Below are 54832 nucleotides of genomic sequence, written 5' to 3'. Positions count from 1 at the left end.
GCAGAAGGTCAGGGGGCAGAAGGTCAGAGGGCGTCCGCGCCGTCGGGGGCAAGGCGCTTGGGCTGGATCATGGCGGTGTGGATGCGGGCCATGGCCTGCGCCTCGGTCGGCGTGCGGACCAGGCGGTACAGCATCCTCTTCAGGCCCGGCGGAGTCAGCCGGAAGCCGATCTGAAGCGAGGCCGTCGCCAGGAACTCCGAATTGGTCAGGAAACCCGACCGCCAGCACCAGACGCGGAAAGCCCATTCGTTGACGGCGTAGCGCAACCCGCCGCGGCGGACGCGCTGGGCCATGCTGGTGCGGAAGAGGAGAAGCGCCTCCTGCACCGTCTCCATGCGCGCCCCGGCCTGGAGCAGGCGGACATACAGGTCGTAGTCCTCCAGATTCCCGAAGCAGGAGCGGTAGCCGCCGATGGCGGTCAGCGCCCGCCGCCGCACCATCATGGTGGGGTGCGACAGGACGCAGTGCCATTTCATGCCCTGGCTGATCTCTTCGTGCGTCTCCGGGCTGCGCTTCACGCAAGTGATGGCGCCGGGGTCCTGTTCGAACTCCGCGTGCCAGGAGAACGATGCGTCCAGCGACCCCTGCTCGGCGAAGGCACGCGCCTGCGTCTCGAAGCGGTGGGGCAGGCAGATGTCGTCGCTGTCCATGCGGGCCACCAGATAGCCCGTGCAATATTGCAGGCCGTCGTTCAGCGCGCGGGCCAAGCCCCCCTGGTTGCGCCGCCGCACCACCACCAGCCGGCAGGCGTTGGACGCCTGATAGTGGGCGATGACCTTCTCCTGCTCCTCCCCGATCCGTCCGTCGACCACCAGCACGCATTCGCGCGGGAGAAGCGTCTGCGTATAGACGCTCTCCAGCGCGGCCTGAAGGTTGTCCGCCTTCTCGCCGGCGTAGGTGGCCATAAGCACGCTGATCGATTGAGTGTCCCGACCGTCCCTCGGTCCGCTCACGTGATTCATACCTGGTCTCCACCCCTCTTGTCGTGGCGACGCGGACGGCGTCCGGGCCCCGGCCATTGGGCACCGCCCCGCGAGGAGCGAAGCCCAGTGGCCGGGCAACAGACACCGCGGCCCTGGGATTGGAGGCGTGTGCGTGCCGCCCAGTGCCCCGGTCCCGCGGCACGCGCGCGGAAGCGGTTTCGGCGTTCCTTCCCCGGTGGCCGTCGGTCCGGCACCTGTGCGGCGCCAGCCGTCCCGTCCTTGTCGTCGTTTTCAGTGCCGTTCTTGCCCTGTCTCGTCCCTTTCCTGGTCGGTTCTGCGGGGGGCCCTCCGGTCCGCATCCCGGATTAGGACTCCCCTGGCCGTCGTCTCAGACGGTGCCGATGCACGCATAGGCACGGAATAGGTCTGTGGACGCTATCAAAGGGCGGATGGCGGGTAAACCTACATAAAGTGCAAGATAAATATCCCCTTCGCAGCGTCCCAAAGGGAAAGCCGACTGCCACTTTGGTTGATTTGGGAGAAAGCGGGGGATGCCACGCGCACAGCGGAGAAATAACGGCTGACCGCCATGAAAAGGCGGCGAACAGGGATGGCGTCTGGACGTCATCACTCCAATGAGGCGGGCCTTATTGTGCGACGCACAAGAAATGGAGGGAAAGGCAGCGTCGCCGGCTGGGCTGTGCTTCCGATTATTGCCGTTTTGTGTCGCGAGCGGAAGCCGGAAACGCCGTCCAGACACGCCAACGCCCGGCCAGAGACTGGCCGGGCGCGGACGTTGCCGAAGAGGCGGAACTGCCGATCGTCAGATGATCGGGTTGGCCTTGGAGACCGAGGAGATGGTGTTGTTGGTCACCGTCTGCTTGATGCTGTCGGCGATGTTGATCGCCGCGCGGCCGTTGTTGTTGTAGAAGGTGTTGTCGTACAGGCTCAGCGTGATCGACCCGCTGCCCTTCAGGTGCTCCAGAATGCCGCCGTTGTTGTTGAAGATCTCGTTGCCGTAGATCTTGTAGGTGACGTTGGTGGTCTGGTTCTGGCCGAGGGAGATGCCGACGTTCGAGTTGCCGTAGATCGTGTTGTTGTAGATCTCGGTGCTCGACTTGGCGAGGATGCCGGCGCCGCGCGGGTTCGAGTAGATCACGTTGTCGTGGATCTTCAGCGTGCTGTTGGCCTGGCTGTGGTCGTGGTACAGGCCATGCGACCGGCCGTCGCCGCCGCCGCTGCCGTTGTTGAAGATCGTGTTGCCGGCGATCTCGCCGCTCAGGATGCGGCCGTTCCAGCCCGAATACACCGCGTCGGTGCGCCAGCCGTTGTCGCTGATGATGTTGTTGGTGAAGTACTGGTTGGCGTTGTCGGCGGAGTAATGGACAAGGCCGTAGCCGCCGTTGCCGTCGATCGTGGAGTGATCGATGCGCAGGTTGTTGGAGGTCCCGCTGATCACCACGCCCGAGCCGCGGTTGTCGATGATCTGGGAGTTGGTGACCTTCACGTTCATGGCGCCGCCGTTGAGCAGCAGGCCGGTGTCGTTCGAACCCGTCATCGTCAGGTTGTCGAACGTGATGTTGTCCTTGTTGTTCAGGCTGACGGCGTAGCTGGCGCCGCTCTTGGCCTTAATGATCGGATCGGCGCCGGTGCCGTAGGCGCCGTAGATGATCGGCTTGTCGGACGTGCCGGAGGTCGAGACCAGCAGGCTGTCGGTCCAGGTCTCGCCGCGCTCGAACAGGACCAGCGAGCCGGCGGCGAAGCTGGTGGCGTTCACCTTGGCCAGCGACTTCCAGGCCTGGTTCGGGTTGTTGCCGGAGTTGCTGTCGTTGCCGTGCGTCGCGTCGACGTAGAAGACCTGCGAGGCCGGGGTCGCCGGGTAATCCGACGTGCCGCCGCCCGGGTTCGACGGGGCGGGCGGGGCCGTCGGCGTCGTGGGGGTGGTCGGTGTGGTCGGAGTCGTGGGCGTGGTGGGTGTCGTGGTCGAGGAGGGGAAGAACTCCTTGGGCGCGGCGACGACCAACGTGCCGTCCCACCACATGCCGGACTGGCCCTTGACCACGTCCTTGCCGTCCAGCGCGCCCTTGTCGTAGGTGACGGAGGCGTCGGTCGGATTGACGGCGTTGCCGTTGATGGTGATCTTGTTGACGATCAGGTTGCGGTCCTGACCGTTCACGAAGCCGTCGTTGTCGTACTGGATCTGGACCTTGTGGGCCTGACCGGCGGCGATGTTCGCGTTGAAGGTGAAGTCCTTGGCGGCGGTGCCGGCGGACCCCTCGCCGATGACCTTGCCGTCCACCATCACCTTGAAGTGCGGGGCGACGCCGCCCGCCAGGTTGCCGGCGGCGTTGACGACGATCTTCGTGGCGCCCGTCACCGCCTCGGCGGTCGCGGCGGGGAAGAAGTCCTTGGGTGCGGCGACGACCAGCGTGCCGTTCCACCACATGCCGGACTGGCCCTTGACCACGTCCTTGCCGTCCAGAGCGCCCTTGTCGTAGGTCACCGACGGGTCGGCCGCGTCAAGCGCGTGGCCGTTGATGGTGATCTTGTTGACGATCAGGTTGCGGTCCTGGCCGTTCGCCATGCCGTCGTTGTCGTACTGGATCTGGATCTTGTGGGCCTGATCCGCCGTGACGTTGGCGTTGAAGGTGAAATCCTTGGCATCGGTGCCGGCGGAGCCTTCGCCGATGACCTTGCCGTCCACCATCACCTTGAAGTGCGGGGCCACACCGCCCGCCACGTTGCCGGCGGCGTTGATGACGATCTTCGTGGCGTTGTCGGCGGTCGCGGCAGCATCGGCAAGCGCCAGCGGCTGCGCGGTCTGGAGGGCCTGGGCCTGGAGGAGGGAGGTCGGCGTCGCGAAGGGATCGGCGGTGGACGTTGCGGTCTCGCTGATCGTCAGGTGCGCCGTGTCGGCGCCGAGGTCGCCGGCGTAGTTCGTGTGGTCGGTCAGATCCTGGTGGTGGAGGTCGATACCCAGATCGTCCATGGTCTGCACTCTCTTCCTTGTGGGGATGCCACCGCGGTTGGTGGCCGGCGGGGCAGGCACGCGGTCGGTGCGTCCCCATCCTTTCGGTTGGCGCTCTAGCCTTTTGGCTTACCCCTTAAGACTATCCACTTCGCTGTGGCCTTAAATGGGACGATTTTAGGATAATAAATCTCAAATGCGTGATATTGTGGCCACAGTGAGGCCGATCCGCCCCGGTGGCGCGATGCTCTGACGCTGCAACCGTTGGGAAAGGCGTGAGCGCCTCCCATTGCGGCAGCGGTACCGGAAGCTGCGGTTCGCAGCCAAGGATGGCGAGACGGCGGACAAAAAAGAGGGCGCTTCCGGAATCAGGCCATCCATTGACCCGGGTCAATCCGCCGGAACCGGTCGGGGCGTAGCCTCCCTCCATGCTTTGCAAGGAGGTTTGACATGGAGACGATGGTCTTTCTGGTGCTGGCGCTTTTGCTGACCGGCTTCCTGACGGCGCTGTCGGTGCTGGGCATGGCCACGCTGCACGCCACGGTGCGGGTCATTCTTCCGGCCCGCCGCCCGGAGGCTCCCGTCCGGGTGTCCTGATCGGACCACTTATATGAAGTGGGTCAGAGGGGGAGGGGGCCGTCGTTCTTGACCTCCTCCATCACCGCGTAGGTGCGGGTTTCCCGGACGCCGGGCAGCGACAGCAGCACATCCCCCAGGAACCGCCGGTAGGCCGCCATGTCGGCCACCCGCGTCTTCACCAGATAGTCGAATCCGCCGGCCACCATGTGGCATTCCAGAACCTCCGGCGCGTGTCGGATGGCCTGGGCGAAGCGGTCGAACACGTCGGGCGTCGTCTTGTCGAGCAGCACCTCGACGAACACCATCAGCCCGAAGCCCAGCCGGTGCGGGTCGAGCCGCGCTGTGAACCCCGTGACATAGCCGTCCTTCAGCAAGCGCCGCATCCGCTCGCCGGCGGTCGTGGCCGACAGGCCGACCCGCTCCGCCAGATCCACGGCGGAAATTCGCCCGTCCATCTGCAAAATCGCCAGGATGCGCCGGTCGGTTCGGTCAAGCTCCGTCATTTTCACGCTCCAAGCCGCCTCCAGCCGTTGATATCGCGGTCTTGAAGCAAAAACAACCATGGAGGCACGGCCATCTCCGCGATAGTCTGCGGATGCCGCAGTGGAACCAGCAAAACAAAGCGGACGCTGCGGCTCTGAAAAGACGAATTGGATCGGGTAAGAGACACCGTGACCTTCGACATTGACCACAAAGCCGCGGATGGCGCCGGCACGATCCTTCTGCTGGGTGCTGGGCGCATGGGCGGCGCCATGCTGCGCGGCTGGCTGGCGCAGGGCGTGCCGGCCTCCGCCATCTCGGTCGCCGATCCCAGCCCCGCGCCGGATCTGGTCGAACTGGCTGCGCGGACCGGCGTCCGGCTGAATCCGGCGGACGGCGCCCCAGTCGATACCGCCCCAGTCGATACCCTGGTGGTCGCGGTCAAGCCGCAGATGGTCGAGAGCGCCGCGGCGGGCGTGCAGGCGGTGCTGGCGCCGCACACGCTGGTGCTGTCGATCATGGCGGGCAAGACGCTGGCCGACCTGCGCCGCCTGTTCCCGGCGGCGGGCAGCGTGGTGCGGGCGATGCCGAACCTCCCGGCGGCGGTCGGGCGCGGCGCCACCGTCGCGGTCGCCGAGGCGGGCTGCCCGGCCGAGCGGAGGGAGCGCGCCGCGTCCCTGCTGACCGCGGTCGGGAGCCTGGAGTGGCTGGCCGACGAGGCGCTGGTCGACGCCGCCACGGCGCTGTCCGGCTCCGGCCCCGCCTATGTCTTCTACCTCGTGGAGTGCCTGACCCGCGCCGGGGTGGAGGTGGGGCTGCCCGCCGACGTGTCGGAACGGCTGGCCCGCGCCACGGTCGAGGGGGCAGGGGCGCTGATGGGCGCCACCGGACAGCCGGCGGCCGAGCTTCGCGCCGGCGTGACCTCCCCCGGCGGGACCACGGCGGCCGGCCTTTCCAAGCTGATGGCCGATGACCACCTCCAGAGTCTGTTGAACGCGACCCTGCGCGCGGCGGCCCAGCGCGCCGCCGAACTGGGCGGAACCGGCCCGAAAGCCTGAGAAGCACACCCCTTTTCACCATCAGGGACCGGCTCGCCCCCGGCCTGCGGATTCGAGCGGACGACACCGATGAACAGCATGACCAACCCGACCGCCACCCGGGCCGACACCCGGACCGCCCCCCCGTCCGCCGCTTCCGGCGGCGCGGCGCCCTTCGCGGACTTCGCCCCGCCGATCCGTCCGGCGACCGAGCTGCGCGCCGCGATCACCGCCGCCTACCGCCGGCCAGAGCCGGAGTGCCTGCCCTTCCTGTTCGGGCAGGCCGCGCTGCCGCCCGGCATCGTCACCGCGGCGGCGGGCACCGCCCGCAAGCTGATCACCGCCCTGCGCGCCAAGCCGCGGGGCCGCGGCGTCGAGGGGCTGATCCACGAATACAGCCTGTCCAGCCAGGAGGGCATGGCGCTGATGTGTCTGGCGGAGGCGCTGCTGCGCATCCCCGACCACGCCACGCGCGACGCGCTGATCCGCGACAAGATCGCCGGCGGCGACTGGCAGGCGCATCTCGGCAAGGGCGGCTCGATGTTCGTCAACGCCGCCACCTGGGGCCTGCTGATCACCGGCAAGCTGACCTCGGCGGGCGGCGAGCAGGCGCTGTCCTCCGCCCTGACGCGCCTGATCGCGCGCGGCGGCGAACCGCTGATCCGCCGCGGCGTCGATTTCGCCATGCGCATGATGGGCGAGCAGTTCGTCACCGGCCAGACCATCCAGGAGGCGCTGACCAACGCCCGCCCCATGGAGGCCGAGGGCTTCCGCTACTCCTACGACATGCTGGGCGAGGCGGCGCTGACGGCGGAGGACGCCGCGCGCTACTACGCCGACTACGAAAACGCCATCCATGCCATCGGCAAGGCGTCGGCGGGGCGCGGCGTCTATGAGGGGCCGGGCATCTCCATCAAGCTGTCGGCGATCCACCCGCGCTATTCCCGCGCCCAAGCCGACCGGGTGATGGACGAGCTGCTGCCGCGCGTGAAGGCGCTGGCGCTGCTCGCCAAGGGCTACGACATCGGCCTGAACATCGACGCCGAGGAGGCCGACCGGCTGGAGCTGTCGCTCGACCTGATGGAATCGCTGTGCTTCGATCCGGATCTGGCGGGCTGGAACGGCATCGGCTTCGTCGTGCAGGCCTACGGCAAGCGCTGCCCCTACGTCATCGACTTCCTGGTCGATCTGGCGCGGCGCAGCGGCCACCGGCTGATGATCCGGCTGGTCAAGGGCGCCTATTGGGACAGCGAGATCAAGCGCGCCCAGCTCGACGGCCTGCCCGACTTCCCGGTCTACACGCGCAAGGTCTACACCGACGTCTCCTACGTCGCCTGCGCGCGCAAGCTGCTCGCTGCCCCGGAGGCGGTGTTCCCGCAGTTCGCCACCCACAACGCCCAGACGCTCGCCACCATCTACGAGATGGCCGGCAGCGACTTCCAGGTCGGCAAGTACGAGTTCCAGTGCCTGCACGGCATGGGCGAGCCGCTCTACAAGGAGGTCGTCGGCCCGCTGAAGCGGCCCTGCCGCATCTATGCGCCGGTCGGCACGCACGAGACGCTGCTGGCCTATCTGGTCCGCCGCCTGCTGGAGAACGGGGCCAACAGCTCCTTCGTCAACCGCATCGCCGACCCGGCGGTCCCGGTCGACGAGCTGGTCGCCGACCCGGTGGCGGTCGCCAGGGCCATCGCCCCGCTGGGCGCGCCGCACGCACTGATCGCCCTGCCGCGGAACCTCTATGCGCCGGAGCGGGCGAATTCCGCCGGCATCGACCTGTCCGACGAGACGGAGCTGGCCCGCCTGTCCGCCGCCCTGTCGGCCAGCGCCGAAATGACTTGGACCGCGGCGCCGCTGCTGGCCGACGGCGAGCGGGCGGGGCAGGCCCAGCCGGTGCGCAACCCGGCCGATCGCCGCGACGTGGTCGGCACGGTGACTGAGGCGAGCGAGGCCCTGGTGGCGGAGGCCTTCGGCCACGCCGTCGCGGCGGCGCCCGCCTGGGCCGCCACCCCGCCGGAGGAACGCGCCGCCAGCCTGTTCCGCGCCGCCGACGCCATGCAGGAGCGGATGCCGACCCTGCTCGGCCTGATCGTCCGCGAGGCCGGCAAGTCGCTGCCCAACGCCATCGCCGAGGTGCGGGAGGCCATCGACTTCCTGCGCTATTACGGGGCGCAGGCGCGCGACCGCTTCGACAACGCCACCCATCGCCCGCTGGGGCCGGTGGTCTGCATCAGCCCGTGGAATTTCCCGCTGGCCATCTTCTCCGGCCAGATCGCCGCGGCGCTGGCCGCCGGCAACCCGGTGCTGGCGAAGCCGGCCGAGGAAACCCCGCTGATCGCCGCCGAGGCCGTGCGCATCCTGCACGCGGCCGGCATCCCCGCCGGGGCGCTCCAGCTTCTCCCCGGCGCGGGCGAGGTCGGCGCCGCCCTGGTCGGGAACGAGGCGGTGCGCGGCGTGATGTTCACCGGCTCCACCGAGGTGGCGCGGCTGATCCAGCGCCAGCTCGCCGGGCGCCTGCTGCCGGACGGTGGGACGATCCCGCTGATCGCCGAGACCGGCGGCCAGAACGCCATGATCGTGGACAGCTCCGCCCTGGCCGAGCAGGTGGTGGGCGACGTGATCGCGTCCGCCTTCGACAGCGCCGGCCAGCGCTGCTCCGCCCTGCGCATCCTCTGCCTGCAGGAGGACGTGGCCGACCGCACGCTCGCCATGCTGAAGGGCGCCATGCGGGAGCTGCGCATCGGCAACCCGGACCGGCTGGCCGTCGATGTCGGCCCGGTCATCAGCGAGGAGGCCCGCGCCACCATCGCCGGCCACATCGAGGCGATGCGCGCCAAGGGCCGCAATGTGGAGTTTCTGCCGCTGCCCGCCGAGACGGCCGAGGGCACCTTCATCGCCCCCACGGTGATCGAGATCGGCGGCATCCATGAGCTTGAGCGGGAGGTCTTCGGCCCGGTCCTCCACGTCGTCCGCTTCCACCGCGACGCTCTCGACGCCCTGGTCGACGCCATCAACGCCACCGGCTACGGCCTGACCTTCGGCCTGCACACCCGCATCGACGCCACCATCGAGCGGGTGACCGGGCGGATCGGCGCGGGCAACGTCTACGTCAACCGCAACACCATCGGCGCGGTGGTCGGCGTGCAGCCCTTCGGCGGCCACGGCCTGTCGGGCACCGGCCCCAAGGCGGGCGGCCCGCTCTACCTCTCCCGCCTGCTCAGCCGCCGTCCCAAGGGCTGGCTGGAGTTCCGCGGGCCGGACGCCGCACGCGCGGCCGGGCTGGCCTACGGCGAGTGGCTGCGCGCCAAGGGCTTCACGGCGGAGGCGTCGCGCTGCGCCGGCTACGTGGCGCGCAGCGCCATCGGCGGCGGGGCGGAGCTGAACGGCCCGGTGGGCGAGCGCAACCTCTATGAGCTGCACGGGCGGGGCCGTGTCCTGCTGCTGCCGCAGACGCGGACGGGCCTGCTGCTCCAGCTCGGCGCGGTCCTGGCGACGGGCAACAGCGCCGCGGTGGACGCCCCGCCGGAGTTGGCCGAGCTGCTGCGCGGCCTGCCCCCGGCGCTGGCCGCGCGGGTGCGGACCACGGCGGATTGGCGGGACGCCGGACCGCTCGCCGCGGTTCTGGTGGAAGGCGACCGCGAATGCGTGACCGCCATCAACCGGCGCATCGCGGAGCTTCCCGGCCCGATCCTGCTGGTGCAGGCGGCGACCCCCGAGGCTTTGGCGGCGGGGCGGGGCGAGGGCTACGACCTCGACCTGCTGCTGAACGAGCGCTCGGTCAGCGTCAACACCGCGGCGGCCGGCGGCAACGCCAGCCTCGTCGCGATGAGCTGACGGGGCGAAATGGACGGGTTGCGGGTCGGGCGGCGCGCCGCCTACCCCGCAACCTCCCGTTCGATCACCAGCTCCTCGTCGTCGATGCGCAGGAAGGACCCGACCTCCAGATCGCCGCGCGCGATGGCGTCGTTGATGATGATCTGCGCCTCCGCGAGTGTGATCGTCCGGTCGTCAAAGAAAACCGGCCCGTCGGCGTGGCGGATGATCCTGAACGTTGCGGTGGTCATCCGGGTATTCTCCTTTGGCAATGCCCTTTGGTTAACCAGTGCGCGGCCCATTCGTCGCGAATCCCCCGATGCTCCCGCGGCGGAGCGGGCGTCAAACGAAACACGAGGTGCGTCAATGGTCGGAATGTTCTATTTGCGGATAGTTGACCGGACGCGAACCAACGGGTAGCCAAGAGGTCGGGGGCACTGCAGCGCAAGGAGGACCATCAGGGTGAAAGACGACGCCGAACTCATCCGCCATCCGTTTTCCGAAGCACCGGACAATGGAACGGTCCGGGAGGTGGCGCCGGGTGTGCTGTGGCTGCGCCTGCCGCTGCCCTACGCACTGGACCACGTCAACCTCTACCTCTTCGAGGAAGGGGACGGCTGGGCGCTGTTCGACACCGGGCTTGGCGACGACGTCAGCCGCGAGTGCTGGGACCGGCTTCTGCGCGGCCCGCTGGGCGGCAAGCCGATCGTCCGGCTGGTGGTCAGCCACTTCCATCCCGACCATGTCGGTCTGGCCGGCTGGCTGCACGAGCGTTTCGCCCCGCCGCTGCACATGACCCAGAGCGAGTATTACTACGCCAAGCTTCTGCAACAAGGGCGCGACCCCCAGGCGCTGGAGGCGCAGGACGCCTTCTACCAAGCCGGGGGCCTGTCGCCCGACGAGATCCAGCAGATGCTCGGCCGCGGCCTCAGCTACCTGAACCGCACGACCGGGCTGGCGCCCAGCTTCGAGCGGATGATCCCCGGCCAGACCCTGCGGCTGGGCGGGCGCGACTGGCGCATCCTGACCGGCGGCGGTCATTCGCCGGAGCAGGCGATGCTCTATTGCGCCGCCGACCGGCTGTTCCTTGCCGCCGATCAGGTCATCGCGCGCATTTCCCCCAACGTCAGCGTCTCCGCGATGCAGCCCAAGGCCGACCCGCTGGGGCTCTACCTGTCGTCCCTGGCCGCGATCCGGGAGGAGGTGGCGGCGGACTCGCTGGTCCTGTCCGGTCACAGGCTGCCCTTCTACGGGCTGGACCACCGCACCCGCGCGCTGGAAGCCCACCACGCCGACCGTTGTGCGCAGATCGCCGAGGCCTGCCGCGGCAAACCTCTGAGCTGCAAGGAACTGGTGCCGGTGCTGTTCCGCCGCGCGCTGGACTCGCACCAGCTGAGCTTCGCCTTCGGGGAGGCGCTGGCTCATCTCAACCACATGGTCGGGCGCGGCGAGCTGCGCATCGAGACGCGCGCCGACGGCGTGCTGGCCTACCAAAGCGCTTAACAGGGCGGGCGCCACCTCACCGGCAGACGCGGTACGGCCCCATGTCGAGGTGGAAGTGGTCGCGGTGGGCCTCGTTGTAGTCGGGGCCCAGCACCGCGCGGAAGACCTCGCAGGCGCCGTCGCGCACCTCGCGCAGGAAGGCGCGCTTCCGTCCATCCGCCGACGTCCAGTCGCCGGGCAGGGCGATGGTGGTGCCGTCGGCCAGCGTGAAGCCGGCGATGTCGAGGGCGTTGGCGGTGGCGTGCTCGCTGCGGCGCCCCTCCGCCCGGCCGTAGACGTTGCGGCAGGCGTAGCTTCCCAAATGCCGGACCCGCGCCACCCGCTGGCCGAAATGCCGCTGCGCCGCGGGCTGGAGCGTGTGCGTCTCGAACAGCATCCAGGCGGCGGCGAGCGGGCAGGTGACGGTGAAGCCGCCGTTGAAGGCCACCGCCGAGCGGCTGACCTGCACCGCGTCGGTCAGGCCGCAGCCCGGACCGGTCTGCCGGTCGGTCACCGGACTGAAGCGCAGGCCCGCGTCGCCCAGTACGGCGTGGCACTGCCGGGGCGCGCCGTCCAGCCGGGACAGCTTGAGACGGGTCAGCAGGTTCGGCACCTCCCCGATGTCCAGCGGCGCCCAGGGATCGTAGCGGGGCGGAACCGTGACCACACCCGTTCCCACCATCGCCGCCCCGCCCATGACGGCCAGAAACAGCAGGGCAGTCACCCATCGCAAAAACCGTGCCATGCGTCAGCCGTTTCTCCCCGTTGAGCTGCCGCAGTCTGAACAGCCGGGACGGTCGCGCGGCTCCTCCCGGAATGTATTCCCCCTAATTGCTTATGAACCGGCGGTGGGGGCGGACTGTTGTCCAAGCGGCGGTTCATCCGTTCGTGCAATTGGACGGAGCGTGACTTCCATGCCACAGTTTCAGCGTTGCCCTTCGTCACGCGGTGAGGGAGAGTCCGATGTCCGATGCACATGATGAAGTCCTGGCCATGCAGGGCCGGACCGAACGCGCGAATTCCACGATCCCGCTCACCGCTTCCTCCGCGCTGGCCTCCGCCGCCGCGCTGTTCCGGAAGATCGAAACGCCCCCGCCGCTCCCGCCCGCCGAGGAGTGGATCGTCGGCGACGCCGGTGCCTTTGGCATCGGTGCCTATGGGCATCTGCCCGCCGCGGCCCCTGCGGCGTCAGTGGCGCCGGAGCTGCTGGCGCGGCGGGAGTTGGCGGCACGGCTCGACGGCGGGATGGCCGAGGACACCGCCAGCTGAGGCGAGATCGCCGTTCAGCCGTCCTTGCGATAGAGGGCGACCAGCGCCGTGAGAACGGCGGGGTCGTCGTAGCGGCCCAGGAACAGGTCGCCAATGGCCCGGCGCAGCAGGATGCTGATCCGGGCGCGGGCGCGGCCATGAACGGCGCCCTCCAGCCGGCGGCAGCGGTTGCACAGCAGGCGGACCCGCTCCACAGCCGAGCGGGTGATGCGCAGCGCCTCGACGCTGACCAGGATGTCGGTGGTCGCACCGTATTCGGCGGCCTCCGGCCAGGGCACGCGGCGCCCGCGTCCGTCGCGCCACGTCTCGTCCGCCCCGTCGTACCAGCGTCCGTCGGGCAGGCAACGCACGACCACCCCGTCGGGCCGCCCGCAGCAGCGGCAACGCAGGTTTCCCGAGGTCTCCCCCACACGCACCGGGTCGAGATAGGGAGCGCGGATCTGCATCCGGCTCCCGGAGCGTGTCTGCCTGCCCCGCATCGGCTGTCCTATTTCCCTGGCTTGACGTCCCCATCCGGGGGAGGTCCCCGGCGGGACGGGGACCATGACACGGAACAGCCGGTTCCGCGCGTGACTTCTGCGCGGGTCAGGCCGCGAAGGGCATCAGGAACAGGGTGAGCGAGGCCAGCGTGAAGGCGGCCATGGAGCGGCGCCCCACGGCGACGGCGGCCTCGTCCTGTCCGCTCTCCTCCAGGCGCAGCGCCAGGAAGCCCTGGGCCATGCCCGACGCGAAGGTGATGATGTGGATGATCGCGAGGCCGGGCAGCGCGTCCAGCCCCAGCAGCAGGGTGACCGCGCCCAGCACCATGCCGTTGAAGGCGGCCTGCCGCAGGATCGGTTCCCAATGCTCGCGGGCGACGAAGGTTTCGACCATGTCCAGCGGATGGCCGTTCCGCTCGTCCGGATCGGTGTACAGGCTCATGGCTGGGCTCCACAGGCTTGGTGGGGCTCCGCCCGACAGGGTCTCAGGGCGGTGCGGTGTCAGGATCGGCGGATGCTGTCCGCCATTTTCTTGGCGACGGTCAACAGATCGCCGTCGGCCTTGTTGCCGGTGACGGTGTAGGCGACCACCCCGGCCCGCCAATAGACGAGCCGCAGGCTGTCATGCACGACGGTGTGCAGGGCGCCGTCCTGAGCCGGCTCGCCGGACGCCACGAACAGGGTCAGCAGTTCGCCGTCCGGCTCCCTGTAGAGAAACTGAAGAGCGGTGCCATGGTTCCATGGCACGATGCTGGCCCGGATCAGGGTGAGTTCGGGACCGATGGCGGGAAGCGCCACCGTCATGCCGCGGCCCTCCGGCAGCGGCACCTGGGCGGTCTGAACCGGGACCGGTGTGACGTTCGTCTGGGGCGGGGTCGGCTGCAGCGTGTTGAGCGCGACGGCCTTGGAATGCGCCTCCGCCGCCTCGTCCGCGAAGGCCGGGACGTCGTCGATCTCGCCGGCCAGTTGCGGTCCGGCGGCCCCGCCCGACTGCACCCACAGGGTCAGGCTCCATCCCCCCATGACCAGCAGCATCGCGGCGGCCAGCGGGGCGACCCGCCGGCTGAAGCGGTCCATGTCCAGACGCCAGCGCAGGCGCCCGGCCAGCGTTTCGGTCTCCTGCACCGAAACGGCGGCCATCATGTCCAGCCCCAGCTTCAGCATTTCCTGCTGGTGCCGGTACTCGTCCAGCTTGGCGGCCAGGGCCGGGTTGGCGACCAACTGCGCCTCGAAGGCGGCGCGGCGGGCCGGCTCCATCTCGCCGTCCATGTAGAGATGCAGGTCGGCGTCCTGGTTGAGGCTGATGGGATCACCGCCCATGGCTCACCTCGCCACCCGCAGGGCGGTCTGGGCGCGGCCGCGGTGGCCCATCTCCACGCGCAGCGCCTCCCGCCCGCGGGCCAGGCGCGACATCAGCGTGCCGAGCGGAATGTCGAGCTGGCGGGCGGCCTCCTGGTAGCTCATCCCCTCCACGGCGACGAGGGTCAGGACGCGCCGCTGCTCGTCGGGAAGGGTGGAGAAGGCCTCGATGGTCCGCATCAGCTCCACATGGTCCGGCTGGTTGGGCGGCATCTGCCCGTAGGTCATCGCCTCGATGGCCGAGGCGCCGCGCGCCCGCACCTGCTCCCGCCGCACCCCGTTGACGTGGACGTTGTGCAGGATGCCGAACAGCCAGGACCGCAGGTCGCCGTTCGGCCGGAAGGTCCGGGAGCCGGAAATGGCGCGCACCAGCGTCTCCTGCACGAGATCCTCCGCGTCGTCGCGGTTGCGCGCCAGCGCGAGGGCGTAGCGGCGCAGGGAGCGCAGTTGATTCGACAGTTGATCGCGCAGGCTGAACGTCACGTCTCCACCCCGTGGACTGGATTTTCCCGAATTCCTGCTCCGTTTTCGTTTCGGGAGGGCCTTTTAATCCCGGGGCGGGACGCTTTCCGCGGTCAATCGTCGTCGTGGTCGCGGGACGGCCGGTGCAGCGTGCCATCGGCGAGGATGATCTCGCTGGCCATCAGCCCGCCGTTGCGGACGCGCCCGGTGACGGTGATGGGGGCGCCCGGCTTGATGCCTTCCGGCAGGAGGCCGCGCACCATGACGTCCGTCCGCGCGCTGTCGTCCTGGACGGTCATCCAGGTCGCGCCCGCTGCGGCAACCGTTCCGGAGACGGTGCCGCTCCCGGTCCGCAGCACCTCGGCGACCGGCTGCGGCGAGGCGGCCTGGACCGTATGTTGCCGCTCGCCGGCGTCGGCGGGACCGGACAGCAGAAGGGCAGCGACGGCCGCGGCCAGGAGTGGGAGGGTGGTCGAACGATTCATGATCCTATCTCCATCGCAAGGGGCGGGAGGTCCGCCCGAACAGGAGTGATCATGGCAAGGGGCGGCTGAGCCCCGCCTGAACGGGGCGTTCAAGTACGGTTCAGGAAGGCCGGTCACAATCCGCTTGATCGGCGGGGAGCAGCCTATAAATTAGAAACATCTCATTTAAAGGGTGGACGTGGCCCATGCCATCCATCGAGCCGCCGCTCGACCCCGCCGAGCTGGAAGAGCGGGCCGCCGAGGCGGAAACCTTCCTGCGCTCCATCGCCAGCCGCCACCGGCTGATGATCCTGTGCAGCCTGCTGGACGGGGAAATGCCGGTGGGCGACCTCGCGCGGCGGCTCGGCCTGTCGCAGTCGAACCTGTCCCAGCACCTCGCCAAGCTGCGGGACGAGGGGCTGGTCGCCACCCGGCGCGACGGCACCTCGATCCACTACCGCATCGGGTCGGACCGGGTGCGCCCGCTCCTGCTGGAGCTGTACCGTCAGTTCTGCGTCGGCGCGCGCTGCGTGGCCGAGGCGGACCCCAGCTCCTGAAACACTCCCTTCAGCGCTCGACCGGCCCGGACGCGGCCATCCAGGCGGCCATGCCGCCGCTCAGCCGGTGGATGTCCCCGGAAAATCCGGCGGCCGCCATCCGGGCCGACGCCGGACCGCAGCGGCGTCCGCTCTGGCAATGGAAGACGAGATGCTTGCCCGTCGCGTCCGGCACGCGGGCCGGATCGAACTGCGACAGCGGCACCAGCGTGGCGCCGGGGATGTGGCCGGCGCGGTGCTCTTGCGGCTCGCGGACATCGACGATCACCGCCGAGCCGTCCTTCAGCCAGCCCATGACGGTGCCGGCGTCGACGGTCTTGATCTGGTCGCTCATGGGGTTTGCGCTCCGGTTGAGGCCGAGACGGGAAAGAAGGGTCTTGAGCATGGTCATCCCTGGATGTCGAGGAGTTCACGGCGGCGGTGGACGGCGGGCGGTAGCGGGGGAGCGGCGGACGCCTCCTCCCCGCGCAGGACGATGTAGATCGCCGGGATCACCAGCACCGTCAGGAGGGTCGAGCTGAACAGCCCGAACAGCAGCGAGATCGCCAGCCCCTGGAAGATCGGATCGGTCAGGATGAAGGCGGCGCCGATCATCGCGGCGACGGCGGTCAGCAGGATCGGCTTGAAGCGGATGGCCCCGGCCTCCAGCACCGCCTCGCGCAGCGGCGTCCCGCGCTCCCGCAGATGGCGGATGAAGTCCACCAGCAGGATGGAGTTGCGCACGATGATCCCGGCCAGCGCGATGAAGCCGATCATCGAGGTGGCGGTGAAGGCCGCTCCGAACAGCCAGTGGCCCAGCACGATGCCGATCAGCGTCAGCGGCACCGGCACCAGGATGACCAGCGGCAGCTTGAAGCTGCCGAACTGCGCGACGACCAGCAGATAGATGCCGAGGATCGCCACCCCGAAGGCCGCCCCCATGTCGCGGAAGGTGACGTAGGTGATCTCCCACTCGCCGTCCCACAGCAGCACGGGCCGGCTCTGGTCGTCGGGCTGGCCGTGCATCCGGATCTCCGGCGCCGCGGCCAGCCCGGCGGCGGCCCAATCGACGGTTTTCAGCCGTTCCTGCACCGCCAGCATGCCGTAGATCGGCGCCTCGAACCGTCCGGCCAGATCGGCCATGACCATCTCCGCGAAGCGCCCGTTGTGGCGGAACAGCGTGTGGGAGGCCGGTTCGCGGGTCATCGTCACCAGATCGCCCAGCTCCACCGTGCCGCGCGCCCCCGGAACCGGGGTGGCGAGCAGGCGCTCGGACAGGAACAGGCCGGAGCGCGGCATCTGCACGGCGATCTCGATGGGTGTGCGCCCCGCCCCGCGGTGCGAGTAGCCGACCGGCACCCCGCCGGTCAGCGCCCGCAGCGTGTCGTAGACGGCCTGCTCCTCGACGCCGTGGAACTCCAGGCTCTCGCGGTCCAGGGCGAAGCGCAGCCGGTCGCCGGTCGGGCGGATGCTGTTCTCCACATCGACGATGAAGTCCACGCCGCGGAAGGCGTCCTCCACCGCCAGCGCCGCCTTGCGCCGGGTCTCGGCGTCGGGGCCGTAGACCTCCATGAGCAGGGTGGACAGCACGGGCGGGCCGGGCGGCACCTCGACCACCTTCAGGACGGTCCCGGCGGGCAGGGGGAGAGTGGCCAGCCGCGCCCGGATGTCGAGCGCGACCGCATGGCTGCTGCGGCTCCGCTCGCCTTTGGGGGCGAGGTTGACCTGGAGGTCGCCCTGCTCGGGCTGGTCGCGCAGGTAGTAGTGCCGGACCAGACCGTTGAAATTGAAGGGGGCCGCGGTCCCGGCATAGGCCTGGACGCTGGCCAACTCCGGCAGATCGGCGATTTTTCCGGCGGCGGCGAACAGGAGGCGCTCCGTGTCCTCCGGCGCGGCGCCGCGCGGCAGGTCGAGCACCACCTGAAGCTCGGACTTGTTGTCGAAGGGCAGCAGCTTCACCGCCACGTCCTTGGTGTAGAACAGCCCTGTGGAGGCGAGCGTCGCCACCCCGACCGCCAGCAGGAAGACCCAGGCCCGGCGCTTGCTGCGCACGATCGGGCGCGCGGCGGCGCGGTAGAGGCGCCCCAGCCGCCCGCCGTCCTGCTCGCCGTGCCCACCCGCCGGAGACTCCCCCGGACGCAGCGTCACCATCAGCCAGGGCGTCAGCACCATGGCGACGAAGAAGCTGAAGACCATGGCGGCGGAAGCGTTGGCCGGGATCGGGCTCATGTAGGGCCCCATCAGGCCGGACACGAACATCATCGGCAAGAGCGCGGCGATGACCGTCAGGGTGGCGACGATGGTCGGGTTGCCGACCTCCGCCACCGCCTCGACGGCGGCCTGGACCTTGCTCCGCCCGTCGCGCATCGACCAGTGGCGGTCGATGTTCTCCACCACGACGATGGCGTCGTCCACCAGGATGCCGATGGAGAAGATCAGGGCGAACAGGCTGACCCGGTTGACGGTGTAGCCCATCAGCCAGGACGCGAACAGGGTCAGCAGGATCGTCGTCGGGATGACCACCAGGGTCACCAGCCCCTCGCGCCAGCCGATGGCGAGCACGATCAGCCCGACGATGGTGATGGTGGCGAGCGCCAGATGGAAGAGCAGCTCGTTCACCTTCTCGTCGGCCGTCTCGCCGTAGTTGCGGGTGACGGTCAGCGTCAGGTCCCTGGGCAGCCCCTCCGCCTGGATGGCCTGGACGCGCTCCAGCACGCGGTCGGCGATGGTGACGGCGTTGGCCCCGGCGCGCTTGGCGATGGCGATGGTGACGGCGGGGGTGCGGACCAGCCCGCCCTTGCCGTCCGGCACCAGATGCCAGGCGCCGCTCTCGCCGGGGCGCGCCCCCGCCACCACGTCGGCCACATCCTTCACGTAGACGGGCCGCCCGTCGCGGGTGGTGACCAGAAGCAGCCCGATGTCCGCCGTCCCCTGGAGCGTCTGGCCGGCGACCACCGGCAGGCTGCCCCCCGCGCTGCGCAGCGACCCGGCGATGAAGGAGCGGTTGGCGTTCTTCACCTTGTCGACGAGCTGGTTCAGCGTGACGCCGTAGAGCGCCAGCCGTTCCGGGTCGGGCTCCAACCGGATCTGGTCGGGCTGGCCGCCGACGATGACGCTGCGCCCCACATCCTCGATCTGGGTGAGCTGGCCCAGCAGGTCGTCAGCCACCCCGTGCAGGGCGTTGACGGTCCATCGCCCGGCGGCCTCCGCCCGGGGCGACAGGGTCAGCGTCAGGATGGCGACGTCGTTGATGCCGCGCCCGACGATCAGCGGCTCCGGGATGCCCAGCGGGATGCGGTCCATGCTGGCCCGCACCCGCTCGTGCACGCGCAGGATGGCGTCGTCGGACGGGGTGCCGACGAGGAAGCGCGCGGTGACCACCACGCGGTCGTCCATGGTCTGGCTGTAGGTGTGCTCGACCCCGTCGATGCCCTTGACGATCTCCTCCAGCGGCCGGGTGACCAACTCCACCGCGTCGCCGGCCTTCAGCCCGTCGGCCTGGACGAGGATGTCGACCATGGGGACGCTGATCTGCGGCTCCTCCTCGCGCGGGAGGGACATCAGGGCGATGGCGCCGACCGCCAGCGAGGCGAGCAGCAGCAGCGGGGTCAGGGGGGAGCGGATAAAGGTCCGCGTCAGCACCCCGGAAAGGCCGAGCCTCATGGCGCCCCCCTCACGAGCCCGCCGGGCGGACGATGACGTCGCCGGGCTTCAGGCCGGACAGGATCTCCAGCCCGCCGGGCCGGTCGCCGACCGTGGGAATCTCGCCACCCGCCTGGACCGGGACCTCCGTCCCGTCGGCCAGCCGGACGAAATCGGTGCCGAAGCGGCGCAGCAGCCAGTCCGGCGGGATCACCACCGCGTCGCGCGTGCCGGTGGCGACGTAGACCCGCACCCGCTCGCCGACGAAGAAGTCGCCAAGGCCGCTGACCGAGGCGTCGGCGATCACCTGCCCCCCGGCCATCTCCGGATAGACCTGCCGGACGGCGCCGCGCGCCAGCGCCGTGGCGCCGGGGTCGGCGAGGGCCACCGGCGCCAACCCGCGCTGGCCGACCAGCACCGGGTCGCCCTCCTTCAGGAAGCGGGCGTGCCGCTCCGGCAGGCGCAGCCGCAGGATGTAGGTGTCGGTGGCGATGCTGGCGACCGGCTCGCCCGGCATGACCACGGCGCCGGCGATCACCTTGACCTGAAGGATGCGCCCGGCGGCGGGGGCCAGCACCTCACCCTCCCGCAACTGCTGGGCGACGACGGAGCGTTCGGCCTCCATGGCGGCGATCTGGGCGCGGGCGACGTCCAGCGCGGCCTGCGCGTCGTCCAGCCGTTGCTGCGTGCCGGTGCCGCTGGAGCGGAGCTGGCGGGCGCGGCCCAGCTCCAGCTCCGCCTGGTGCTGCTGCGCCGTCAGCGCCTGGATGCGTGCGTCGAGTGCTGCGAGCTGGAGCGGCAGTTTGGGGTCGCGCACGGTGGCGATGACCTGCCCGACGGTCACCTTGTCGCCCTCCGTCACCGTCAGGTCGGCCACCGTGCCGCCGATGCGGGTGCGGGCCAGCGTCTCGCGCACGCTTTCCACCGTGGCGAAGACCGCCTTCAGATCCTCCACCGGGCGCGGCTGCACGGTCAGGGTGCCGGGCTCGGCCGCCGCCGCCGCGGACAGGGGAAGCAGGGCCGCCAGCAGGGCGGCGGCGAGCAGCGCCTTGCGGGCCGGCGAGCGTGGGAGGAGGGAACGGGGCATGGCGGGCCACTTCGAACGGGAGGAACGGGTCTCAGGGTGTCTTGACTCCTTATTTTAGACATTGCTAAATTAGTGTCAACGAATGAAATCACGCGACCGCCATCCCGAACCGGCACAGAGGAGACCGCATCATGAGCATCGACCGCATCGTCATGGCCTTCGCCGGGACCATGATCCTGCTGAGCCTCGCCCTGTCCCAGCTTCACGGGCCGGGGTGGCTGTGGCTGACCGCCATCGTCGGGGCCAACCTGCTCCAGGCGGCCTTCACCGGCTTCTGTCCGCTGGCGATCGTGCTGAAGCGGATCGGCCTGCGCCCCGGCATGGCCTTCGAATAGGCGCGGGCCGGGCAGGGGGAAAGCGTTCCACCGAAACACACAACCGGGCAGCCCAACAGACCCGGATCTTCCGGAGAGGAAACGGATATGGCCCACATCGTCGTACTCGGGGCGGGCATCGGCGGCATTCCGATGGCCTATGAGCTGAAGGATCGGGCGCGGCCCGGCGACCGGATCACCGTCGTGTCGAACAGCGACCGGTTCCAGTTCGTGCCGTCCAACCCCTGGGTGGCGGTCGGCTGGCGCAAGCGCGGCGACATCACGGTCCCGCTGGCCGAGCCCTTCGCCCGCAAGGGCATCGCCTTCAACCACTCCGGCTGCCGGGCGCTGCGGCCCCACGACAACGCGCTGGATCTCGGCGACGGGACCAGCCTCGGCTACGACCAGCTCGTCATCGCTACCGGTCCCGACCTGGCTTTCGACGAGATCGAGGGCTTCGGGCCGCAGGCCAACACCATCTCCATCTGCCACGTCGACCACGCGGAGGCGGCGGCCCAGCGGTGGGAGCAGTTCTGCCGCGACCCCGGCCCGCTGGTCGTCGGGGCGGTGCAGGGGGCGTCCTGCTTCGGTCCGGCCTACGAGTTCGCGATGATCGCCGACGCCGACCTGCGCCGCCGCAGGATCCGCCACAAGGTGCCGATGACCTTCGTCACGTCGGAACCCTACATCGGGCATCTCGGGCTGGGCGGGGTGGGCGACACCAAGGGGCTTCTGGAATCGGCGCTGCGTGAACGGCACATCCAATGGATCGCCAACGCTCGCGTTGACCGCTTCGAGCCCGACACGGTCCACGTGACGGAGGTCGACGCCGACGGCAAGGACAAGGCGCGGCACATGGTGGGCAGCCGCCTGACCATGATGCTCCCCGCCTTCCGCGGCATCGCTCCCCTGCGCGGGGTGGAGGGGCTGGTGAACCCCCGCGGCTTCGTGCTGACCGACCGGCACCAGCGCAACCCCACCTTCCGCAACGTCTTCGGGGTCGGTGTCTGCATCGCCATCCCGCCGGTGGAGAAGACTCCGGTCCCGGTCGGCGTTCCGAAGACCGGCTACATGATCGAGACCATGGTGACCGCCGCCGCCCACAACATCCGCGCCATCCTGGACGGGAAGGAGCCGACGGAGGAGGCGACCTGGAACGCGCTCTGCCTCGCCGATTTCGGGGACAGCGGCGTCGCTTTCGTCGCCATGCCGCAGATCCCGCCGCGCAACGTCAACTGGTCGTCGCACGGGCGCTGGGTCCATCTCGCCAAGGTCGGCTTCGAGCGCTACTTCCTGCGCAAGGTGCGCAAGGGCATCGGCGAACCGGTCTATGAGCGCTACGCGCTGAAGTTGCTGGGTCTGACGCGCGTGCAGCCGGACGCGCCGGCCACGCTGGACGGGTAGGGAGCAAGGTGATCGTATTTGGCCTTCATAGCCCTCTCCCCTCCGGGGAGAGGGTGGCCCGAAGGGCCGGTGAGGGGGATGTGCGAGGTGATGCGTCCGGCAAAAGCGCAACCCCCTCACCCTAACCCTCTCCCCAGAGGGGAGAGGGGATCTCAAATGCGATCGCCCTTGGGTAAGGAGCCATACGGATTGAAAGTGGCCGGGCACGGGTGTATGCGGCGCACGGGGGAGCCATCGACCCCATGTCGTTCCCGTTCACCGGCCCCGTCCGAAGGATCCCATGCGCTTCACGCCCCGATCGGTCCGCCTGACGCTCGCGCTAGCCGGGAGCCTCGCCGCGACGATACTGGCGGCGGCCCCGGCCGGGGCGGCGGAGCCGCCGATCCGCGTCGGCGTGCTGGCCTACCGCGGCGGCGACCACGCCAACGCCGTCTGGGAACCGACCGTCCGCTATCTGGCGGACCGCTTTCCGCAGCGCGGGGCGGAGATGGTGCCGCTCGACCTGCCGGGCATGGACGCGGCGGTGGCCGCCGGCAGCGTCGATTTCGTGCTGACCAACACCGGCAATTATGTGGAGCTGGAGGCCCGCCACGGCGTCACCCGCATCGCCACGCTCCATTCCTCCCGCTCCGGCGCGTCGGGGGCGGCGGTGGGCTCGGCCCTGATCGTCCGGGCCGGGCGCGACGACATCCGGACGCTCGCCGATCTCAAGGGCAAGTCCGTGATGGCGGTGGACCCCGACGCCTTCGGCGGCTTCCAGATCGCCTGGGGCGCGATGCTGACGGCCGGGGTCGATCCCTACGCCGATGTGAAGGAGCTGCGCTTCTCCGGCTTCCCGGTGGACCGCGTCGCCTTCGCCGTCCGCGACGGGGAGGTGGACGCCGGCGTCCTGCGCGCCTGCGTGCTGGAGGAGCTGGCCGAGGAAGGCCGCCTCGACCGCGCGGGGTTCCAGGTCGTCGGCGCCCGGACGGAGCCGGGATTCGGCTGCGCCCTGTCCACCGGCCTCTACCCCGACTGGCCGCTCGCCCGGCTGGCCAACACGCCGGAGGATCTGGCCAAGGCGGTGGTGGTCGCGCTGTTCCAGATGCCCGACGGCCATCCGGCGGCGCTGGCCGGCGGCTACGAGGGCTGGACGGTGCCGATGGACTACCAGCCGGTCCACGGCCTGTTCCGCAGCCTGCGCGTCGGCCCCTACGAGCATCTGCGCGACGTCACCCTGCTCGACCTCGCGCGGGAGCATTGGCACTGGCTGGCGCTGGCGGCGCTGGCCCTGCTGTGGTGGGCGGTCCATTCGCTGCGGGTCGAGCATCTCATCAAGGTGCGCACGGCGGAACTGCGCGCCGCCAACCGCGAGCTGCGCCGCGAGATGGCCGAGCGCCGCCGCGCCGAGGACACCGCGCGGGAGCGGCAGAAGGAGATGGACCACGTCGCCCGCCTCTCCATCCTCGGCGAGATGGCCAGCAACATCGCGCATGAGCTGAACCAGCCGCTGGGCGCCATCGCCAACTACGCCCGCGGCTGCACGCGGCGGCTGGAGGCGGGGGTGGGCAGCCCTGCCGAGTTCGCCGAGGCCTCCCGCGCCATCGCCGCCCAGGCCGACCGCGCCGGGCAGATCATCGCCCGCATCCGCGACTTCGTGCGCAAGCGCGCCGCCCAGCTGGAGCCGGCCGACGTCAACGGCGCGGTGGAGGCGGCGCTGCAGCTCTGCGAGGGGCGGGCGCGCAGCGGCAACATCCCGGTCACCCGCGACCTGTCCCCCGGCCTGCCGCCGGTCCTGGCCGACCGGGTGCAGATCGAGCAGGTCGTCCTGAACCTCGTCAAGAACGCGCTGGACGCCATGGACGGCGAGACGGAGGGGGGACGCGGTGTCACCGTGCATACCGGGCTGGACTTGGAAGGGCGGGTGGAGATCGCCGTGGCCGACCGCGGGCACGGCCTGTCGGAGGACGCGAGGGCGCGGCTGTTCGACCCCTTCTTCACCACCAAGCCCGGCGGCATGGGGCTGGGGCTGTCGATCTGCCGGACCATCGTGGAAAGCCATGGCGGCCATCTCTGGGCCACCGATCATCCGGGCGGGGGCACCGTGGTGCGCTTCGTCCTGCCCGCAGCGGAGGAGAAGGTCGATGCAGGCTGACGCGGCCCGCACCGTTTACGTGGTGGACGACGATCCGGCGATGCGCCACTCGCTGGGCTGGCTGATCGGCTCGCTGGGCGTGGCGGTGGAGTCCTTCTGCTCCGGCGAGGAGTTCCTGCGCGCCATGCGCGCCGACCGGCCCGGCTGCGTCGTCACCGACGTGCGCATGCCGGGAATGAGCGGGCTGGAGTTGCAGGACACGCTGGCCCGCGCCGGCTCCGTCCTGGCCGTCGTGATCATCACCGGCCACGGCGACGTGCCGATGGCCGCCCGCGCCTTCCGCGCCGGGGCGGTGGATGTCATCGAGAAGCCCTTCAACGACCAGCTTCTCCTCGACCGGGTGCACGAGGCGTTGGAGAAATCCCGCCGGGCGTGGGAGGCGCAGGCGCGCAAGGCCCATGTCCGCGCCCTGCTGGCCCGCCTGACCCCGCGGGAGCGGCAGGTCGCCGATCTGGTGGTGCAGGGCAAGCCGAACAAGGTCATCGCGGCGGAGATCAACCTCAGCCTGAAGACGGTGGAAGTGCACCGCCACAACGTCATGGACAAGCTGGAGGTCGCCTCCGTCTCCGACCTGACTCGGCTGCTTCTGGAAGCGGAATAAAGGTCAGACGGCTGCCATCGCCTGCCGCACCCAGCCGAGCAGGGCTGGCAGCGGCATCGCCCCGGCGGTGCGCGCCACCTCGCGCCCATGGTGGACCAGGACGAGGGTCGGGATGCTGCGCACGCCGAAGCGGGCGGCGAGATCGGGGGCGTCCTCGGTGTCGACCTTGGCGAGGCGGACATGAGGCTCCAGCCGGCCGGCGGCCTGCTCGAAGACCGGCGCCATCATCCGGCACGGCCCGCACCACTCCGCCCAGAAGTCGATGAGCAGCGGCAGGTCGCTGCGCTCCGCCTGGGCGGTGAAGCGGGCGCTGGTCAGCGCGATGGGCTTGCCCTGGAACAGCGGCTGCCCGCAGTGGCCGCATTTCCCGGCGCCCGGCTGGTCGAGGCGGGTGCGCGGCATGCGGTTCAGGGTGTCGCAGCTCGGGCAGGCGACGTGCAGAAGGTCGGACATGGCGCGGCTCCCTCCAGGACGGGCGTTTTCATCAGCGTGATCTAATGCAGCGTCTGCGAAGCGCAAGAGGCCGGCGGCGCGGGGCAGGGCCGCGGCCGATGCCCCTTTTCATTGCAGGGTCAAGCGGACGGCACGACCCTGCGATGTGCGCCTTCGGCATTGCGGTCGGCGGGGCGCTGTTCCTAGAATGCCGCCCGTGGCCGCCGCCCCGCCGGGAACGGCCAAGTCCTTCCGCCCACATCCTTCCGCAGAACCGCGATTCCGAATGAAGCCTTCCTTTTCGTCCGCCTCCGCCGCCGGCTGTTCCTCCATGGATGATCCCGGCCTCGCCCTGGCGCGCGCGCGGGCGCTGACGGCGGGATGGGGGGCCGGGGCGCGGGCGCTGTCCGCGCTGCCCGCCGCCGTGGTCCCGGCGCCCTATCGGACGCTGCTCGACCATGACCGCGGCATGACCGCCGTCCTGTCGGAGCGGTGGGGCGAGCCGGTGGGCGTGCGGGTGCTGCGCCAGTGGACGGAGCCGGACGGCACGGCGCTGTGGCGCGACATCGTGCTGACGGTCGGGCCGGACGCGCGGCCGGTGGAGCTGGCGAGCATCCGCATCGCGCTCGGCGGCTTTCCCGCGGCCTTCGCCGAGCAGCTTCGCGAGGGGGCCGAGCCCTTCGGGCGCCTGCTGGCGCGCAACGGCGTCGCCTTCTCGGTGGAGGTGCTGGGCCTGCTGACCGCTCCCGCCGACCACGTCTGGGCTGCGGAGGGGCGCGTGTCCTCCGGCGCCACGCTGTACGGGCGCATCGGACGGCTGGTGCGGGCGGACGGCTGGACCATCGCGGAAACGGTGGAACTGCTCCCCCGCGCCTGACGCCGAACGGGGTGCCATCCGGCGGAGCATCTGCTAAACCTGCAAAACCGTTCACGTCCTCCGCATCGGTGACCATGACCGCTCCGCATCTTCCCTATCTGTCGCAGTTCTCGCTCGAAGGCCGGGTGGTGCTGGTCACCGGGTCCGGGCGCGGGCTGGGTCTGGAAATCGCCCGCGCCATGGCCGGGTCGGGCGCCCATGTGCTGCTGAACGGGCGTGACGCCGCGCGGCTGGAGCCGGTGGCCGAGGCCATCGCCGCGGCGGGCGGGCGGGCCTCGGTGCTGGCCTTCGACGTGGCCGACCGCGACGCGGTGCGGGACGCCTACGCGCGGATCGCGCGGGATCACGGGCGGCTGGACGTGCTGGTGCAGAATGTCGGGCAGCGCAACCGCAAGCCGCTGACCGACTTCGCCGACGAGGAAATCAGCGAGCTGCTCAACGTCGATCTGGCCGCCGGCCTGATCCTGGCGCGGGAGGCGGCGCGGCTGATGCTGCCCCAGGGCTTCGGGCGGCTGATCACGGTGACCTCCATCTCCGGGCAAATCGCCCGCGCCAACGATGCGGTCTACGCCGCCGCCAAGGCCGGGCTGGCCGGCATGGTGCGGGCGCTCGCCGCCGAGTATGGCGGAAAGGGCCTGACCAGCAACGCCATCGCGCCGGGCTTCTTCGCGACGGAGACCAACGCCGGCATCACCGGCAACCCGGCCCTGTCCGCCTATTTCGAGGGACGCACCCCGATCGGTCGCTGGGGCCGCCCGGAGGAGATCGCCGGGGCCGCGGTCTTCCTGGCCTCGCCCGCCGCCTCCTACGTCAATGGGCATGTGTTGGTGGTGGACGGCGGCGCCACCATTCTCATGTGAAGGCCGGTCTTACAGGAAGCTGTGCCGCCATGCTGGCGATCCCCTTGTCATGCGCCGATCCGGCGGAGGCCTTCCGCGCCCTGTCCGGACAGCCCTGGTCGATGCTGCTCGACAGCGCCGCCGCGCACCCGGCCCATGGCCGCTACAGCTACATCGCGGCGGAGCCCGTCCGCACCCTGGAGTCGCTGGACGGGCGGGCCTATCTCGACGGCCGGCCGGTGGACGGCGACCCCTTCGCCGTTCTGGCGGAGGAGCTGGCGCGCCACGCCCGGCCCGAAGGCCCGCCTGGACCGGCGCCCTTTTGCGGCGGGGCGGTCGGCTTCATCGGCTACGAGGCGGGGCTGCGGCTGGAGCGCATCCGCTCGCGCCACGCCAACCCCGGCGGCCAGCCGGAGATGGCCTTCGGCTTCTACGACGCGGTGGCCGCCTTCGACCATGCGGAGCGCCGCGCCTGGGTGATCGCCGCCCGCCCGGAGGCCGAGGCCCGCGCCCGCGCCCTGGCCGCCCGGCTGGAGGGCGGCGGAGCGTCCCCCCTCGGCCCCATCCCGGCCGCCCCCTGGCGGAGCGAGCTGGAGCGCGACGACTATCTGGCGCGGGTGGAGCGGGTGCTGGAGTACATCCGGGCCGGCGACATCTATCAGGCCAACTTCACGCAGCGCTTCCTGGCCGACCGGCCCGCCGGGCTGGACACCTACGCGCTGTACCGCCGGCTGCGCGCGATCAGTCCGGCGCCCTTCGCCGCCTATCTCGACTGCGGCCCGCGCCTGTGCATCGCCAGCGCCTCGCCGGAGCGCTTCATCCGCCTCAGCGCCACCGGGGAGGTGGAGACGCGCCCGATCAAGGGCACCCGCCCGCGCTACGCCGACCCCGCCGCGGACGCCGCCGCCGCCGCGGAGCTGGTGGCCAGCGTCAAGGACCGGGCGGAAAACCTGATGATCACCGACCTGCTGCGCAACGACCTCGGCCGGGTGTCGCGGGTTGGCAGCGTCCGGGTGCCGACGCTTTACGGGCTGGAGAGCTTCGCCAGCGTCCATCACCTCGTCTCGGTGGTCACGGCGCGGCTGCGGCCCGGCCTGGGGGCGGTCGACCTGCTGCGGGCGGCGCTGCCCGGCGGCTCGATCACCGGGGCGCCCAAGATCCGCGCCATGCAGATCATCGACGAGCTGGAGGTGGCGCGGCGCGGCGCCTACTGCGGCTCCGTCGCCTGGCTCGGCTTCGACGGCGCGATGGACAGCAGCATCGTCATCCGCACCCTGTCGATCACGCCGGATGCGGTGATCGCCCAGGCCGGCGGCGGCATCGTCGCCGATTCCGATCCGGCGGACGAGCATGAGGAGATGATGGTCAAGATCCGCGCCCAGCTCCGCGCGCTGGAGGAGGCCCTGGGATGAGCCCGGCCATGACCGTCGTCTGGCTGAACGGGCGCCTGCTGCCGGCGGCGGAGGCCCGCATCGATCCGGCGGACCGCGGTTTCACGCTGGGAGACGGGCTGTTCGAGACGATCAGGGTGTCCGGCGGCACCGCCCGCCATCTCGACCGGCACCTCGCCCGGCTGGCGGACAGCGCGGCGCTGCTCGGCCTGCCGCTTCCCTATGGCATTGCGGCGCTGGCCGCCGCCGCCGGGGGGCTGATCGCGGCGCAGGGCCGGGCGGAGGGCGTGCTGCGGATCACGCTGACGCGGGGGACCGGCGCGCGCGGCGTGCTGCCGCCGGCGGACGCCGCGCCGACTCTGTTGATGACCTTGGTCTCCGCGCCGCCGCCCGCCGGCCCGGTCGAGGCGGTCATCGCGCAATCCACCCGGCGCAACGAGCATTCGCCGCTGTCGCGGGTGAAGTCGCTGAACTACCTGGATTCCATCCTCGCCCGCCAGGAGGCGGCGGCGCGCGGCGCGGGGGAGGCCCTCCTGCTCAACGGCGCGGGCCGTCTGGCCGAGTCCAGCGTGGCGAATCTGTTCATCGTCCGGGAGGGGCGCCTGCTGACTCCGCCGGTCGCCGAGGGCGCTCTGCCGGGCATCCGCCGCGCGCTGATCCTGGAACGGGACGACGCCGGGGAGGCGCCGGTTTCCGTTGCCGATCTGCTGGGGGCCGAGGAAGCCTTCCTGACCAACAGTCTGGGCCTGCGCCCGCTGCTGCGCGTCGACGGGCAGGCCATCGGCGCCGGGACCGTGGGGATGGCGACGGCGGCCCTGTTGGAGGACGTCGCGGCGGAGTAGGGCGCCCAGTCACGGGCGGAGGTAGGACCAGCCCTCTTCCTGAAGCTGCATCAGCCGGACGACGCCGGAGGGAACCAGCTTGGCTTCCGGCACCATGGGAACCTCGCCCTGCTCCACGCGGATCATGCCGTTGCGGGTGTTCTCGCAGGCGGAATAGGTCAGGGTCGGCAGGCTGCCCTTCAGCGAGGTCAGCCGGTCCTTCACCGGCGAGCGGTCGGCGCGCAGCATGTGCAGGCCGGGGCCGAAGGTGACCAGCTCGACCTCCACCGTCTCGCCGATGTTCTTGTAATATTCGATGATGTTCTTGACGTTGTTCAGCGCCATGTTCATCAGCGCCGGGTCGTTGCTGCTGACCTGGATGGCGACGCGGTGGACGCCGGGCTGGTCCGCCCCGGCCTTCCGCCCGGCCATGGCCGCGGTCATCCCGGCGAATCCGGCCAGGGCCAACGCCGCCCGGCGCGTGGAGCGCATCGCCATGTCATCCTCCCTTCCCGTGTGGGGGCATCCGCTGTCCTAGCACAATGACCCCGGACGTCGCTTGTTCCCGAAGGGAGAGGCGCCGCAACGGAAGGGGGAGGCGGTCAGCGGCGAAGCGCGTGCCGGGCGGCCTGGACCATCATCATCTCTCCCACATTCTCCGGGGTTACCAGACCGACCAGCCGGCCGCTCCCGTCATCGACGCCGACCGCGGGCAGGCTCTTCTCCTGCATCAGGCGCAGCGCCTCCTCCAGCTTGCCGTGCCGGTGGATCACGGGGATGTCGGGGCGCATCACCTCCAGCACCGGCGTGTCCGGCCCGCGGTCGCGCAGGGCGCGGATCAGGTCGTCGCGGGTCAGAACGCCGCGCAGCTTCCCCGCGCCGTCCACCACGGGAAACTCGTGCTGGGTCGTGCGGATCAGGCACTGCACCGCGTCCTCCAGCACGCCGGACGGGGGCAACGTCTCGAAGCGGGTGACCATGGCGTCCGACACGACCACGCCATGGGTGATCTCGCGCATCTGCACTGCGTGCGCCTCCGACGAGGCGCCCAGATAGACGAACAGCGCGATGAACAGCAGCATCGGGTTGCCGAACAGCCCGAGCAGCCCCAGCCCGATGGCCACCGCCTGCCCGACGGAGGCCGCCACCTGGGTGCCGCGAACATAGCCCATACGGCTGGCCAGCACCGCGCGCAGCACACGCCCGCCGTCCATCGGGAAGGCCGGGATCAGGTTGAACAGCGCCAGAAAGAGGTTGACCACGGCCAGCCGGGACAGCACGTCGATGCCGGCGTTCCGCACCTCCGCCGCCGCCGCCGGCACGAAGCCACCGAGCGCGGCGTAGAGCAGGGCTGCGATCACCAGATTGACCGCCGGCCCGGCCAGAGCCACCACCAGCTCCTGCGACGGCTTTTCCGGCAATCGCTCCAGACGGGCCACCCCGCCGATGGGCAGCAGGGTGATGTCCGGGGTGCGGACGCCGTAGCGCCGGGCTGCGAAGACGTGGCCGAACTCGTGCAGCAGCACGCAGAGGAACAGCAGCGCGAGGAAGACCACCCCCTCCAGCGCCGCCGGCCAGCCGCCCTGCGCGTGGTAGGCGGCGCCGATCCACAGAAGGAACAGGAAGAAGGTGATGTGTATGCGGATCACCGTGCCCTTCACGGTGCCGATGGGGATCGACCAGCTCATCCCGACCTCGCCTCGCGCTGTGACCGATGTGGGTGTGATCCTTATGTGGTGTCGCGCAGCGCACAGCGGCATAGGCGAGTCGGGAATGCCTGGGGCACCTCAAGCGTCTTCGCTCAGCATCCTCTTCAGCACACGTTCCTTCATCGCTTTGGCCATCGCCGCCAGGAAGACGCTGAAGATCAGCCCGCTTGTCAGGGTGGCGACCGTGATCGTGAAGAAGGCCGACACGATCAGGTCGGCCGCATGATGGCCGCTCGACACCAACACCGGCTGGTAAATCAGGATGCCGGCAATGACGGCCCAATGGCTGGTGCAGTAGAAGCAGTGCAGGAGATGTCCCACCATTGGGTGGATTTTGGTCGCCCAAGCCCGCAGCGGGGCGAACAGTTCGGTCTGGGTGATCGTGATGGAGATGCTGGACGAGGCCAGGGCGATCACAAGGCAGGTCCAGAAGGCGGCCCAAGCCTGCGGGCTGACAGTGTCCGTCATGGAAACTCCGTCGGAAGGAAGGGGGATTGGCCCTGAGGAGGAGCGTGGCGCGGCGGCGCGGCACGTTGGGACCAAGTGGCTCGGCCGCCAATCACGTAACTTATAATGATACATGAAAAGGCGAGTCAAGCCGCCCCACCGCTTTTGCCTGCCGGTGGAATCGCAAGGTTAGGAGTTCGTTCCGCGCTCCGTCGGTTCGTGCGCCGACGCGGCGGCGGGAAGCCGCTGGCGGAATTCGCGGGACAATGCGGCGAGCGTGACCGATTGGAGACGTTCGATGAGTATGGCCTCGGCCTGCCGCAACGCCTCGCTCATCGAGCCGTTCACGGCCCGCTCCACGAGGCAGTCCGGATTGTCGTTGTCGAAGCCGATCGCGAACAGCCGCTCTGTCCCCACGGCGCGATGGATGTCAAGCAACGTGATTTGGCTTAGATCGCGCGCGAGCGTCCACCCGCCGCCGTGGCCCTTCACCGAATGGACGTAGCCGGCGCTTCTCAATCCGGCCATCGTTCGGCGGACAACCGCCGCGTTGGTTCCCAGCATGGCCGCCACGCGCTCCGACGTGATGGGCTGGCTTTCTTCCGCCATGTGCAGCAGGACATGGAGCATGCGGGATAACCGGCTGTCGATCCTCACGGTGGCGAAACTCGCTGCAGGGAGAGGGGGTGTCGGCCCTGCCGGGACGGGACCGACCATGTCCGACTGTACCCTTCGCTCCGGAACGGCGCCATAGCCCCTCAATGCCGCCGGTTCACCCGGTCTACACCGCCTTCAAGTATCTGACCGGGCGGCCGGGCGACAGAGCCTCCGCCGCGCGGACGATGGCCTGGGCGTCGATGCCGTGATGGCGGTAGAGATCAGCGATGGTGCCGGTCTGGCCGAAATGCTCCACCCCCAGCGCCCTTGTGCGGTGGCCGTGGACCGAGCCCAGCCAGCCCAGCCCCGCCGGATGCCCGTCCTGCACCGTCACCAGCGCGCAATGGGACGGCACCCCCTCCAGCATCCGTTCGACATGGGAGCGCGCGTGGGGCTTGCCGCGCTCGCGCGCCCGCTGGGCGGCGCTCCAGCCGGCGTGCAACCGGTCGGCGGAGGTGACGGCCAGCAGCCCGACGTCGCGGCGGTCCTCGCCGAGCATGCCCACCGCCTCGATGGCCTCGGGCGCCACCACGCCGCTGTAGGCGACCACCACCTGGGCGTTCGGTCCGGGACGGCGCAGCCAGTAGGCGCCCTGGACGATGCCGTTCTCCAACTCCGCGTCCATGGTGCGGACCGGCTGCTCCAGCACGCGCGAGGACAGGCGCAGATAGACCGAGCCGCCCGTCTCGTCGCGCAGCCAGTTGCGCTCGTCGGGCTCGCCCTCGCCCTCACGCTGCATGTAATCGAAGGCCCAGCGCATGGTGACGGCCAGTTCGTCGGCGAAGGCCGGCTCGAAGCAGGCCAGCCCATCCTGGGCCATGCCGACCAGCGGCGTGGCGATGGACTGGTGCGCCCCGCCCTCCGGGGCCAGCGTCACGCCGGACGGGGTCGCCACCAGCAGGAACCGGGCGTCCTGGTAGCAGGCGTAATTCATCTGGTCCGCCGCCCGCATGACGAAGGGGTCGTAGACGGTGCCGATGGGCAGCAGCCGCTCTCCGAACAGCGAGTGCGACAGGCCCAGCGCCGACAGCAGGATGAACAGGTTGGACTCGGCGATGCCCAGCTCGAAATGCTGACCGTCGGGGGAGAAGTCCCACGTGTAGGTGGAGGGGATGCGCTCCTTTTTGAACAGGTCGGCCAGCGCGCTCTTGGCGAACAGGCCGCGGCGGTTCACCCAGGCGCCGAGGTTGGTGGAGACCGTCACGTCCGGCGCGGTCGTCACGATGCGCTCCGCCAACTCCGTCTTCTCACGCCCCAGCTCGTTCAGGATCAGGCCGAAGGCGGCCTGGGTGGACAGCGCCTTCTGCGACGGGGCCGCCAGGGCCGCCGGCACCGGGACCGCCGCCGCGCCATGGCGGCGCCGTCCTTTGCCCGCGAAGGGCACCCGCTTCAGGAAAGCGTCGAGTTCCGCCTCCGGCCGGCCCAGCCCCTCGAAGCGGTCCCACTCGTGGCCCGGACGGATGGCGTTGGCGGCGCGGAACGCCTCCATCTGCGCCGGGGTCATCAGACCGGAATGGTTGTCCTTGTGCCCGGCCAGCGGCAGCCCGGCGCCCTTGATGGTGTAGGCGATGAAGCAGACCGGCCGGTCGTGCGTGCGTGCCCGGGCGAAGGCGTCGAGCAGCGAGGGCAGGTCGTGGCCGCCGAGATTGCCCATCAGAAGGGCCAACTCCTCGTCGTTGCGGCGCTCGATCAGACGGGTTACCGGCCCCTGGTCGCCCAGGTCGTCGAGCAGCCGCTTCCGCCACGCCGCCCCGCCCTGGTAGGTCAGCGCGGAATAGAGCTGGTTCGGGCAGCGGTCGATCCAGTCGCGCAGCCGCTGGCCGCCCTCCTCCTGGAAGGCCTCCTGCATCAGCGCGCCGTATTTCAGGATCACCACGTCCCAGCCGAAGGCGCGGAAGATGTTCTCCAGCCGCTCCCACAGCCCTTCGCGGATCACCGCGTCCAGGCTCTGGCGGTTGTAGTCGACGATCCACCAGGTGTTGCGCAGCCCGTGCTTCCAGCCTTCCTGAAGGGCTTCGAAGATGTTGCCTTCGTCCATCTCGGCGTCGCCGACCAGCGACACCATGCGCCCTTCGGGCAGGTCCTTCGCCCAGCCCTTGGCCTTCACATAGTCCTGGACCAGCGAGGCGAAGAGCGTCTGCGCCACCCCCAGCCCGACCGAGCCGGTGGAGAAGTCCACGTCGTCCACGTCCTTGGTCCGCGACGGGTAGGATTGGGCGCCCTTGAAGCCGCGGAAATTCTCCAGATTCGCGCGCGTCTGGTTGCCCAGCAGATACTGGATGGCGTGGAAGATCGGGCTGGCGTGCGGCTTCACCGCCACCCGGTCCTCCGGGCGCAGGGCCTGGAAATAGAGCGCCGTCATGATCGTCGCCAGCGAGGCCGAGGACGCCTGATGCCCGCCGATCTTCAGCCCGTCCTGGTTGGGGCGTACGTGGTTGGCGTTGTGGATCGTCCAGGACGCGAGCCAGAGAACCTTGCGCTCCAGCTCGCGCAGGCAGGCGAGGTCGGCGTGGTTCGGAGCGGTCGCGTCCATGTCTGTTTCCCTCTTGACGGAACGGCGGTCGATGATCGGTGAAGCCTATCATTTGTGCCGCGGCAGGCGTTTGCAAAGTGGCGCCGGAAAGCCGGCCGGTTTAGCATCGGATTGCGTGAATCCTATCTGGACGGCAGAAAATGCCAAAAATCAAACTCGACCGCATCGACCGGAAGATCCTGGCCCTGCTCCAGCAGGACGGGCGGATGCCCAACAACGAGGTGGCCGAGCGCGTCGGCCTGTCGCCGTCCCCCTGCCTGCGCCGGGTCAAGGCGCTGGAGGAGGCGGGCGTCATCACCCGCCATGTCGCGCTGGTCGATCCCGCCGCGGTCGATCTGCCGGTGAACGTCTTCGTCAGCGTCAGCCTGGAGCGACAGGTGGAGGAGCGGATCGACGCCTTCGAGGCCGCCGTGATGGCGCTGCCCGAGGTGATGGAATGCTATCTTATGACAGGCGACGCTGATTACCTGCTGCGCGTGGTGGTGCCTGACCTCGCCAGCTACGAGCGTTTCCTGAAGGAGCATCTGACGCGGATTTCCGGGGTCGCCAACATCCGGTCCAGCTTCGCGCTGAAGCAGGTGCGGTACCGTACGGCCCTGCCGCTGGGCCACCTGGCGGGATGAGCGGAGCGACCGCATATCGGTAGAGATCGAAGCATTCGCGCCGAAATTATTGGTTAGATTTCTAAGTATCTTCTCTTTTATTGATGAAATTTGAAAATGAATGTATTGTTTCCCTCGAATTCAGGGGCATGGCTCGATGGGGGAAGGATGTCGAACGTTTCCTTGACCAGTGCGATCTCTTCAGTCTCGACGCATCCGACGATGCCGTCCGCCAAGCCGCCGGTGGGCCGGGCCAGTGAGGACGAAGCCGGCACCGGCAGCGGGAAGGCCGACCAGGTGGTTTTGAGTCCGTTGGCGTCGGCCTTGAAAGGTGACGCCCTGTCATTGTTCAGCAAATTATCCAGCAATGACCGAAGCGCATTGGGGCTCTTCGTTTCATCCGGACAAATGTCGTCCGATGAAATGAACGATGCGCTTTCGGGAAAACTGAAGGAATCCCGCAGCCAGACCTTCTGGAAGAGCGCCGTCGAAGCGGGTGTCGGAAAGGAAACTGAAAGGGATAAAAAGATCAGAACGCTTACGGAAAGCATCGAAGCACGGCTGTCCGCCATCGATAAAATGGCAAGTTCGGGGTTGAGCCGGGACCAGGCGGTCGCGATCTCGAAAGAGATGCGAAGCGCGGCGTGGGAAAGCAGCTCGCTGATGAGGCAAGCGGACGAAGGCGCGACCACCGTGAAGCTGACGGCGGAATTCGCCTTGAACAAGATGGCGCGGACCGACTCGGAACGCGCGGCGGGGAACAAACTCACCGCTCTGGGCTTCAAGTCCGAGAGCTTCGATCAACTCTTGACGGACACGGCGAAAAAGGACATTGCGTCCATGTGACCGTTGCCCCGCTGTGACAACCGGCGCCCGCCGGTCGTAATCCCGCTGCCGATGCGTTCAGCATCCCGTCTCCGGACCGCGGATGATGTTCGCAATGGAAGACCTGCGCCGCGTTTTGCCATAAAGAGTATTGGAACAGGGGCGCGCGGCGATGTCTTCCGCTGACAGGCCCCCGACCGACAGGCAAAGGCATCGGGAAGCAGGACGGGATGATGGACTGGGACAAGTTGCGGGTGTTCCACGCTGTGGCCGAGGCCGGCAGCTTCACCCACGCCGGCGAGGCCCTCAACCTCAGCCAATCGGCGGTCAGCCGGCAGATCAGCGCGCTGGAGGACAGCCTCGGCGTTCCGCTGTTTCACCGGCACGCCCGCGGGCTGATCCTGACCGAGCAGGGCGAGTTGTTGAACCACGCGGCGCGCGACATCTTCGCGAAGCTGTCGATGACCCAGGCGATGCTGAGCGAGAGCAAGGACGCCGCCAAGGGACCGCTGAAGGTGACGGCCACGGCGGCCTTCGGCTCGACATGGCTGACTCCGCGCATCGGGGAGTTCCTGGCGCTCTACCCGGACATCCAGCTCACTCTGCTGATCACCGACACGGAACTGGACTTGGGCATGCGCGAGGCCGACGTGGCGATCCGCGTCAGCCCGCCGCGCCAGCCGGACCTGATCCAGCGGCATCTGATGACCTTCCGCTCTCACCTCTACGCGCACCGCCGGTACCTGGACCGGAAGGGAGAGCCGCAGTCCGTGGCCGATCTCGCCTCGCACGACTTGGTGACCTATCCGCAGGAATTGCGCCCACCCTTCGCCAACACCCACTGGCTGCGCGATCTGGTAACCGATCCGGTGGCCCGTGACCGGACCGTCCTTCAGGTCAACAACCTGTACGCGATTTTCCGTGCCGTGGAGAGCGGGCTGGGCATCGGTTCGCTGCCCGACTATCTGGTGACCGGTTTGAGCGACATTGTGCGGGTGTTGCCGGATCAGTCAGGGTCGAAGGTGGACGCCTTCTTCGTCTATCCGGAGGAACTGCGCCATTCCAAGCGCATCGCGGTCTTCCGCGACTTTCTGGTCAAAAAAGTTGCGGAGAGTCATTTCTAGTTCCCGCTCAACGGGTTGGCCAACAAGGGGCGCGGCGCCGGACAGGGCCGTGCCCCTTTGTTTTTTCTGCCATCTGGCTTCGGCGGGCGGCGGGGCGAACCCCGTTTTCGTGTTGAGCCCCCGTTTTCGTGTAGAGCCAATACACGCATGCGCGCTTCGAAGACGAACCGCGCAATCCGCATCCAACGTTCAGGCGGATTCGGCGATCGGTTCGGCGGGGGCGGACTCGCTGTCGAACAGGTCGGGGAAGCGCCGGGCCAGTTCGGGCAGAGAGTTCAGGATCTCGCGCAGATGCAGACGCATCGCGGCCTCGGCGGCGTCGGGGCAGCGCGCCCGGATTCCCTCGACGATCTGCTCGTGCTGGGCGATCAGCCGGTCCAGCGGGGTCGCCTGCGGCAGGCTGAGGTAGCGCACGCGGTCCATCTGGGCCTTGGTTTCCTCCACCACCCGCCACGCGTATTCGCAATCGACGCCCAGCGCGATGGTGCGGTGGAAGGCTTCGTCGAGTTCCAGGAAGGACGCCGGATTGGTGCTCGTGGCGGCCTCGCGCTGCGCTTTCAGGTTGGCCTCCAGCTCCGCGACGGTGCGGGCGGGCAAACCCTCGCCGGCCTTGCGGGCCACGGCCAGCTCCACCGCCTCGCGGACGAAGCGGGCGTCCATCACCTGCTTGGCCGAGATTTTGACGACGAAGGTGCCGCGCTGCGGGCGGATGACCACCAGCCCGGATTCGCTCAGCTTGATGAAGGCCTCGCGCACCGGCTGGCGGCTGACGCCCAGCTGCCCCGCGACCTCCTGCTCGGACAGCGGCTGGCCGGGCTGGAACTGCATCGTCACGATGGCGTGGCGCAATTCCCGAAAGACGCGGCGCGCCACGGGCTCGGTCGAATCCGGCTCGATCCTCCTCAACATGCTCCCCCCAATCCCTTCTTATTTCCGTCCACCCCGCCGGTGCCCGCCCGGACGATCCTGTGCGGCGGATTCATCCTGCACCGTTCGCAAGCCCATGGACAACACCATTCTTGTATACTACCATACCAGTCGCGTATCGAACAATCGCCTCCGTGCAAGAGGCGTTGTCCTCAAAGGGAGGAAACATGAGCATCATCACCCGCACTTGGCGCGTGGCCGCCCTCGGCTTTGCGCTGGCCACCGTCGCCGGGGGCGCGCTGGCCGCCGATTACACGCTCAGCGTCAACACGGCGCTGGCCCAGCAGGACCCGCTCTACAAGGGGCTGGAGGAGTTCAAGAAGAACGTCGAGGCGCGGTCCGCCGGCAAGATGGCCGTCCGCCTGTTCCCCGGCTCGCAGCTCGGCAAGGACGAGGACGTGCTGGAGCAGGCCCGCGCCGGTGCCGGCGTCGCGGTCGTCGTGGACGGCGGTCGTCTGGCCGTCTTCGTGAAGGAGTTCGGCGTTCTGGGCGGCCCGTATCTCGCCCAGGGCTACGACGGCATCCGCAAGGTCGTCACCTCGCCGATGTTCGATCAGTGGTCGGACAAGCTGCGCAAGGCGTCGGGCCATCAGGTGCTGTCCTTCAACTGGTGGCAGGGCGAGCGGCACCTGCTGACCAACAAGCCGGTGAAGGGGCCGGAAGACCTCGCCGGCATCCGCATGCGCACGCCGGGCGCGCCGGTGTGGATGGAGACGATCCGCGCCATGGGCGCCACCCCGACCCCGATGGGCTGGTCGGAGGTCTACACCGGCCTGCAGCAGAAGGTGATCGACGGCGTCGAGGCGCAGCATCCGGCCAGCTTCGGCGCCCGCCTCTACGAGGTGACCAACCGCGTCACCAAGACCGGCCACATCAACCTGATCACCGGCATCGTCACCAGCGCCGCCTGGTTCGACAAGCTGCCGCCGGAGCAGCAGACGATCCTCAAGGAAGAGGCTCTGAAGGCCGGCGACAGCGCGTCGCGCGCCACCCAGGCGTCGCTTGCCGACTTCGAGAAGCAGATGAAGGAGAAGGGCGTGACGATCGAGGAGATCGACGTGACCCCGTTCCGCAAGGCCACCGCGCCGGTCTACGAGAAGCTGGGCTACGCGGAACTTCACAAGGAAGTGGAGAAGCTGCTGCAGAACTGAGGCGGGGTTCGGTTCGTGTTGATCGTGCCCCCTCCCTGACCCTTTCCCGCTTCGCAGGGGAGTGGACAATTCTCCCTCCCCCGCCCAGCGGGGAAGGGCCGGGGTGGGGGCTAGTACCTCCCAAATTCAACGCCGTCCGCCGCCACCTTCTGCCGCCATCAAGGGACCGTCATCATGTCGTCCTTGTTTCACAAGGGGGAAGCCGCCCTGGCGATGCTTCTCCTCGCCGCCATCGTGCTGCTCGTCTTCGCCGCCGGCGTCATGCGCTGGTTCGGCCATCCCCTGGTCTGGTCGGTGGACGTGGCGCAGCTCCTGTTCGTCTGGGTCGCCTTCCTCGGCGCCGACATGGCGCTGCGCAAGCGCGCCCACATCGGCATCGACTATCTGGTCAAGCGTCTGCCGAACTCCAGCCGGGCCGTGCTGGATGTCGTGCTGGGCGTGCTGGTCCTTGCCTTCCTCCTCACCATGACGGTGATGGGCTACCGGCTGACCATGCTGAACCTGGAACGCCAGTTCGGTGACAGCGGCATCAGCTACGCCTTCGTGACCTCCGCGGTGCCGGTGGGTTGCCTGCTGCTCGCCGTCACGCTGACCGGCCAGATCCTGGACACCCTGCGCGGGCTGCGCAGCCACCCCAAACCGGTCTTCGCCCCGGCCCCCAAGGCCGGCGACATCGAGGAGGTCGTGCCATGACCCTTCTTGCCGTCACCTTCTTCGCGCTGATGGCGTTCGGGCTTCCGATCGCCTTCGCCATCGGCATCGCCGGCTTCTCCTTCTTCGCCACCAACGACATCATCCCGATGTCCATCGGGGTGCAGCAGGTCGCCTCGGCCTCGCAGAGCTTCCCGCTGCTGGCCGTGCCCTTCTTCGTGCTGGCCGGTCACATGATGAACCGGACGGGCATCACCAGCCGCCTGATCAACTGCTCCAACGTGCTGGTCTCCTGGATGTCCGGCGGGCTGGCGCAGGTCTGCATCGTGCTGTCCACCCTGATGGGCGGCGTCTCGGGCTCGGCAGTGGCCGACGCCGCGATGGAGGCCCGCATCCTCGGCCCCAGCCTGATCGCCCGCGGCTATTCGAAGGGCTTCACCTCGGCCACCATCGCGGTCGGCTCGCTGATCACCGCGACGATCCCGCCCAGCCTTGGGCTGATCCTCTACGGCTTCGTCGGCAACGTGTCGATCGGGCGGCTGTTCCTGGCCGGCGTCATTCCGGGTCTGCTGATGATGGTCGGCCTGATGCTGACCGTGTGGCTGATTTCCAAGCGGCGTGGTTACCGTCCGGAGATGGCCGAGCGGCCGACCCTGCGCGCCGTGGGCCGGGCGATGGCCGACGCGAAATGGGCGCTGCTGTTCCCGGTGGCCCTGCTGTTCGCCATCCGCGGCGGCCTGTTCACCCCGTCGGAGGTCGGCGCCTTCGCCGTCGTCTACGCCGCCGTCGTCGGCTTCCTCCTGCACAAGGAACTGACCTGGGCCGCGGTGGCCGAGGCGCTTCAGGAAGCGGTGGTGGACACCGGCCTGATCATGCTCATCATCCTGTTCTCGGGCATGGTCGGCTACGCCATCATCTTCGAACAGGCGCCCCAGACCATCGCGGAGGCGATGACCCAGCTCACCACCAACCCGCTGCTGGTGGTCGCGCTGATCCTGATCTTCCTGTTCATCGCCGGGCTGTTCGTCGAAAGCACGGTGCTGGTCCTGCTGCTGACGCCGATCTTCCTGCCGATCGTGACGCCACTGGGCGTCGATCCGGTGCATTTCGGCATCCTGATGATGACCATCGTCACGCTGGGCTCGATGACGCCGCCGGTGGGCGTGGCCATGTACACGGTGTGCAGCCTGCTCGACTGCCCGGTCGAGGAGTACATCGTCGAATCGCTGCCCTTCGTCGGCACGGTCATCGCCCTGGTCGCCGTGCTGGCTCTGTGGCCGGGGCTGGTGCTGTTCCTTCCCAACATGCTGATGTGAGGGGAAGGAGGCTTGCCAAGGGTCGGGACGCTGATATACTAATATATGGCGCTCCGATCTCTCGGCGGACCCACGGCCGGTCCGGGCAGACCAAGCCCCGTCCATGGAGCGTCCTTGTCATTGTGGAAACGGGGCAGGGCCGCGTGTGAAGGGCAAACGCCAAGGGGCGGTCCGGGCAGGGCCGCCCCTTCGCGCTTCCAGACGCTCTATTTGCCCGTCACCATGCGCCAGAGCGGCTCGATCACCGTGTGCACCAGGGGGATCAGCAGGGCGCCCAGCAACAGGCCGAACACCCCGGCCCCAGCCGCTCCCACCAGCCATTCCACCGCCGCCTTCGCCGCCGGCACGGCCTCGCCCGCCGCCACGGCGGCGCCGTGGATCGCGTGCCCGACCGCGGTCAGGCCGAAGCCCTCCAGCCCATGGATGACGATGCCGCCGCCGACCCACAGCATGGCGGCGGTGCCGACCAGGGCGAGCAGCTTCAGGAACACCGGCATCCCCTTGACCAGCCCGCGCCCGATCGCCTGCGTCACCGGGGCGAGCGCCCGGTCGGCGCCGCCCGGCGCGCCGGGGGAGGGGGTGCGCAGCCCCAGGAGGCTGGCCGCCGGTCGGCCGTTTTGCGCCAGCGACAGGCCGACGTCGTCCGCCTTCACGATCAGCGCCACCGCGCCGTAGACGAGGCCGGTGATGCCCGCCCCGACGACCGCGAGAACGGCGGCCTGCATCCAGAAGGAGGAGGTTTCGGCGGCGACCGTGGACAGGACGATGGCCATGATTTCCGCTGACAGGATCAGGTCGGTCTTGATGGCGCTGTTGACCTTCTCCCGCTCGAACTGCGCGGCGTCCTGCCCCATGGCGCCCACTCCCTCGGCGTCATGATGCGCCGCGTGGGGGCGCAACGCCTCCCAGACCTTTTCCGCCCCCTCGTAGCAGAGGAAGCCGCCGCCCAGCATCAGCAGCGGCGTGATCGCCCACGGCGCCACGAGGCTGAGCGCCAGCGCCAGGGGCAGCAGGAAAATCAGCTTGTTCTTCAGCGAGCCCAGCGCGATCTTGCCGATGATCGGCAGCTCGCGGTCGGCGGTGAAGCCGACCACGTAGCGCGGCGTCACCGCGGCGTCGTCCACCACCACCCCGGCGGCCTTGGCCCCCGCCCGCGCCGCCTGTCCCGCGGCGTCGTCCAGCGAGGCGGCGGCGACCTTCGCCAACCCGGCCACATCGTCCAGCAACGCGATCAGTCCTGTGCTCAAGGTTTTGGCTCCCCTCCGTACCGGCGTCCATGGAGCAGACAACGCCGGCGGGGGCAAGCCGGACCTTTGGAAGGGCCGGTCAGTCGTCGACCAGCTGGTCGGCGGTGAGCATGTGGACATCCGGGTCCGGCGTGTCCCGGCCGTCGTCCAGATATAGCACCCGGTCCACCAGCACGAGGACGCGCACGCCGTCCACCGGAACGACGTTCAGCCGCCGGTTGATGACGGCGTTGCGGAAGGCCACCGCCCGGTCGTTGTAGGTCACCGACAGGACGTCGCTCGTCCCTTCCAGCATGGGCAGGGCGTAGCGCTCCATCATCTCCGCGGTCAGCCCGTCGATGCGCGGCAGCAGGGAGGAGCCGACGATGTCGAAGTGGTGCCTCTCGATCCATCGGGCCAGCGGCGGAGATACGGCCTGGGCGATCAGTCCAGGCGTGTAGAGGGTGCATTTCTCGCCCATGCTCCGCACCATCGCCTTCAGGCCGAGAAAGGTGGGATGGTGGCGGAAATGGCCGGTCAGCACATCGCGCAACAGTGCCTGCTCCCGCGGGTCGGGCAGGGTGGCGCCGGACTCCCAGCGGGCGACGGTGTCCTCGGTGGTGGCCAGCATGACGGCGAACTGCGCGGCGGTCAGGCCGTGCAGCCTTCGCAACGCGCGCACGATCTGCGGCCACTCATGCACCGGCACAGACGGCTCTCCAGATTATCTCCAGGGGTAATGACGAGAGGATACGCGATCTCCCGGTAAACACATACGCAATCATGTGGGAAGAGTCATACTGGAGTATCCATTTTTTGGTTCGCGCAGCCGACTGTTTCGATCCTAAACGCTTGAGGAAGCTGTAATTTTTCGGTCTTGCTGCTCTGCGGGCATAGCGCTTCTGGTATCGGGTATACCAGTGCACCATAACCCCACCAGCAAAGAGGAGACACATCATGGCTTACGCTTCCGCCCATCACAGCCATCACGACGGCCTTCTGTCGACCATCGCCAAGGGTGTTACGGAATTCGCCGGCGCTTGGTTCTCGGCCACTCCGCTGTATATCGTATACCAGGCTGTCTCGTCCGGCACCTATGCCCCGGCGGCCGGCACCTCGACGCTCGACCTGCCGACGCTGATGCGCGAATGACCGGCGCCCGGGCCATCCGGCCCCACGACGCGGCGGCCCGCCCATCCGGGCCGGAAAAAAGGACCGACTCCTCCGGAGCGGTCCTTTTTCGTTTTGTGGATTGTTTTACCCGGCGACGGTGAAGGTCGCCGGTGGGGTGCCCCGGCGCTGCCGCTCCAGCATCGTCAGCAGCGCCTGATCCAGCAAGCGCGTGTAGGCGTTCATATCGAACAGCGGCCCGCGGGCGCGTTCGGCGCGCAGTCGGTTCCGAACCGCCTCCAGACCGTCACGGTTGTTCGCCCAATGAAGAACCGTGCTTTCGTACTGCGCCAGGGATTCCGTCACGAAGTCGGGCAGGCCCGCGGTGTGGAGCAGGCTGGCCGCCACACGCGATTGCAGCGTGTGGCCCAGGCACGTCACCATCGGAAGCCCGACCCACAGCGCGTCGCTTGCCGTCGTGTGGGCGCCGTAATGCAATGTGTCCAGCATCAAGTCGGCGTTCTGGAGGCGGGACAGGTGATCGTCCAAGGTTGGCGCCCAGGACGCGAAGACGATGCGGTTTGCGGCGATGCCCGCCGATTGGGCGGCTCGAAGCAGGTTCCGCTCGGCCTCCGCCGTCGTCCGGGCAAGCCACAGCACCGCGTCGGGAGTTTTGTGCAGCAGAGCCATCCAGACGGCCCAGACCTCGGGCGTGATCTTGTAAGCGTTGTTGAAGCAGGCGAGCACGAAGCCGTCCGCCGGAAGACCGCAGGCTGACCGCGGCGGAGCGGGCGGGATGTCGTAACGGCGGTCCCGCGGCAGAAAGCTGCGCGGCATCCGGGCGACCGCTTCGGTGAAGCCATCCTCCAGCTCCGGTGGCAGGACGACGGGATCGGCGACGATGTAGTCGATCCAGGGCGCGCCCATGGTGCCGGGGTAGCCCAGGAACTGGACCTGCACCGGCGCCGGCCGGGCGGCGAGGATGTGCGGCCGCGGGCGGCCGGTGTAGCCCTTGAGGTCGATCAGGATGTCGACACCATCCCTCCGGATCGTCTCGGCGGCCTCCTCCGCGGTCAGGGAGTCGATGTCGATGAAGCGGTCGACGCCCCCCCGGATGCGGCGGCGCTCGACGCTGTCGTCGTCCGGCCCGTAGCTGTAGGCGAGCACGCGGAAGTGCGACCGGTCGTGCAGCGTCAGCACCTCGGCCAGCAGTTGCGCGACCGGATGCTGGCGGAAATCGTTTGACAGATAGGCGATGGTGGCGACGTCCGCTTTGCTGGGCTTCGCCTTCAGCCGCACCGGCTTCGACCGGATCGTCTGCGCGTGCGCCCGCGCCGCCGCCAGGAGCGACCGGGCGGAAACGCGGTGGGACAGCATCATGGAGGCCTGGACCGGCGCGCCCTGCGCGGCGATGGAGTCCAGCGCGACCGCGTCGTCGTCGAAGCTGGACCAGTCGCAGGACCGTTGCTTGGTCTGGATCAGCCCGACCGTCGCGGTCGGGTTCCCGGGCATGATCCTCAGCGCGCGGCGGTAGGCCTCCGCGGCGGCGGCCAGCTTGTCCTGCCCCTTGAGGGCGGTTCCCAGATTGAACCACACCGCCGGGGCGTTCGGCGCCGCTGCCGCCGCCTGACGGGCCAAACGCTCCGCCTCCGCGAGGCGGCCCAGTTGGAAGAGCGCCGCCGAGAGGCTGAGCAGCGTGTCCGGGCTGGCCGGGTGCAGCGTCCGCGCTTGCTCGAGCGTTCCGGCGGCGCGGTCGTAGGCGCCCATCCGGAACAGCGTGTTGCCGATGTTGAGCAGGATTCCGGGGTGGTTCGGGTCATAGCGGCGGGCCAGTTCGAAGGCGCTCAAGGCGTCGTCGTAACGTTGGTTTCCGAAGGCGGTGTTGCCGACCGCCGCGTGGAGGTCCCGCCCGAATCCGGCGATCTGCGGAGTGAGGGCGGCGCCCCGGGTCGCCTGCTCGAACAGAGCGACAGTGCGCCCCAGATCGCCTCTTTGGGCCAAGGCGAGAGCGTCCGACAGTTTGCGCATGTCCGGCGCGGAGGGACCGCGGGACTGCCTGTTCTTGTTCATGATCGATGCAGCCTGAAGAGCGTCGTTTCGCACAACGAACCGGGCCACGCCGCGGTTGCCGCGGCCCGGTTCACGGGAGACGCACCGCCATCGCGATGCGCTCCATTAGGGTATGCTAACGCGCCGTCATCCCGGCGAGGAGAGCGTTGTCGTCGGGTCTGCTTTCACACGCGGGCCGTGCCGGACCCGTCAGGCATCACCCGCCGGGCATCGCCCGTCAGGCGTCTCCGGCGATCTCGGCCAGAAGCTGGACCTGGAAGGACAGCAGGAAGGCCGCCCGCTCTTGCGCCCGCGCCCGCCCGGCCGGGGTCTGCATGGTGTTGGGAAGCAGCAGCAGCTTCGCCTTGAAATGGTCCAGCGCGTATTGCAGATCGTCCAGCGGGCGGCCCTCGGCCATCGGGTCCTCGCCGTGGAACAGCGCCCGCTTCATCAGGCCGGAGGTGGCGAAGCAACGGGCGATGCCGATGGCCCCCAGGCTTTCCAGCCGGTCGGCGTCCTGGACCAGCTTCGCCTCGATGGTCAGCGGCGGGATGCCGGCGGAATAGCTGTGCGCCTCGATGGCGTGGCGGGTGGCGGGGATCAGCGCGTCCGGGAAGCCCATGCCGCTCAGAACCTCCTCCGCCCGCTCCGCCGACAGGCGGGAGGCGCGGCTGCGGTCCGGATGATCCTTCGGCACGTTCACGATGTCGTGGAGCAGGGCCGCGGCCAGCACGACCAGCATGTCGGGCGGCGGCCCGCCGTCCCGTTCGGCCTCCGCCGCGGCCAGGGCCTTGGCGGTGCGCCAGACGCGAAGAAGATGGTCGACATCGTGGGCCGGGTCCTCGGCCACATTGGCACGCAGCCATGTGGTGATGGAGCTTTCCCAGACATCGACATCGCTGAGCACAACATCTTTTGGCATGAGCGCTCGTCCTCTTTCGTGCTTTTTACATAATATGGGGATGGACAGGGCTGTTGTCCCGAAATCATTTGTGGGCGGGCCTCCCCCACCCCGAATCGGGACTCCCAAATCAGGACCCCCTTATCCGGAATGGTTGCGTCGCGCCGAATGCCCGATGACCGCGGACCGTCCCGCCGTTAAGGTGACGCCCGCCCGGAACGGGCCGACCGACAGGCAGAGGGGGGACATGCAGCCGATCATTCAGGTGCGTGGGCTGGAAAAGACCTACGCCACCGGCTTCCAGGCGCTGAAAGGGGTCGATCTCGACATCCGCCGCGGCGAGATCTTCGCCCTGCTGGGACCGAACGGGGCCGGCAAGACGACGCTCATCAGCACCGTCTGCGGCATCGTCAACGCCACTGCGGGCACCGTGACGGTCGACGGGCACGACATCGTGCGCGACTGGCGCGCGGCGCGCTCGCTGATCGGCCTCGTCCCGCAGGAGCTGACGACCGAGGCGTTCGAGAGCGTCTGGGCCACCGTCAGCTTCAGCCGCGGGCTGTTCGGCAAGCCGCCCGATCCCGCCCACATCGAGAAGGTGCTGAAGGACCTGTCCCTCTGGAACAAGAAGGACAGCAAGGTCATGGCGCTGTCCGGCGGCATGAAGCGCCGCGTGATGATCGCCAAGGCCCTGTCGCACGAGCCGCGCATCCTCTTCCTCGACGAGCCGACCGCCGGGGTGGACGTGGAGCTTCGCCGCGGCATGTGGGAGATGATCGGGCGGCTGCGCGACAGCGGCGTGACCATCATCCTGACCACCCATTACATCGAGGAGGCGGAGGAGATGGCTGACAGCATCGGCGTCATCTCCAACGGCCGCATTGTGCTGGTCGAGGACAAGGCCGCGCTGATGCGCAAGCTGGGCAAGCGGCTGCTGACCCTGCAGCTCCAGAACCCGCTGGAGTCCATCCCGGCGGAGCTGGCCGGCTACCCCCTGACCCTGTCCGGCGACGGGCGGGAGCTGGTCTACAGCTTCGACACGCAGGACGACCAGACGGGCATCGCCCGGCTTCTCCGCAAGCTCGGCGACCACGGCATCGATTTCACGAACCTGCACACCGAGGAAAGCTCCCTTGAGGAGATCTTCGTCAGCCTTGTGAAGGAGCGGGCATGACCTCTCCCATCAACCTTCATGCGGTCAAGGCCATCTACCTGTTCGAGCTGGCCCGCACCTGGCGCACGCTGTTCCAGAGCATCGCGGCGCCGGTCATCTCGACCTCGCTCTACTTCATCGTCTTCGGGGCGGCCATCGGCGGGCGCTTCACGGCGGTGGACGGGGTGAGCTACGGCGCCTTCCTTGTGCCCGGCCTCGTCATGATGTCGGTGCTGACGGAAAGCGTGTCCAACGCCTCCTTCGGCATCTACATGCCGCGCTATTCCGGGACGATCTACGAGGTGCTGTCGGCCCCGATCTCCGCCTTCGAGACGGTGCTCGGCTATGTCGGGGCGGCGGCGACCAAGTCGATGATCCTCGGCGTGCTGATCCTGCTGACGGCCCGGCTGTTCGTCGACTACTCGATCCAGCACCCGTTCTGGATGGTCGCCTTCCTGGTGCTGACCTCGGTCACCTTCAGCCTGTTCGGCTTCATCCTGGGCGTCTGGGCGGACGGCTGGGAGAAGCTCCAGATCGTGCCGATCCTGGTCATCACGCCGCTGGCCTTCCTCGGCGGCAGCTTCTACTCGATCAGCATGCTGCCGCCGCTGTGGCAGAAGATCACCCTGTTCAACCCGGTCGTCTATCTGGTCAGCGGCTTCCGCTGGAGCTTCTACGGCCAGGCCGACGTGCCGGTGGGGATCAGCCTCGCCATGACCGCGCTGTTCCTGGCGCTCTGCCTGACGGCGGTCTGGTGGATCTTCCGCACCGGCTACAAGCTGAAGAACTGAAATCTGAACACTTGACCGGCCCGGACGGCGGAGATCACGCCCCGCCGTCCGGCTTCCCGCTTTCCAGCATCCCGTGGGCGCGGTGCCACTCCTCCAGCGATTCCGGCGGGTAGTCGTCGCTGCGCTCGTCCCCCGGCCCGGCCTCGACCGGGACCCAGTTGGCCTTCGACCCCAGCATCATGTGGACGTGGGCCGGCGCCTTCGGCAGGGGGCTGTCGATGGCGCTGGCGAAGGGGTGGACCAGCTCCGGCCAGCGCGGGTCGCTAACCCACAGGGCGGAGCCGCAACGCGCGCAGAAACGCCGCTCGCCGGGGCTTTCCTGCCCGTCGATGCGGGCGTGGAAGACGGTGATGTGCTCCGCCCCCGTCACCTCAAGTGTGTCGGCCTTGGCGCCCAGATTGATGGCGTAGCCGCCCCCGCCCGCTGTCTTGCGGCAGATCGAGCAATAGCAACGCAGGTAGGGGGCTGGCGCGTAGGCGTCCACTGAGAATCGCACCGCGCCGCAGTGGCAGGACCCGTCGAGCTTCATCCGTCCTCTCCTCCCGTTCTTGGGCGCCCGGCTGCGGCGCCGCACCCGTCCAACCCTGCCGGTGCGGGAAAGTTTCCGGGGGACCTGGCATCGCTTCAAGTCACGGATGGCAGGAGGGTAGGCAATAGCATGCGCGCCCTATGAACCCTCTCCCCTCTGGGGAGAGGGTGGCCCAAAGGGCCGGTGAGGGGGTTGCGCTTTTGCCGGACGTAACGCGAAGCGCAACCCCCTCACCCTAACCCTCTCCCCAGGGGGGAGAGGGGATCTCGCCCGCCCTCACACGTCGACCACCGGCGCCATCGCCTCGGCCATCGCCAGCAGGGCGGCGTCCTGGAAGCGCGGCGCCACCAGCTGCACCCCCACCGGAAGACCGCGTGGCCCCCGGCCGCAGGGCATGGCGAGGCAGGGGACGTGCAGCACCGTCCAGATCGAATTGAAGATGTGGTCACCCGTGGTGTGCAGCCCCTCCGGCGCTTCGCCCGGCGCGGGCGGGGTCAGGATCACGTCGATGGACTCGAACAGGGCGGCGAAGCGCGGCCGGCAGCTGTCGGCGACGTCGTAGGCCTCGGTCAGGGTGCGCGCGGTGATGCCGTGGTTGTGCTCGCAATGGTCGGCCAGTTCGGGATGCAGCCGATGGCGGTCGCTAATGTAAAGGTCGAGGAAGGAAGCCCGCCCCTCGCCGCGGCGGATCACGTCCTGCACCTCGGCCAGGGTCGAGAAGTCTTCCGGCAGTTCGAAGGGCACGACCACCGCGCCGGCCTCCTCAAGCCGCCGGGCGGCGAGCAGCAGGGCCGCCTCGCCCGCCGGCTCGATGCGCGACCAGACGGGGGAGCGGCAGAGCCCGACGCGCAGGCCCGCCAGGGTGACCGGCGGCGTCTTGCCCATGCCTTCCAGCTGGAACGCCTCGGCCATCAGCGCGAGGTCGGCGACCGAACGCCCATACCAGCCCAGCGTGTCGAGGGACACCGCGTAATGCTTCATCCCCTCGCGGCTGACCACGCCCCAGGTCGGCTTGAAGCCGTAGATGCCGTTGAAGGCGGCGGGACGGATGTGCGAGCCGCCGGTCTGGGTGCCGAAGGCCAGCGGCACATGCCGGTCACCGACCGCCGCCCCCGACCCGGAGGAGGAGCCGCCCGGCGTGTGGGCGAAGTTGACCGGGTTGCGCGTCGCCGCCTTGCGCCCGCCGGAGGCGAACTCCACCGTGTCGGTCTTGCCCAGCAGGATGCCGCCGGCGCTGCGCGCGATGGACACGCAGGCGGCGTCGCGGGCGGGCCGGTGGCCCTGGAAGATCGGCGAGTTCTGGGTGGTCGGCAGGTCGGCGGTGTCGATCACGTCCTTCACGCCGAAGGGCAGGCCGTGCAGCGGGTCGGCGGCGGGGCGCTTGTCGGCCTCCCGCGCGGCGGCCAGAGCCAGGGCGGGATCGACGGTGATCCAGGCGCGCACCTGCGGATCGCGGTCTTCGATCCGCTCCAGGCAGGAGCGGACCAGCGCCTCGCTGGTCAGGCGGCCGTCGCGGATGGCGTGGGCGGCCTCGCTGGCCGTGAGTTCGAACGGTTCCATGGCGGGTCCTTTCGGAAAGGTCAGGCGGCCCGGAGGCTCAAAGGGGAAGGGCGGGGCGCTGGCGGTGGTGGTCGGTCGCCGCTTGGAAGGCCGCCCCGGCGCGGAAGACCAGCGGCTCGTCGAACCAGCGCCCGACGATCTGCATGCCCACCGGCATGCCGTCGCCGTCGAAGCCGCAGGGCACCGACATGGCGGGCAGGCCGAGCGCACCGAAGCCGTAGGTGAAGCGGCTGACGGCCCGCGTCGCCTCGATCATGTCGGCGCTGTCGTAGATGCGCGGCGCCACGATGGGGGTGGTCGGGGTGAGGATCAGGTCCACCCGCTCGAACAGCGTGCGGAACCGCAGCTTCCAAGACGCCAGCCAGCGCCGCGACTCCGCGTACTGCACGCCCGACACCGGCAGGCCGAGCTGCAGGCGGCGCAGCACCTCCGGCCCGATGGACTCCGGCGCGCTCTCCATCTTGTCGAGGTGATACTGCGCCATGTCGGCGACGAGCAGCGAGAAGGCGGTGCGGGCCTGCGCCACCTCCGCGTCCTCGATGGTGATGTCGACCAGGACGGCGCCGGCCTTCTCCAGCACCGCCGCCGCGGCGCGCACCCGCTCCGCCACCGCGGGCTGGAGATTGTCGAAGTAGAAGTTGCGCGGCAGCCCGATGCGCGTGCCGGCGATGCCCGCCTTCAAGTCCGGCAGGAAATTGCCGAGCGGCACGTCCGCCGAGTTGGGGTCCTCCGGGTCGTAGCCGGAGATGGCGGCGAAGGCGCGCGCCACGTCGGCGACGGAGTAGGCCAGCGGGCCAACGGTGTCGAAATCGACGCTGCACGGGATCACGCCGCTGTTCGACACCCGGCCGACGCTGGGCCGCAGCCCGACCACCCCGCAGAGCGCCGCCGGGATGCGGATGGAGCCGCCGGTGTCGGTGCCGATGGAGACCCGGCACAGCCCGGCGGCGACCGACGCCGCCGAGCCGCCGCTCGACCCGCCGGGCACCCGGCCGGTGTCCCAGGGGTTCCGGCAGGGGCCGTGATGCTCGTTCTGGTTCGTCGAGCCCAGGCAGAATTCAGACAGGTTGTTGCGCCCGATCAGGATGGCCCCGGCGTCGCGCAGACGGCGCACTACCGGGGCGTCCCGCTGCCCCATCCGGGCGAAGCGGGTGGAGGAGCCGTAGCTGGTCGTCTCCCCGGCCAGTTCGAAGCAATCCTTGACGGTGACCGTCACCCCGTCCAGCAGACCGGGCCAGTCGCCCGCCGCCCGTGCCTCGTCCTGCGCCTGGGCCCGGCGGATCGCCCCGTCGGCGTCCACTGCCAGCAGGGCGTTGACGATCGGGTTCAGGCTCTCGATGCGGGCGAGGCGGGCACGGGTTTCCGCCTCGCTGGCGCCGGGCATGGAGGGGCTGCCGCCGCCGGACCGGGCCGGATGCGTTGTCGAAAGTTCGGACATGCGTTGCTGCTTTCCGCTCGCGTGCCGGATGGCTTCGGACGAACTGCTCCGGCGACGGCCTGTTGACGTCGTTTGGTTGCGCTTAGAGACGGGACTGCCGGATCAGGCGGCGTCCGCCAGCGCCAGATGGGCGATGACCGCGTCCAGCGGCATCACGTCGGCGTATTTCTTGCCCATGTCGAACAGGTTGGCGCGGTGCGGCTCCTCCGCCCGGTCGCCCACGCACTCCTCCACGATGATCGGACGCAGCCCGTGGGCGGAGGCGTCGATCACGCTGGCCCGCACGCAGCCCGAGGTCGTGCAGCCGGTGACCAGCAGCGTGTCGACCGTGTTCGCGCGCAGCCAGGACGACAGAGCGGTGCCGAAGAAGGCCGAGGCGTGCTGCTTGCGCACGATGAACTCGTTGGGCAGCGGGGCGACCTCCGGAGCGAAGGCGACGTCGGGCGAGTCGGCGGTCAGGGTCAGCAGCGACGGGATCTTCTCGCCGAACGGGCCGATGCCGCCCGGAGCCTCCGGCGCGATGAAGCAGGCGTGGGCGATTGGCATGCCCAGCGGGCGAACATGTCCGAGCAACTTCCCCGTGGCGGTGATGGCGCTGTTGATGTTGAAGCCGCCGAAGGCGTCCTCGCGCGTGAAACCGATCTGGAAGTCGATGACGAGGAGGGCGCACTTGCGGCCGAAGCCGAGCGGCTTGCCGATGCCCTGGCGGTCGTAGATGGAAAGATCGCTCATTTCAGGAGGTTCCTTCTTCCGCTGCAGCGCCGCATCACGGGCGCCCAACCAGCATACAACGAGGTTTTTTTGCATTCAAAGTCCATAGTTTCACCATTCCAAGCCCGCCTCTGCCCGCCTTTTGCGCAGATATGCATATTGCTGTATTCATAAGCAATGCCACAGAATTCATTGTTAAATATCTGATTTGGAACGATTTATGAGCGGCCTGCGACAGCCTGCCGCAGGGTGGCACGATTCCTGCGAATTTGGTCGGGCATAAGGGTCCAGCGCAGATTGTGTGCAAAAATAGACCGGACAAATCTCAGCGCTGCCCGTAAAATCTTTGACACAGAGGAGCAGGCTTATGGACGGGATCAATCGCAAGGAACGCGCCGGCCGGATCGAGCGGAGCGGTGTCAACCGCCGCCAGTTCGGCACCCTGCTGGCTGCCGGCGCCCTGGTGGCGGGCAGCGGCTGGCCTCTGCCGGCGTCGGCGGCGCCGCCGGTCCTGCGGGTGCGCATCGGCAGCGACATCGGCAACCTCGATCCCGCCCGCATATTCCAGATCGAGAACCAGACGGTCGCCACCCAGATCTTCAACGGGCTGGTCAAGTATGACGAGGCGAGCAACGCCATCGTCCCCGACCTCGCCACCGGCTGGGAGATCTCAGGCGACGGCACCGTCTACAGCTTCGCCCTGCGCAGCGGCGTCACCTGGCACAAGGGCTTCGGCCCCTTCACCTCCGACGACGTGAAGTTCTCGTTCGAACGCGTGCTCGACCCGCAGACCGGCAGCAGCTACAGCGGGCAGCTCGCCTCCATCAAATCCATCGAGACGCCGTCCCCCGACAAAGTGGTCATCACGCTGAAGGAGCCGAACTCCGGTTTCCTGCACAAGGTGTCGGCCTTCAACCAGGGCTGGATCGTCAGCCGCAAGGCGCTGGGCGAGATCGGCGACAAGGCCTTCGCGCTGAACCCCATCGGCACCGGTCCCTTCGTGTTCCAGAACTGGGCGCCGGGCCGCGAGGTCAAGCTGTCCGCCAACAAGGACTATTTCGCCGGCGCCCCCAAGGTCGAGGAGGTGCAGTTCCGCGTCATCAAGGACGAGACGGCGGCGGCCATCGCCCTGGAGAACGGCGAGATCGACATCTTCTTCGGCCTGCAGCAGCCGGAGGTCATCCAGCGGCTGAAGGGCGGCGGGCTGGTCACCGTGCTCGACCGCGACGCCAACCACACGATCAACCTCGTCCTCAACACCTCGATCAAGCCGCTGGGCGATGTGCGGGTGCGGCAGGCGATCTACCACGCCATCAACCGCAAGGCGCTGATCGACGGCTTCTTCAAGGGCACCAAGTCGGAGGCGAGCGGTTTCCTGACCTCCTCCTTCCAGGAATTCACCGATCAGGTCCCGCTGTTCCCCTACGACCCGGCGAAGGCCAAGGCGCTGCTCAAGGAGGCCGGGGTGGGAGGCTTCACGCTGGACCTCGTGGCGCCGGGCGCCAACCCCTACGATAAGATCGTCGTGCCGATCGCCAGCGACCTCGCTGCCGTGGGCATCGACGCCAAGATCAAGGTGCTGGAGCGCGGCGCCTACCTCCAGGCGCGCAACAAGGGCACGGTGCCGACCTGCGTCACCGGCGTCGTCGGCGCCCCCGACCCGGACAGCCCGATCCTGTCGCTGTTCGCCAAGTCCTCCTTCCCGCCGGGCCTCAACACCGCCCATTACGAGGGCATCGAGGACATGATCGCCGCCGCCCGGCAGGCCCAGGGCGACGCCGCCCGCAAGGAGGTCTACGGGAAGATCCAGGCCAAGGTGATGGGCGACGTGCCGGTGATCCCGCTCTACGCCGACCACCTGTTCATCGCCCACACCAAGAAGGTCTCCGGCTTCGTCCAGAACTCCCTGTTCACGATGAGCGCCTATCCGGTCTCGCTGCTGGAGGCCTGACGATGGACCGGCTTCTTCGCCAACTCTCACAGCTCGCGATCACGGTGTTCGGCATCGTGACCGTGACCTTCTTCCTGGTCC

The 54832-nt window shown here is 69.1% G+C and carries 53 protein-coding genes (1 of these 53 only partly in view); 25 read left to right on the top strand and 28 right to left on the bottom strand.

The genetic code is table 11. The features are described from left to right. Positions 1–23: 23 nt before the first annotated feature. Together AMK58_RS24575 and AMK58_RS24570 are read right to left on the bottom strand one after the other, a co-directional pair. Positions 24–905, bottom strand: coding sequence for a glycosyltransferase (locus AMK58_RS24575; protein WP_051140671.1), 882 nt, complete (start codon positions 903–905; stop codon positions 24–26). Positions 906–1746: 841 nt separating this feature from the next. Continuing rightward, complete coding sequence (locus AMK58_RS24570; protein WP_059399558.1) at positions 1747–3912, bottom strand: carbohydrate-binding domain-containing protein; 2166 nt, start codon at positions 3910–3912, stop codon at positions 1747–1749. A gap of 429 nt (positions 3913–4341) precedes the next feature. Between AMK58_RS24570 and AMK58_RS30995 the strand changes: the two genes are divergently transcribed. Continuing rightward, positions 4342–4488 carry a hypothetical protein gene (locus tag AMK58_RS30995; RefSeq protein ID WP_167555935.1) on the top strand — a complete coding sequence of 49 codons (147 nt, stop codon included), beginning with the start codon at positions 4342–4344 and terminating at the stop codon, positions 4486–4488. A gap of 23 nt (positions 4489–4511) precedes the next feature. Here the strand turns inward: AMK58_RS30995 and AMK58_RS24565 are convergent, their stop codons facing one another. Then, a complete protein-coding gene (locus AMK58_RS24565; protein ID WP_035679469.1) occupies positions 4512–4973 on the bottom strand; it encodes an Lrp/AsnC ligand binding domain-containing protein in 462 nt (153 codons plus the stop codon). 237 nt (positions 4974–5210) lie between these two features. Here AMK58_RS24565 and proC point away from each other — a divergent pair, with 237 nt between their 5' ends. Together proC and putA are read left to right on the top strand one after the other, a co-directional pair. Then, the gene (gene proC, locus AMK58_RS24560) at positions 5211–6008 is read left to right on the top strand and encodes a pyrroline-5-carboxylate reductase (protein WP_236778353.1); all 798 of its coding nucleotides are present in this window, start codon (positions 5211–5213) and stop codon (positions 6006–6008) included. A gap of 69 nt (positions 6009–6077) precedes the next feature. Then, positions 6078–9818, top strand: coding sequence for a trifunctional transcriptional regulator/proline dehydrogenase/L-glutamate gamma-semialdehyde dehydrogenase (putA, locus tag AMK58_RS24555; protein ID WP_059399557.1), 3741 nt, complete (start codon positions 6078–6080; stop codon positions 9816–9818). A 41-nt stretch (positions 9819–9859) separates the two neighbouring features. Here putA and AMK58_RS24550 read toward each other — a convergent pair whose 3' ends face one another. Further along, positions 9860–10048 carry a hypothetical protein gene (locus tag AMK58_RS24550; protein ID WP_035680009.1) on the bottom strand — a complete coding sequence of 63 codons (189 nt, stop codon included), beginning with the start codon at positions 10046–10048 and terminating at the stop codon, positions 9860–9862. Positions 10049–10259: 211 nt separating this feature from the next. On the opposite strand from AMK58_RS24550, the gene AMK58_RS24545 reads away from it, so the two are divergent. Then, positions 10260–11300 carry an MBL fold metallo-hydrolase gene (locus tag AMK58_RS24545; protein ID WP_051140728.1) on the top strand — a complete coding sequence of 347 codons (1041 nt, stop codon included), beginning with the start codon at positions 10260–10262 and terminating at the stop codon, positions 11298–11300. 16 nt (positions 11301–11316) lie between these two features. On the opposite strand, the gene AMK58_RS24540 is transcribed toward AMK58_RS24545, so the two are convergent. Beyond that, positions 11317–12024, bottom strand: a complete 708-nt coding sequence (locus AMK58_RS24540; protein ID WP_079285320.1) for an extensin-like domain-containing protein — start codon at positions 12022–12024, stop codon at positions 11317–11319. 218 nt (positions 12025–12242) lie between these two features. Between AMK58_RS24540 and AMK58_RS24535 the strand changes: the two genes are divergently transcribed. After that, positions 12243–12548, top strand: coding sequence for a hypothetical protein (locus AMK58_RS24535; RefSeq protein WP_035680012.1), 306 nt, complete (start codon positions 12243–12245; stop codon positions 12546–12548). A 14-nt stretch (positions 12549–12562) separates the two neighbouring features. Here AMK58_RS24535 and AMK58_RS24530 read toward each other — a convergent pair whose 3' ends face one another. The 5 genes from AMK58_RS24530 to AMK58_RS24510 form a co-directional block, all read right to left on the bottom strand. After that, the gene (locus AMK58_RS24530) at positions 12563–12994 is read right to left on the bottom strand and encodes a hypothetical protein (RefSeq protein ID WP_051140729.1); all 432 of its coding nucleotides are present in this window, start codon (positions 12992–12994) and stop codon (positions 12563–12565) included. Positions 12995–13133: 139 nt separating this feature from the next. Continuing rightward, entirely contained in the window at positions 13134–13469 is a 336-nt protein-coding gene (locus tag AMK58_RS24525; protein WP_035680015.1) for a hypothetical protein, read from the bottom strand. 59 nt (positions 13470–13528) lie between these two features. Further along, positions 13529–14347 (bottom strand): anti-sigma factor family protein, encoded by an 819-nt coding sequence (locus AMK58_RS24520; protein WP_035680018.1) that lies wholly within the window; start codon positions 14345–14347, stop codon positions 13529–13531. Between the two features lie 3 nt (positions 14348–14350). Further along, positions 14351–14869, bottom strand: coding sequence for a sigma-70 family RNA polymerase sigma factor (locus AMK58_RS24515; protein ID WP_051140730.1), 519 nt, complete (start codon positions 14867–14869; stop codon positions 14351–14353). 92 nt (positions 14870–14961) lie between these two features. Beyond that, positions 14962–15333, bottom strand: a complete 372-nt coding sequence (locus tag AMK58_RS24510) for a hypothetical protein (protein ID WP_035680020.1) — start codon at positions 15331–15333, stop codon at positions 14962–14964. 185 nt (positions 15334–15518) lie between these two features. Between AMK58_RS24510 and AMK58_RS24505 the strand changes: the two genes are divergently transcribed. Continuing rightward, positions 15519–15869 (top strand): ArsR/SmtB family transcription factor, encoded by a 351-nt coding sequence (locus AMK58_RS24505; protein ID WP_035680023.1) that lies wholly within the window; start codon positions 15519–15521, stop codon positions 15867–15869. A gap of 10 nt (positions 15870–15879) precedes the next feature. Here the strand turns inward: AMK58_RS24505 and AMK58_RS24500 are convergent, their stop codons facing one another. Genes AMK58_RS24500 through AMK58_RS24490 form a run of 3 tightly spaced genes read right to left on the bottom strand, consistent with a single transcriptional unit; the run spans position 15880 to position 20577 of the window. Then, positions 15880–16203: a rhodanese-like domain-containing protein gene (locus tag AMK58_RS24500; protein ID WP_236778320.1), complete on the bottom strand. Its 324-nt coding sequence runs from the start codon at positions 16201–16203 to the stop codon at positions 15880–15882. Between the two features lie 53 nt (positions 16204–16256). Then, positions 16257–19511: an efflux RND transporter permease subunit gene (locus AMK58_RS24495; RefSeq protein ID WP_051140731.1), complete on the bottom strand. Its 3255-nt coding sequence runs from the start codon at positions 19509–19511 to the stop codon at positions 16257–16259. A 10-nt stretch (positions 19512–19521) separates the two neighbouring features. After that, a complete protein-coding gene (locus AMK58_RS24490) occupies positions 19522–20577 on the bottom strand; it encodes an efflux RND transporter periplasmic adaptor subunit (RefSeq protein WP_059399556.1) in 1056 nt (351 codons plus the stop codon). A gap of 131 nt (positions 20578–20708) precedes the next feature. On the opposite strand from AMK58_RS24490, the gene AMK58_RS24485 reads away from it, so the two are divergent. From AMK58_RS24485 to AMK58_RS24470, 4 genes are all read left to right on the top strand, one after another. Next, positions 20709–20912: a YgaP family membrane protein gene (locus AMK58_RS24485; RefSeq protein ID WP_035680057.1), complete on the top strand. Its 204-nt coding sequence runs from the start codon at positions 20709–20711 to the stop codon at positions 20910–20912. A gap of 87 nt (positions 20913–20999) precedes the next feature. Beyond that, positions 21000–22295 (top strand): NAD(P)/FAD-dependent oxidoreductase, encoded by a 1296-nt coding sequence (locus AMK58_RS24480; protein ID WP_035680059.1) that lies wholly within the window; start codon positions 21000–21002, stop codon positions 22293–22295. 280 nt (positions 22296–22575) lie between these two features. After that, positions 22576–24429: a sensor histidine kinase gene (locus AMK58_RS24475; protein ID WP_079285696.1), complete on the top strand. Its 1854-nt coding sequence runs from the start codon at positions 22576–22578 to the stop codon at positions 24427–24429. Continuing rightward, positions 24419–25030 carry a response regulator transcription factor gene (locus AMK58_RS24470; protein ID WP_035680061.1) on the top strand — a complete coding sequence of 204 codons (612 nt, stop codon included), beginning with the start codon at positions 24419–24421 and terminating at the stop codon, positions 25028–25030. Before AMK58_RS24475 ends, AMK58_RS24470 begins: the two co-directional genes overlap by 11 nt. Before the next feature lie 3 nt (positions 25031–25033). Here the strand turns inward: AMK58_RS24470 and trxC are convergent, their stop codons facing one another. Beyond that, positions 25034–25483, bottom strand: coding sequence for a thioredoxin TrxC (gene trxC / locus AMK58_RS24465; protein WP_035680065.1), 450 nt, complete (start codon positions 25481–25483; stop codon positions 25034–25036). A gap of 310 nt (positions 25484–25793) precedes the next feature. Between trxC and AMK58_RS24460 the strand changes: the two genes are divergently transcribed. The 4 genes from AMK58_RS24460 to AMK58_RS24445 all read left to right on the top strand — a co-directional run bounded on the left by AMK58_RS24460 (position 25794) and on the right by AMK58_RS24445 (position 29411). Continuing rightward, the gene (locus AMK58_RS24460; protein ID WP_236778319.1) at positions 25794–26339 is read left to right on the top strand and encodes a hypothetical protein; all 546 of its coding nucleotides are present in this window, start codon (positions 25794–25796) and stop codon (positions 26337–26339) included. A gap of 74 nt (positions 26340–26413) precedes the next feature. Further along, on the top strand, positions 26414–27199 hold the full coding sequence (locus AMK58_RS24455) for an SDR family oxidoreductase (protein ID WP_035680079.1): 786 nt from the start codon (positions 26414–26416) through the stop codon (positions 27197–27199). A gap of 29 nt (positions 27200–27228) precedes the next feature. Beyond that, positions 27229–28590 (top strand): aminodeoxychorismate synthase component I, encoded by a 1362-nt coding sequence (pabB, locus tag AMK58_RS24450; RefSeq protein ID WP_059399554.1) that lies wholly within the window; start codon positions 27229–27231, stop codon positions 28588–28590. Continuing rightward, a complete protein-coding gene (locus tag AMK58_RS24445; protein WP_236778318.1) occupies positions 28587–29411 on the top strand; it encodes an aminotransferase class IV in 825 nt (274 codons plus the stop codon). Before pabB ends, AMK58_RS24445 begins: the two co-directional genes overlap by 4 nt. A 9-nt stretch (positions 29412–29420) precedes the next feature. Here the strand turns inward: AMK58_RS24445 and AMK58_RS24440 are convergent, their stop codons facing one another. The 5 genes from AMK58_RS24440 to AMK58_RS24420 all read right to left on the bottom strand — a co-directional run bounded on the left by AMK58_RS24440 (position 29421) and on the right by AMK58_RS24420 (position 34736). After that, positions 29421–29888 (bottom strand): DsrE family protein, encoded by a 468-nt coding sequence (locus AMK58_RS24440; protein ID WP_174436719.1) that lies wholly within the window; start codon positions 29886–29888, stop codon positions 29421–29423. A 104-nt stretch (positions 29889–29992) separates the two neighbouring features. Continuing rightward, the gene (locus tag AMK58_RS24435) at positions 29993–31078 is read right to left on the bottom strand and encodes a site-2 protease family protein (protein WP_059399553.1); all 1086 of its coding nucleotides are present in this window, start codon (positions 31076–31078) and stop codon (positions 29993–29995) included. A 99-nt stretch (positions 31079–31177) separates the two neighbouring features. Continuing rightward, complete coding sequence (locus tag AMK58_RS24430; protein WP_035680087.1) at positions 31178–31567, bottom strand: hypothetical protein; 390 nt, start codon at positions 31565–31567, stop codon at positions 31178–31180. Positions 31568–31735: 168 nt separating this feature from the next. After that, positions 31736–32263: an Rrf2 family transcriptional regulator gene (locus AMK58_RS24425; protein ID WP_079285694.1), complete on the bottom strand. Its 528-nt coding sequence runs from the start codon at positions 32261–32263 to the stop codon at positions 31736–31738. A 64-nt stretch (positions 32264–32327) separates the two neighbouring features. Then, positions 32328–34736 (bottom strand): transketolase-like TK C-terminal-containing protein, encoded by a 2409-nt coding sequence (locus AMK58_RS24420; RefSeq protein ID WP_035680094.1) that lies wholly within the window; start codon positions 34734–34736, stop codon positions 32328–32330. 140 nt (positions 34737–34876) lie between these two features. On the opposite strand from AMK58_RS24420, the gene AMK58_RS24415 reads away from it, so the two are divergent. The 3 genes from AMK58_RS24415 to AMK58_RS24405 all read left to right on the top strand — a co-directional run bounded on the left by AMK58_RS24415 (position 34877) and on the right by AMK58_RS24405 (position 37287). Continuing rightward, positions 34877–35359 carry an Lrp/AsnC family transcriptional regulator gene (locus tag AMK58_RS24415; protein WP_035680097.1) on the top strand — a complete coding sequence of 161 codons (483 nt, stop codon included), beginning with the start codon at positions 34877–34879 and terminating at the stop codon, positions 35357–35359. A gap of 162 nt (positions 35360–35521) precedes the next feature. Beyond that, entirely contained in the window at positions 35522–36184 is a 663-nt protein-coding gene (locus tag AMK58_RS24410; protein ID WP_143265687.1) for a hypothetical protein, read from the top strand. Positions 36185–36396: 212 nt separating this feature from the next. Next, entirely contained in the window at positions 36397–37287 is an 891-nt protein-coding gene (locus tag AMK58_RS24405; RefSeq protein ID WP_035680176.1) for a LysR family transcriptional regulator, read from the top strand. 189 nt (positions 37288–37476) lie between these two features. On the opposite strand, the gene AMK58_RS24400 is transcribed toward AMK58_RS24405, so the two are convergent. Further along, positions 37477–38196 carry a GntR family transcriptional regulator gene (locus AMK58_RS24400; RefSeq protein WP_035680104.1) on the bottom strand — a complete coding sequence of 240 codons (720 nt, stop codon included), beginning with the start codon at positions 38194–38196 and terminating at the stop codon, positions 37477–37479. A gap of 185 nt (positions 38197–38381) precedes the next feature. Here AMK58_RS24400 and AMK58_RS24395 point away from each other — a divergent pair, with 185 nt between their 5' ends. The 3 genes from AMK58_RS24395 (at position 38382) to AMK58_RS24385 (ending at position 41332) form a co-directional block, all read left to right on the top strand. Beyond that, positions 38382–39365: a C4-dicarboxylate TRAP transporter substrate-binding protein gene (locus AMK58_RS24395; protein ID WP_051140733.1), complete on the top strand. Its 984-nt coding sequence runs from the start codon at positions 38382–38384 to the stop codon at positions 39363–39365. Between the two features lie 174 nt (positions 39366–39539). Further along, positions 39540–40058, top strand: coding sequence for a TRAP transporter small permease (locus tag AMK58_RS24390; protein ID WP_035680107.1), 519 nt, complete (start codon positions 39540–39542; stop codon positions 40056–40058). Continuing rightward, on the top strand, positions 40055–41332 hold the full coding sequence (locus tag AMK58_RS24385) for a TRAP transporter large permease (RefSeq protein ID WP_035680109.1): 1278 nt from the start codon (positions 40055–40057) through the stop codon (positions 41330–41332). Before AMK58_RS24390 ends, AMK58_RS24385 begins: the two co-directional genes overlap by 4 nt. Before the next feature lie 206 nt (positions 41333–41538). On the opposite strand, the gene AMK58_RS24380 is transcribed toward AMK58_RS24385, so the two are convergent. Then, the gene (locus tag AMK58_RS24380; protein ID WP_059399551.1) at positions 41539–42579 is read right to left on the bottom strand and encodes a DUF808 domain-containing protein; all 1041 of its coding nucleotides are present in this window, start codon (positions 42577–42579) and stop codon (positions 41539–41541) included. Positions 42580–42658: 79 nt separating this feature from the next. After that, positions 42659–43267: a helix-turn-helix domain-containing protein gene (locus AMK58_RS24375; protein WP_035680110.1), complete on the bottom strand. Its 609-nt coding sequence runs from the start codon at positions 43265–43267 to the stop codon at positions 42659–42661. 248 nt (positions 43268–43515) lie between these two features. On the opposite strand from AMK58_RS24375, the gene AMK58_RS24370 reads away from it, so the two are divergent. Next, the gene (locus AMK58_RS24370) at positions 43516–43710 is read left to right on the top strand and encodes a hypothetical protein (protein ID WP_035680112.1); all 195 of its coding nucleotides are present in this window, start codon (positions 43516–43518) and stop codon (positions 43708–43710) included. A 105-nt stretch (positions 43711–43815) separates the two neighbouring features. On the opposite strand, the gene AMK58_RS24365 is transcribed toward AMK58_RS24370, so the two are convergent. Both AMK58_RS24365 and AMK58_RS24360 read right to left on the bottom strand, forming a co-directional pair. Further along, positions 43816–45738 carry an O-linked N-acetylglucosamine transferase, SPINDLY family protein gene (locus tag AMK58_RS24365; protein ID WP_051140734.1) on the bottom strand — a complete coding sequence of 641 codons (1923 nt, stop codon included), beginning with the start codon at positions 45736–45738 and terminating at the stop codon, positions 43816–43818. A 217-nt stretch (positions 45739–45955) separates the two neighbouring features. Continuing rightward, positions 45956–46639, bottom strand: coding sequence for an HD domain-containing protein (locus AMK58_RS24360; RefSeq protein WP_051140735.1), 684 nt, complete (start codon positions 46637–46639; stop codon positions 45956–45958). 226 nt (positions 46640–46865) lie between these two features. Between AMK58_RS24360 and AMK58_RS24355 the strand changes: the two genes are divergently transcribed. Both AMK58_RS24355 and AMK58_RS24350 read left to right on the top strand, forming a co-directional pair. Then, entirely contained in the window at positions 46866–47792 is a 927-nt protein-coding gene (locus AMK58_RS24355) for an ABC transporter ATP-binding protein (RefSeq protein WP_035680117.1), read from the top strand. Further along, positions 47789–48562, top strand: a complete 774-nt coding sequence (locus tag AMK58_RS24350; RefSeq protein WP_014242063.1) for an ABC transporter permease — start codon at positions 47789–47791, stop codon at positions 48560–48562. Before AMK58_RS24355 ends, AMK58_RS24350 begins: the two co-directional genes overlap by 4 nt. 34 nt (positions 48563–48596) lie before the next feature. Here AMK58_RS24350 and AMK58_RS24345 read toward each other — a convergent pair whose 3' ends face one another. From AMK58_RS24345 to AMK58_RS24330, 4 genes are all read right to left on the bottom strand, one after another. Further along, a complete protein-coding gene (locus tag AMK58_RS24345; RefSeq protein ID WP_035680118.1) occupies positions 48597–49091 on the bottom strand; it encodes a GFA family protein in 495 nt (164 codons plus the stop codon). Between the two features lie 276 nt (positions 49092–49367). After that, positions 49368–50651 carry an amidase gene (locus tag AMK58_RS24340; protein ID WP_035680120.1) on the bottom strand — a complete coding sequence of 428 codons (1284 nt, stop codon included), beginning with the start codon at positions 50649–50651 and terminating at the stop codon, positions 49368–49370. 37 nt (positions 50652–50688) lie between these two features. Further along, positions 50689–52089: an amidase gene (locus tag AMK58_RS24335; protein ID WP_035680121.1), complete on the bottom strand. Its 1401-nt coding sequence runs from the start codon at positions 52087–52089 to the stop codon at positions 50689–50691. Positions 52090–52191: 102 nt separating this feature from the next. After that, the gene (locus AMK58_RS24330) at positions 52192–52821 is read right to left on the bottom strand and encodes an isochorismatase family protein (protein ID WP_035680124.1); all 630 of its coding nucleotides are present in this window, start codon (positions 52819–52821) and stop codon (positions 52192–52194) included. 346 nt (positions 52822–53167) lie between these two features. Here AMK58_RS24330 and AMK58_RS24325 point away from each other — a divergent pair, with 346 nt between their 5' ends. Both AMK58_RS24325 and AMK58_RS24320 read left to right on the top strand, forming a co-directional pair. After that, positions 53168–54751: an ABC transporter substrate-binding protein gene (locus tag AMK58_RS24325; protein ID WP_035680127.1), complete on the top strand. Its 1584-nt coding sequence runs from the start codon at positions 53168–53170 to the stop codon at positions 54749–54751. A 2-nt stretch (positions 54752–54753) separates the two neighbouring features. Next, positions 54754–54832, top strand: the 5' end (the start) of a protein-coding gene (locus tag AMK58_RS24320; protein WP_035680132.1) for an ABC transporter permease. 860 nt of this gene lie beyond the right edge of the window; only the first 79 of its 939 coding nucleotides appear in the window; the start codon lies at positions 54754–54756; the stop codon falls past the right edge of the window.

It is taken from the genome of Azospirillum brasilense (assembly GCF_001315015.1).
Classification (GTDB): domain Bacteria; phylum Pseudomonadota; class Alphaproteobacteria; order Azospirillales; family Azospirillaceae; genus Azospirillum; species Azospirillum brasilense.
The sequence above is the reverse complement of the archived record's forward strand: the minus strand, read 5'-3'. Positions and strand labels throughout refer to the sequence as shown.

What these genes read in the sequence shown, in the direction of transcription:
- AMK58_RS24480 (WP_035680059.1), top strand. Translation starts at nt 21,000, where the DNA reads ATGGCCCACATCGTCGTACTCGGGGCGGGCATCGGCGGCATTCCGATG.
- AMK58_RS24575 (WP_051140671.1), bottom strand. Translation starts at nt 905, where the DNA reads ATGGCCACCTACGCCGGCGAGAAGGCGGACAACCTTCAGGCCGCGCTG.
- AMK58_RS24325 (WP_035680127.1), top strand. Translation starts at nt 53,168, where the DNA reads ATGGACGGGATCAATCGCAAGGAACGCGCCGGCCGGATCGAGCGGAGC.
- AMK58_RS24540 (WP_079285320.1), bottom strand. Translation starts at nt 12,024, where the DNA reads ATGGCACGGTTTTTGCGATGGGTGACTGCCCTGCTGTTTCTGGCCGTC.
- AMK58_RS24330 (WP_035680124.1), bottom strand. Translation starts at nt 52,821, where the DNA reads ATGAGCGATCTTTCCATCTACGACCGCCAGGGCATCGGCAAGCCGCTC.
- AMK58_RS24495 (WP_051140731.1), bottom strand. Translation starts at nt 19,511, where the DNA reads ATGAGGCTCGGCCTTTCCGGGGTGCTGACGCGGACCTTTATCCGCTCC.
- AMK58_RS30995 (WP_167555935.1), top strand. Translation starts at nt 4,342, where the DNA reads ATGGAGACGATGGTCTTTCTGGTGCTGGCGCTTTTGCTGACCGGCTTC.
- AMK58_RS24570 (WP_059399558.1), bottom strand. Translation starts at nt 3,912, where the DNA reads ATGGACGATCTGGGTATCGACCTCCACCACCAGGATCTGACCGACCAC.
- AMK58_RS24565 (WP_035679469.1), bottom strand. Translation starts at nt 4,973, where the DNA reads ATGACGGAGCTTGACCGAACCGACCGGCGCATCCTGGCGATTTTGCAG.
- AMK58_RS24370 (WP_035680112.1), top strand. Translation starts at nt 43,516, where the DNA reads ATGGCTTACGCTTCCGCCCATCACAGCCATCACGACGGCCTTCTGTCG.
- AMK58_RS24355 (WP_035680117.1), top strand. Translation starts at nt 46,866, where the DNA reads ATGCAGCCGATCATTCAGGTGCGTGGGCTGGAAAAGACCTACGCCACC.
- AMK58_RS24520 (WP_035680018.1), bottom strand. Translation starts at nt 14,347, where the DNA reads ATGGGCGGTGATCCCATCAGCCTCAACCAGGACGCCGACCTGCATCTC.
- AMK58_RS24350 (WP_014242063.1), top strand. Translation starts at nt 47,789, where the DNA reads ATGACCTCTCCCATCAACCTTCATGCGGTCAAGGCCATCTACCTGTTC.
- AMK58_RS24455 (WP_035680079.1), top strand. Translation starts at nt 26,414, where the DNA reads ATGACCGCTCCGCATCTTCCCTATCTGTCGCAGTTCTCGCTCGAAGGC.
- AMK58_RS24360 (WP_051140735.1), bottom strand. Translation starts at nt 46,639, where the DNA reads ATGCCAAAAGATGTTGTGCTCAGCGATGTCGATGTCTGGGAAAGCTCC.
- AMK58_RS24390 (WP_035680107.1), top strand. Translation starts at nt 39,540, where the DNA reads ATGTCGTCCTTGTTTCACAAGGGGGAAGCCGCCCTGGCGATGCTTCTC.
- AMK58_RS24430 (WP_035680087.1), bottom strand. Translation starts at nt 31,567, where the DNA reads ATGACGGACACTGTCAGCCCGCAGGCTTGGGCCGCCTTCTGGACCTGC.
- AMK58_RS24505 (WP_035680023.1), top strand. Translation starts at nt 15,519, where the DNA reads ATGCCATCCATCGAGCCGCCGCTCGACCCCGCCGAGCTGGAAGAGCGG.
- AMK58_RS24400 (WP_035680104.1), bottom strand. Translation starts at nt 38,196, where the DNA reads ATGTTGAGGAGGATCGAGCCGGATTCGACCGAGCCCGTGGCGCGCCGC.
- AMK58_RS24420 (WP_035680094.1), bottom strand. Translation starts at nt 34,736, where the DNA reads ATGGACGCGACCGCTCCGAACCACGCCGACCTCGCCTGCCTGCGCGAG.
- AMK58_RS24435 (WP_059399553.1), bottom strand. Translation starts at nt 31,078, where the DNA reads ATGAGCTGGTCGATCCCCATCGGCACCGTGAAGGGCACGGTGATCCGC.
- AMK58_RS24445 (WP_236778318.1), top strand. Translation starts at nt 28,587, where the DNA reads ATGAGCCCGGCCATGACCGTCGTCTGGCTGAACGGGCGCCTGCTGCCG.
- AMK58_RS24535 (WP_035680012.1), top strand. Translation starts at nt 12,243, where the DNA reads ATGTCCGATGCACATGATGAAGTCCTGGCCATGCAGGGCCGGACCGAA.
- proC (WP_236778353.1), top strand. Translation starts at nt 5,211, where the DNA reads ATGGGCGGCGCCATGCTGCGCGGCTGGCTGGCGCAGGGCGTGCCGGCC.
- AMK58_RS24425 (WP_079285694.1), bottom strand. Translation starts at nt 32,263, where the DNA reads ATGGTCGGTCCCGTCCCGGCAGGGCCGACACCCCCTCTCCCTGCAGCG.
- AMK58_RS24340 (WP_035680120.1), bottom strand. Translation starts at nt 50,651, where the DNA reads ATGGAACCGTTCGAACTCACGGCCAGCGAGGCCGCCCACGCCATCCGC.
- AMK58_RS24385 (WP_035680109.1), top strand. Translation starts at nt 40,055, where the DNA reads ATGACCCTTCTTGCCGTCACCTTCTTCGCGCTGATGGCGTTCGGGCTT.
- AMK58_RS24345 (WP_035680118.1), bottom strand. Translation starts at nt 49,091, where the DNA reads ATGAAGCTCGACGGGTCCTGCCACTGCGGCGCGGTGCGATTCTCAGTG.
- AMK58_RS24395 (WP_051140733.1), top strand. Translation starts at nt 38,382, where the DNA reads ATGAGCATCATCACCCGCACTTGGCGCGTGGCCGCCCTCGGCTTTGCG.
- AMK58_RS24500 (WP_236778320.1), bottom strand. Translation starts at nt 16,203, where the DNA reads ATGAGCGACCAGATCAAGACCGTCGACGCCGGCACCGTCATGGGCTGG.
- AMK58_RS24490 (WP_059399556.1), bottom strand. Translation starts at nt 20,577, where the DNA reads ATGCCCCGTTCCCTCCTCCCACGCTCGCCGGCCCGCAAGGCGCTGCTC.
- pabB (WP_059399554.1), top strand. Translation starts at nt 27,229, where the DNA reads ATGCTGGCGATCCCCTTGTCATGCGCCGATCCGGCGGAGGCCTTCCGC.
- AMK58_RS24470 (WP_035680061.1), top strand. Translation starts at nt 24,419, where the DNA reads ATGCAGGCTGACGCGGCCCGCACCGTTTACGTGGTGGACGACGATCCG.
- AMK58_RS24460 (WP_236778319.1), top strand. Translation starts at nt 25,794, where the DNA reads ATGGATGATCCCGGCCTCGCCCTGGCGCGCGCGCGGGCGCTGACGGCG.
- AMK58_RS24510 (WP_035680020.1), bottom strand. Translation starts at nt 15,333, where the DNA reads ATGAATCGTTCGACCACCCTCCCACTCCTGGCCGCGGCCGTCGCTGCC.
- AMK58_RS24475 (WP_079285696.1), top strand. Translation starts at nt 22,576, where the DNA reads ATGCGCTTCACGCCCCGATCGGTCCGCCTGACGCTCGCGCTAGCCGGG.
- AMK58_RS24440 (WP_174436719.1), bottom strand. Translation starts at nt 29,888, where the DNA reads ATGGCGATGCGCTCCACGCGCCGGGCGGCGTTGGCCCTGGCCGGATTC.
- AMK58_RS24365 (WP_051140734.1), bottom strand. Translation starts at nt 45,738, where the DNA reads ATGAACAAGAACAGGCAGTCCCGCGGTCCCTCCGCGCCGGACATGCGC.
- AMK58_RS24485 (WP_035680057.1), top strand. Translation starts at nt 20,709, where the DNA reads ATGAGCATCGACCGCATCGTCATGGCCTTCGCCGGGACCATGATCCTG.
- AMK58_RS24525 (WP_035680015.1), bottom strand. Translation starts at nt 13,469, where the DNA reads ATGAGCCTGTACACCGATCCGGACGAGCGGAACGGCCATCCGCTGGAC.
- trxC (WP_035680065.1), bottom strand. Translation starts at nt 25,483, where the DNA reads ATGTCCGACCTTCTGCACGTCGCCTGCCCGAGCTGCGACACCCTGAAC.
- AMK58_RS24335 (WP_035680121.1), bottom strand. Translation starts at nt 52,089, where the DNA reads ATGTCCGAACTTTCGACAACGCATCCGGCCCGGTCCGGCGGCGGCAGC.
- AMK58_RS24415 (WP_035680097.1), top strand. Translation starts at nt 34,877, where the DNA reads ATGCCAAAAATCAAACTCGACCGCATCGACCGGAAGATCCTGGCCCTG.
- putA (WP_059399557.1), top strand. Translation starts at nt 6,078, where the DNA reads ATGAACAGCATGACCAACCCGACCGCCACCCGGGCCGACACCCGGACC.
- AMK58_RS24405 (WP_035680176.1), top strand. Translation starts at nt 36,397, where the DNA reads ATGGACTGGGACAAGTTGCGGGTGTTCCACGCTGTGGCCGAGGCCGGC.
- AMK58_RS24550 (WP_035680009.1), bottom strand. Translation starts at nt 10,048, where the DNA reads ATGACCACCGCAACGTTCAGGATCATCCGCCACGCCGACGGGCCGGTT.
- AMK58_RS24530 (WP_051140729.1), bottom strand. Translation starts at nt 12,994, where the DNA reads ATGCAGATCCGCGCTCCCTATCTCGACCCGGTGCGTGTGGGGGAGACC.